Genomic DNA, 57,671 nt, shown 5'->3' on the forward strand with positions numbered 1-57,671 from the left:
TGTATTTACGGGCGTAGTCACATATTGTGCATGCAAACTCCCCCATAAGCCGACAAATAAAATAAAAGTGAGTAAATTTTTAACCATAAAAGAGTGTTTAATTTGATAAAAAACAATTCACTCCTTTATTCTGCTTTTTCGAAAAAGGTAACCCGTAAAATCTGTTGTTTAATTAATAAAATTAGTTATGCGCTGATTATGTGGAATATAGAATTATTATTTATAGGGGTTCTGCATAACAAAAGGGGAAATATTGCTAAGCTTGCAGATATTCAATTTTGATTGAATAGAAAATAAATATTTGGAAGTTAGGTTTTATGAATTAGACGGCTAATAAACGGCTAGACGGATAAATAAGTAGTTTGCATTGGCGAAAAGGCTTGTGTGCCCTTTAAACAATAGTTTTCAAGATAATCACATCCGACTTTAAGCTACTTATGAGACGTCTAGTAGATGGCTGGACGGATAAAAAAAGCCAATTAATATTTTAGTGATTCAGGTCTCAAATGCCCGAAGTCTAAAATATCAGTTCTACTTTGTCATTATGAAAAAGCCAACACAGAGAATCAAAACCGAATCATTGAGCAATCAGAAAGGTGTTTTAAACAGGTCTTAGCCCGGTTTCTTACCTAGATAACTCGATTATCCAGTTAGTAAAACAAATCAATATAGTGGAAACTCCCATTTTGCCAGTAAAATCAGACAACACAGAGAATAAAAATCGAATCAGCAAGCAATAATAAAGGTGTTTTAAGCAGGGCTTATACCTGTCTTAGCCCGGTTTCTTACCTAGATAAACTGATCACCCAGACAGAAAAACAAATCAATATAGTGGAAACTTCCATTTCACCAGTAAAATCAGCCAACACAGAGAATAAAAACCGAATCATTGAGCAATGGTAAAGGGGTTTTAAGTATGGTTTATACCTGTCTTAGCACGGTTTTTTATCTAGATAAATGATCATCCATATTCTCAAATTTAAGAAAAATCGTGTTTTCTTCTTACCCTCTTACCCAACTTCCACAACTCACTCATTTGCAAAGACTCTGGCAGGGTAAGATAAGCTTATTCTTCTTACCCAAAATCCATTTTTGAGAAAATTACAAGAATTCTCTTACCCAAGGGTAAGAGGAAAAACCACACCTTACCCGAAATAAAACCCTGATTATTTATCGTTTAAGCAGTCAGGGTAAGAGGGTAAGAAGAAAACGTGAAAAAACTAAATTTTTGAATCCAGATAATAACCATAAACTCCATTTAGTTTCTTCTTGGGGATATCAATTTGTTTTAAAGCTTTACCAATTTTCACAACATTCAAATAGTTAATATTCAACATCTGGCTAAGTTTCGTCTTGATATCGGTTGCTGTCCGAAACGAATCAGCTTCTTCTGATTCATTATGAGTGAAGTGTTTTTGAATTAACTGTCTTTCTTCGGATAGAATTTGAAATGCCTGATTCCTCCTTTCATTCTCGTTGATCTCATCTAATGACAAATTACAATCAAACTTGGTTTTCACAAGATGATAAGCCTGAGCGTAGACCAAATCAATATCAATCTTCTTTGAATACTCCCAATCAATTTTTTCAATCTCAAAACACAGCCAGCGAACAGATCCTGTTTCATCCATTAAAAACTCCATTTCATTGGTGGAACCAATAAAACTGCATCTTCTGGGAATAACGGAAGCCTTTCGTTCATAGGGTAACCTGTCGTTGATCTTCTCCTTTGAAAAAAGAGCCTTCAGACTATTGATATCTCTTCGTGAAAGTGTTGCCAATTCATCCAGATTGATTAAGATATTTGTCGCCAGAGCAATACGGCTGTCTTTATCAATCGATATATTCTCGGAGATATAACCACCCAAAGTTGGCGGACATAGAAACCTGCAGAAAGTTGATTTCCCGCTGTTCTGCTTATCATGAACAAATATTAAAGCTTGCTTGTTAAAAAAACGACTGTCAATTGCTGTTTTAATAACCCGAACCATCCATTTGCGAAAATGCAATTCAAAAGAATTTTGATCCTTGGTGTGAACATATGAAGCTAGATTTCCGATATGATCAATCCCATCCCACTCCGGAAGATTGGAAAAATAACTTTCGAATGGATTGTAATCGGGTACATAATCAGATTTTAACAGAGCCAAAAGGTTTGCAATACTGATATTGATACCTTCTTTCTGCAATTCTATATAAAGTGAATTTTCACATAGTATCCGCCATTTAGAAGCATCTTTCTTTCTAATCTCTATATCCAGACTTATAATGTTATTTCTAAGCAAATAACGTTCATTCAGATATTCCTCTGTTAAGCTGAACTTATTTGCAATTGTTTTCTTAGGAGCTATTTCACTCACTTTCTCAGTATTTTCAGTTGTCATATCCTGTTTTTTATCAGTACACCATGAGTTTTAGCGATCCAAAAAAGAGTTGCCAATGTAATTCCTCCACCCCTGCACTTTAAACAATTTGTATATTGTTTATCGCACCTTTCACGATTGTAACCAGGATTCAAACGGCTTATTCGGTGAAAGTAATTACGTCCTGTTTCACCCAAAGACTCTGAAAGACTAAAACCAATATTCCTCCAATTTTCATAACCTTGAGTAATATCTATACTGCATGATTCAATCCTTGAAACTAATTGTTCAACATTTGCTAACGAGTCACCAACAACCGTAGCTGTTGGTGGTTTGTATTTGACAGTTGGACGTTTGTTGTTCGCTTCTAACCAAGCGTGTGGATTAAATACCTTTTTCATGACTCAAATATTTAGGGTTTATATAGACTTGAGGATCATAAGGCAGAAAGCATGCACGTGCAATGTCCTTTCCTGAAGCATCAACTTCGAGTCGATACGTTTGTTTCAAGTAATTACTTACTGCCTTAAAATAGCTCTTGTGATCCATCAAACTGATATCGATAGGAATCACCCATTTTAACCCATCACCTGACGGAGAACGGAATAAAAGAACCGTTTCTAAGCTCTCATCTGCCAGCAAGCTATTTTTAATCTCCTCAACATTCGACAGGTGGTCAAAGTCCAATACCATCAAGCCTGAATGACTTTGAAAATGTTTCTCGCTTCTTTTCGTAAATATTCCTGAGAAACAGGCATAGTTGAATTGGCTTGCTTTAAAAGCTCTGGCTTCTTCTGCATCTTTGATTTGTCGTAAGGTTTGAGTTCGTTCAACATTCCAATGTCCTTTTATTAGTTTATAAGCATCTAGTACAGTTATTGTCCTGTATGGTTTGGTATTAGATATGGGTTTTTTGAAGAAACTAAACTCAAAAATTTTTATCTGGTTATCTGGATAACCGTTTATTTTATCACTTAAATTTGGCGTCATATTATTTCATTTTTTAGAAAAATTAGGGCATAGTTATCCTGTTTGCAAAGCATTACCACTTCACAGCATATTAACTCTATGCCATACAATTCGATTATTTTAAAGGAAAAGAAGATTCCTTTTAAGAAAGGTTTACTTAAAAGATTTCACGTAATGTTTCTTCAGATGAGCTTCTATATCTGAACTTTTATAGTAGATCTTAGAGCCAATTTGAGAAAAGGCTAAAGTACCGTTATCACGATAGGTCTGAAGTGTTCGTTTGCTGATAAGAAGTGTTTGGCAAACTTCCTGATTGTCGAGCCAACGTTCTTCCAGTGGATAAAAGTGTTTTCTACTTAATTTTTCTACAGCTTCTTCCATGCTTCTTAATTGCGAATTTATCTTTAGAAAAGCATCGCTGCTCATTGTTACTACTTCCATAATATTGAAATTTAGAGTTAATTAATAAAAATCAAATCTATCTGGCGCCAGTAGATCGTTTCGGAAGCAAACATAGGCAGTACAAAGCAAAAAAAAGGGTTGCAACTAACTTGTACAACCCTCGGTAAGCTCACTGATTATCTGCATGATAATTCAAATGTTTTTTCTAGTATTTATTCAACAATTGACGCAAACGAACCAATTTAGTCTCCCAAAATTCAATCGCTTCATTTTGCGGACTGTCAAAATTGTTCTTTACCGATTTATAACTAATATCATCTTTTTGCTTGGATGAAAAACTTGATGCTATTTGCTTGGATAGTTTTGTGATATTATTAGTCTCTAAGATATTTTCATCGCTAAGCAATCGGAAAAGCAAAGCCATTTGCGACACCGTTAAATTGGACTTAATCTTTCCAAAACCGCTCGAACTGCCCGTATTATCAAGTAAATCTCTATCATATTTTACCAATTTGTTATCAACAAAGGCAATCAACTTATCCAAAGTATTGTCTACCAAAGTCATGATATTGGATAAATGCAAATGGCGATACAAAGGACTGTCCTTCAAAGTGTAAAGTCGTTTTTTAAAAGCTATCAAAACCTCATATCGTTCCTTCTCATTCCTGCCGGATAAAGATTTGTTAAGATATTCAACACTATAAGCATAAGTCTTTACTGGTATAACACTAGTCTCAATTAGAAAATTTAAGACCTTTTCTTCTCTAGCAAAATCATCTGTAGTCTCTAACAAACCATCTAACACTTTACTTATTTTTTGAAAAAATAGGTCATTTCTATTAGAATTATACCTCTCAAGATACATTTCATCGCTGACAGCTTTTACAAAGTCTTGAAATGAAATAGAATCCTTTCCTATATCATCTTTTTCAATTTCTTGATCCTTTGGCTGACTTTGAATATCAGAAGGTGAATTGTAAGAAGCATAAGGATATTCGCCAGCTACAAATGTTACGCTATCAAAAAGCACGTAATCATTTCCAAGTGAAAAACTTTTAAAAAATTCTTTACGCCATATCTCCACTTTCGCCTCATCAATTTGCTTATATTTTAAGATTAAACTTTCATCATCTAAAACATTATCTAAAGACACAAACAACTTAACAGTAATAAACTCCAACAAGCCTGCGACTCCTTCGTAGGCAACAAGAAGATTGGTATAGTAGTCGTAATTAAAAGCATCATCACTTATTTGTTCAATTATTAAATCTTCGAGAACAGATTTTAGGTAAGACTCTATCTTTTCTTTAAAGTTCAACAGTCTCCTGGCCCTAAATTCAAACATAGACTGAATCGCTTCACGGGATTTACCTTGTCCTGCAATATCAAAATATATTCTTTTGATTGTATCAAACTCAAAATTCAGTTTTTCGCTAATATCCTTTTCAAACAGAACGATCTTTTCTTTAAAGGCTATCTCAGAGTTAATATCATTATAAGTATTAAAAAACAACTTCTCAAAATATTCAAATTCATCTCTCATGCCCAGTACTCTATTTTTTATTCTGGGTGCAAAAATAATAAAATGCGGTGCATTATGAACATTTTTTATATCTTTGAATCACTCGCAAACGAGGACATTTTGATAAAAAGCAAAGCAATCAAGTAGTTACATAATTCGGTGTAGTGAAAAATTGTTTACAAGGCTAAAGCATTGTATTACAGCATACGAGATAGGGATGGTTCATGATCCTCTCTCTCCGCAATTTAGGACACATCCTAAACAAAAAAGACTGTAAATCCATTGATTTACAGTCTTTTTTTTATCTACTCTATAAACGATTCAATTCCTGTCATTAAACCATCGAGCTCAGCCAAACCCTTTAGTCTGCCGATTAACGGATAACCCGGATTGTACTGATGTTCGTAATCTGACAGCATTTTAATTCCGTGATCGGGACGAACCGGCATACGTACATCTTCCCGTCCTTCGGATATCCTGCGCTTTTGTTCTTTTAATAAAGCACTGATTATTTTCACCATATTCTGGCTTCCCGAAATATGTCCTGACTCATAAAAGCTGCCATCTTCAAGCATTTGGGTATTGCGCAAATGCACAAAATGAATGCGTTCCGAAAACCGTTCAATAATATGTGGCAAATCGTTTTCCCTGCGTGCAGATAAAGAACCAGCACAAAAGGTAATGCCATTATTTACTGATTTATTTGCCTCAAAAAGCCACTCGTAATCATCTTCCTGCCCAATAATTCGAGGAAGACCCAAAACAGGAAATGGAGGATCATCAGGATGAATAGCAAATCGTACTTCTGATTCCTCAGCCACAGGAATAACGTCATCCAGAAACATCTTCAAATTATTCCGCATCGAATTTTTATCATGCCCTTTATACTTTTCGATAAACTGCAGAAAAAGTGCTTTTGGATCCGTAACTGAACCATCAACCAAACCATCAATAAATCCTTGAGTAACTACAATAATGTTGTAAGCGAGCTCTTCTGCCTCCTCTTCCGACATTGATTCATATGCCTTAGCTGCAGCATCCACAATGTCTTGCGGATAATCCTTATCTGCATCAGGTCTTTTTAGGATGTAGATATCGAAAGCCACAAAAGTTGGAAAATCAAAATACATGGATTCACCACCATTGGCCAGCTTATAATGAAGATTGGTGCGGGCCCAATCGAGCACCGGCATGAAATTATAACAGATTGTATCAATTCCACACTCGCCCAAATTCCGAACAGATTTCTTATAATTTTCAATTAAACGGGGATAATCCTCCGAATGCAGTTTTATTCCTTCGGAAACAGGTAAACTTTCTACCACACTCCACCGCATTCCTTTGGATTCTATCAATTCCTTTACTTTAAGAATCTCATATTTTTCCCAAATTTCTCCGTTGGGAATGTGGTGTAAAGCTGTAATTACACCTTCAACTCCCATCTGAACCAACATATCCAGCGTAATTGGATCTTTAACACCAAACCAACGCCAAGTTTTTTCCAATGCCATAATCTACGATTTATACACCACTGAATGAGCTAAAACCACCATCAACAGGCAATATCACACCTGTGATAAAGGATGCTGCATCTGAGCATAAAAATTGAACTGCTCCATTTAATTCTTTAATATCCCCAAATCGCCCCATTGGCGTGCGTGCCAATACTTTTTCACTTCTTTCGGTGTATGAACCATCCGGGTTAATTAATACATTACGGTTCTGATCCCCAATAAAGAAACCCGGAGCAATTGCATTTACACGGATTTTTTCGCTAAACTTCGTTGCCATTTCCATAGCCATCCATTGAGTGAAAATATTGATTCCTGTTTTAGCTACGGAATATCCCAAAACACGTGTAATCGCTGAATAAGTTGCCATTGATGAAATGGTTATTATACTGCCTTCCCCTTGTTCAGACATTGCTTCACCAAAAACAAGACTTGGATACACCGTTCCATTCATATTAAGGTTATTTACTTTTTCAAAGTCCTCAATTTTCATATCAAAAATGGTTTGTTGCTCAGTAAGTGTTGCTCCTGGTAAATTACCACCAGCTGCATTTACTAAAATATCAACCTTTCCCCATTTTTTGATGATTGTTTCACGAGCTTGTTTGAGCTCATCCATGCTTAAAACACTGGATACGAAACCAATGGCTTCGCCACCCAATTCTTCCAACTCCTTTACCCGATTGTTAACATTCTCTTCCCGGATATCAAGTATGGCAACTTTTACCCCTGCATTAATTAAACTACGGGCAATACTTCCTCCTAATACGCCCCCTCCACCGGTTACTACGGCAACTTTTCCTTTAATTTCAAACATCGTTTAATTGTTTTAAACGTATATTATACGTTATCTAATTTATATAAATTTTTTTAACTACTTTCTTTTAATCGATATAAAAAGGCAGGACGCTGTTTTCCGCCAATTGTTTTTTCATTCAGTTTTTCAACCAGTCCCTGAGCCATTACTTTTTTTCTAAAATTTCTATTGTCAATTGTCTGTTGCAGAAAAGTTTCATACAAGTTCTGCATTTGATTGAGTGGAAATTTTTCAGGTAATAAATTAACTAAAATTGGTTTTCTCCAAATTTCCTCCTTTAACCACTTTAAAGAATATGCAATCATAGCATTGTGGTCGAAAGGCAATTTTTTAATATTATTAGTTTTAGTCCACTTGATTCTTTTCGCATGCGCTCCAGCGATCAATTCAAACTGCTCTGGTTTTACCAAAGCGCAATACAATATTGAAACAACTCTGCGATCAGGATAACGATAGGTTTCACCAAACAAGCCTACTTGTGATAAAAACAAATTTGACATCCCCGTTAACTCGCTAAGCAACCTATGAGCCGCGTCATCAATATTTTCATCGATATAAATATTTCCACCTGGAAGTGACCATTCATTATATTCAGGCTCCTTATCTCTTTTTATTAATAAGACCTTCAACTCTCCATTCACGTAACCAAATATGGCACAGTCAATTGAAACATTTAATAATATATCCCGCATTGAACAATTAGTTTGCGTATAATATACGCATATTGTTTGAATAATTTATAGACTCCTTAAATAATATAAGCCATATCCTTAGTAATGTGATTGATGTAACTAGAATAACAACTACCTAATTTAGAAAATGGCTGTCCGCAGAACACGAACAACCATACATTTTTAAGATTGAAATATTTGACAGGATCAATACAATTAACAGACTTCTAACTATTTTTCATCATACTCAAACCAATCAAATTCAGCCGTATTTGTTGACTCATGACCATTACTGCTGGTATAAAATCCAAGCATAGGTCCTGTAAAATCGATACCACTCTGGCTGGCATTTACGGCAGCATCCTGAATATCGCCAATAGGTTGAAGCGAGGTTTTATCCTTGCCAAAATAAAACTGATATTTTAATTTATTTGCTTTTAAACCCAAAATTAAATCCCCAGACGTAACATTCTCTGTTGCAACCAACATTTCTTCGCCCTCTTTAACGCGATATAGTTTCACAACGCTTTTACCCTGTTCTGATGTTTTTACTAATCTGAAATTACGTGCATTATTATAGACAGCAACAAAACCAGCCTCTTCATTATCGCTGGCAGGATTAAAATTCACTTTTGTAAAAGATTCAAAGGAAAATTCGCTGATTCGCTGTGCCAACAATGAAGGTTGCTCCAATTTCGTCATCATTTGAGGACGAGTATTGAAAGTAATTTTACCTTTTGAAATATGGTACCATTTCTCATACGGTGTGCGCAGAAAAACCCACTTCACAGCCAAATTATTAGTATCAAATTCATCGCGAACAGGATACGGTTCAAAAGGTGTCCAAGGCAAATCCGGCCTTTTTTCTTCGAAACGCACTTTACCAACTCCACGATTAAACAATGGCCAACCATCTTCAAACTCCATTGGCACAAGATAAGTTTCGCGACCCAATAAATTTTTACCCTCACACAAACGAACAGCCAGCATTACAGCCCACCACTCATTATTTTGTGTTTGAACAATATCGCAGTGTCCAACGGCAGCAATAGGATAATCGCGCCCTAAATTACGATGAGTTAATACAGGATTGATATTTGAGGGTGCATACTTGCCATTCACTTTATCACTTTCAAAAACCGTAATGGCATGATTAAAACTTGTGCCACCTTCGGCAATCATCAACAGGTAACGACCATTTACTTTATAAAGATGCGGTCCTTCGCCCCAGACTGCATTTGTGGCATGACCAAAAGTGGCCTGAACCGGCTCACCTACAAGTTGTTTTGTCTCCAAATCGAGCTGCTGAATAAAAACTCCATTCTGGCCTTCCCATTCGCGTTTTCCTGAAATATTATGAGCACCTACATACCAACATGTACCATCATCATCCCAAAAAAGAGTAGGATCTATTCCTGGCGTATTTAACCAAACAGGATTACTCCAAGGTCCTGCCGGATCTTTTGCCGTAACGTAAAAATTACCTTTGCAACCTACACAAGTCGTTATCATGTAAAATAAACCATCGTGATAACGCAATGTCGGAGCAAAAATTCCTCTTGACGCACCTAAGCCTTCATTCAATTGCAATTGCTCCGGCCTGTCCAACACATAGCCAATTTGTTTCCAGTTTACCAAATCTTTACTATGAAAAACCGGTACTCCAGGAAACCACTCAAAGGAAGAATTGACCAAATAGTAATCATCACCAACTCTACAAATGGATGGATCCGGATAAAATCCTCTTAGAATTGGGTTCTCGTAAGTTTTATTCGTTTCGGTATTATTTTCTTGTGCTCTAAGTGCCGTAATTACGAGCAAAAATAATATCATCAGTGAAAATACATTCTTCTTCATCAGTTATGCTTTGGCGATTAAAATTCTCAACACGTATCAACTACCAATTATCAGTTCTAAAAGGAGAAGCAGGCAAGCCCTCCTGATTAAACAGATTTGCTTTATTCGGATTGTCGGCCCAGGCATATCTGATTGCCTTAGGATTTTTCACCTGATCACTCCACACAATAAGCTTGTTACCCTCTATTTTTGCTTTTGCCCAAACAAACTTTTTATCTTTTCCAGCAATAGCAAACTCCTTAAGCTCTCCTCCTCCTTTTACGATCAAACCGCTTCCAATTTGGTCAAAAGAAAGAATTACCTTATTTTTTTCAACCTTCATAGATCGATACACTGGACCTGAATAAACAACATGATCCTCGCCATAAGCAATCTTTTTTGCAACAAGAGCTAGTCGATCGCCAACATCTTTTTTATTCAAAGGATGAATATCGTTCCACTCTCCAATATCAATAGTTACAGCCAGCCCCGTATTTGGAACTGATAATGCTTTGAACTGAGCTTCTCTTAGCATTGCCCAATTACTTTCTGACGGCTGATCTTTAGGCAACATAAAATTAGGTAACTGAACACATAAAAAAGGAAAATTCCCTTGCCCCCATTGCTTCCTCCAATTTTTAATAAGAGATGATAACAGATGTTCATACTCATTGGGATGGCCGGTATTGGACTCTCCTTGATACCATACCGCACCTTTAATTTTGTAGTTCAATAATGGAGCAATCATTGCATTGTATAAGCCTCCTGATTTCCATCTGATAAAAGTTGGTCCTTGTAAAGGCTCCATTGCCACTCCCAGTTTGTACTTCCATTCTCCTTTAAGATCTATTTGAAAACCATCGAATACTATTTGATATGGCTTACCGGCTACAAAACCACCTCTTCCACCATTACTGATCACGCGAATAGAAATCGTATTTTTTCCTTCAACCAATACTCCTGCAGGAATAGTATATCGACGTGGTGGGTATTGGTAGCTGGTGGATCCAATAAATTTGCCATTTACAAAGACAGAATCTGCATCAACAATTCGCCCCATATTTAGTAAGCCCTCTTTGTTACAATATTCAGCAGGAATTTCAATTTCTTTTCGAAACCAAACTACACCATTCACATTCCCCAACTTCTCATCTGCCCAATAGCCGGGAATGGTCATATTGCTCCAATCTGATGTATTACTATCTTTAGCCCGCCAGTTTCCTTGCTGACCTTCGTCGTTTACTGTTGATTTTTGATACCAATTGTTACTTCTACTATTATCACTTTGCTCAATTGAATCAATTACAGCTTTATTTTTAAACTTCTGCAATTCGGCACTATACAACGGAAACTCTTTAAGTGCTTCTTCACTCAACCATGCTTGTGCAGGAGAACCTCCTAAACTACTGTTAATTATCCCAACAGGAACATTATATTCTGAATTTAATTTTTGAGCGAAAAAATAAGATACTGCAGAAATATTATCAATCGTGTTCTTATTAATATCTACCCAATTTCCATCTGGCAAATCATTTTTAACAGTATTGAAATTGTATTTCTTTGGCACTTCAAAATATCTGATGTTCCTATTATCGGCTTTTGCAATCTCTTCCTTGTAAAGAGGACTCACTCTTCGCATAGGCAATTCCATGTTCGACTGACCGGAACAAATCCAAACATCACCAACTAAAATATTTTTAAGATGAATCGTATCGCTTGCGCAGATATTCATTGCATAAGGGCCACCGGCTTTCTGTATCGGAAGCATAACAAACCATTCTCCTTTATCATTGGCAATGGTTTTATACAGAGAATCTCTGTAATTAACTGATACCTTCTCATTTTTCGCACTCCATCCCCAAATTTTGACTTCTACACCGCGTTGAAGCACCAAACCATTTGAGATCAGTTTAGGCAAACGCAACTGCGCTGATACCATAAAAGGCATCAAAAACAGACTACCCAAAAGAATAAAAGAAAGAGCTCTTCGATTAAAATACATGCTGTAAATTTTTTAAACTTTATTTAAAAATTCAATTCTGTAATCTTGCTACGATACAAATCATATGGTTATTCGGCCATGCCATCGATCGTTTTAATAGAACCATCTTCATTGTATTCCAACTCTGTAACTTTCATGCTTCGAAGCCATGTTTTTCCTCCCGATGGCTTAGAATCGTGATGAAACAGGTACCATTTCCCTTTAAATTCGCAAATAGAATGGTGTGTAGTCCAGCCTACAACAGGTGTAAGAATTACTCCCTTGTAAGTAAAAGGGCCATAAGGCGAATCCCCTACAGCATAACAAAGTAGGTGCGTATTTCCCGTTGAGTAGGAAAAATAATATTTGCCATTGTACTTATGCATCCACGATGCTTCGAAAAAACGGCGATCATGATCTCCGGCTTTTAAAGGCTCTCCGTTTTCATCTAAAATAACAAGGCTTTTCGACTCTTCAGCAAATTCCAACAGATCATCGGACATTCGTACAACGCGAGCAGTTAATGCAGGCTCCTCGTTGCCGGGTTCAACACCACACTCCTGCGCTTTATTGTTTCTATATCGCTGAAGCTGTCCTCCCCAAAGCCCCCCAAAATACATATAATGCTGACCGTCCTCATCTTCAAAAACAGCAGGATCGATACTGTAACTGCCCAAAATTGGATGTTTTTCAGGAACAAAAGGCCCTTCAGGTTTATCGCTTACAGCAACACCAATACGGAAAATATCGGTTTTATCCTTTACCGGGAAGTACAAATAATATTTCCCATTTTTATAAGCGACATCGGTATCCCACATCTGGCGACCAGCCCACGAAACATCTTCTACATCCAAAACAACTCCATGATCCGTTACTTCACCATCTATATCGTCTAATGAGAATACATGATAATCGCGCATATCAAAATGATCACCATTATCATTTTCAGGTATACCTGATTCAATATCGTGAGATGGATAAATATATAGCTTGCCGTTAAATACATGTGCTGATGGATCTGCGGTATATAAACCATCAACTAAATACCTTGGGTTCTTCATTATTTTATTTTTTTCAAGCTTTTTTATCAAGCTCTATTCATAATTAGTAAATCAATAGAATAAGTGTATTAAGTTCTTATTTAAATAACACTTTGGAATAAATTCTTTAACCAATAAACCTATTACAGGTCTTCGTTAATTATTTTTTCAACAATTGGCTTGGCTTTATACTCTCTGTCGAATAAAAGAGGATAATCTGTACGTCCTTTAACAGGCCAATAATTGCGCCATGACTGAGCATCACTAACTCCCCAAAGGGTAACACGGCTAATCTTATCACTCTGTTTAAAGAACAACCTGAAAAAATCCTGATAACGCTCTGTTATCTTTATACGCATAGAATCAGGCAGTCCATTTACATATGGGTCTAACTCCTTTTGAAATTCAAAATTCAAAGCCACATCGGCACCAGCATTCATATTTGGCATAGGAAGAACAGTCAAATCCAACTCCGTAACCATCACGTCAACACCCAATTCGGAAAAAGCGACTATACTTTTCTCAAAATCCTCAACTGTAGGATCATCCATTGAGATATGTCCCTGCATGCCAATACCATCAATTCTTACTCCTTGTTCCTGCAATGATTTTACCATAGCAATAACTCCGTCTCTTTTCCCCTCTTTCGCCATCGAGTAATCATTGTAGTAAAGCTCAGCTTCCGGATCGGCTTCATGTGCAAATTCAAATGCCAGCTTAACAAAGTCTGCACCAATTATTTCATAAAATTTGCTTTTACGCCAGGTTCCATCGTCCAAAATAGCTTCATTTACAACATCCCAGCCTTTTATAATTCCTTTATAACGACCTACCACTGTGTGTATATGACTTCTCATTCTTTCAATAAGAACATCTCTTGAAACATCATTTCCCTGCTTATCTACGAAAAGCCAATTGGGAGCCTGAGAATGCCAAATCAGAGTATGTCCCGTTATAAATAGCTTATTATCGAGTCCAAACCGGACAAATTTATCCGCCATATTAAAATCAAACTCACCTTCAACAGGTTGAACAACTTCACTTTTCATCACATTTTCAGCAACAACAGCATTAAAATGTTGTTTAATGATTTTTATGGCAGAGGTGTCAGCACCAACTATTTGGGCACTGTTCAATGCTGTACCTATATAAAACCTATCGCCAACAGCCATTTTCAATGATACCGGCTTTACTTCTGTTTTTGAACAACTGCATAATACACCAAGCAGTAAAACTGCCAGAAAGCCGGAACTGTATATTTTTTTAAATCGATTCATTAATTGTTAGTTTACTAATTTGTATTTTTTGCCAGATTAAGCAACAAACATTTTTCTCTCCTAAGATTATTAAGTTCGTTGCCTGATAAACGATTTACCAACAACTCACCATTGGAACGCTAAAAATCTGTCATTAACCCTCGTCGTTTGCTCAACTCATCTTCAATCTCTACTTCCTTCTTTTTATCAATCTTGTAGAAAAACAAGCATCCTATTGCAATAAAAAATGTGATGGTTGGAAATACACTTAAAGAAAGTTTTATACCATTAATTGTTTCCGGACTTTGAACTGCCAACTGATGGCTATACCCATAAGTTGCTAAAATTCCCGCCACTAAAGCTCCGCCTACACTCAATCCTGCCTTTAAACCAAATATCATTGCCGAAAAAATAATTGCTGTTGCCCTACGGTTATTTTTCCATTCGGAATAATCAGCAACATCGGCAATCATTGCCCACAACAGCGGTGTGGTAATGCCATAAAAGAAACCATGCAGTAACTGACTTATGAATACCAAAGCTATTGATTCCGGTGAATAAAAATAAAATAACAACAAACAAAGCGTAGCTATAAAAAGACTCACTCCAAATACATCCCTTTTTCCATATTTATCCGCCAAGGGTTTTGAAAACATAATCCCAATAATCATAAAAATGATTCCACCTGCATTAAAAAGGCTAAACCCAGATGTTGCTACATCTTCCGGCCACAAGAAACCCACAAAGCCCATATTTGACAGAAGATTATTTAAACCATTAATAAAAGCATTAAAGCCAATATCATTTAAAAAAACCGCTAAATGTTGTTCACTTAAATAATTTTCGAAATAAAATACATACATACCCCCCTTCAGCGACAGCGTAATAAATACGAATACAGTAACAACAAGCATTACAATCCACGGCCTGTTTTTCATCAAATCTTTAACATCTTGTTTTACCGATGTTGTTTCTGTTTGAGTTGAAACAACGCGTTCCTTTGTTGTTAAAAATGTGATGATAAAAAATACAATCCCAACGAGAGCAAAAACTCCCATTACATTTTCAAAACCTTTTGCTTTATCACCGTCACCAAATATCAATACCATAGGCAATAGTAAAGCTTGCACTATGAATTGAGCAATCATTACTGCCGTAAAACGATAGGATGAAATACTGTTGCGTTCTGCCATATTTCCTGTTAAAACACCACTCAGAGCCGAGTAAGGCAAATTATTGGCACTATAAAGAAATACTAATAAGATATAAGTAATAAATGCGTATGCAATTTTACCTCCAGGACCAAACTCTGGTGTACTAAAAGCCAACAAGGCCATAAGTCCAAAAGGAATTGATGTCCAGAGTATCCATGGGCGAAATTTTCCCCACCTTGTTTTGGTACGATCAGCAATAACCCCCATTATCGGGTTAAAGCATGCTCCAATCATACCTCCCGAAAAAATAATTACGGAGGCTGTTCCTGCCGGAATCTTATACACATCGGTATAAAAGAAGGCTAAAAACGTCATCAACGTTTGAAAAATGAGGTTAGCAGCAAGATCTCCTAAACTGTAGCCAATCTTTTCAACTACCGATACTTTATCTGATTTTATTGTCATTTTGTAATATTTAATACTGACTTTATTATTCGCTGTTATTTATTAAAAAGTGGTTCTTAATAAACTTTAATACAAGTGTAAACCACCCAAACTGTTAACCAAAAATACTTGTATTGAAATAAACTCACGTGATGCTGTGTTACACAAATTTGTTAGTTTGTTACATCTTTTTCATTCCCGTTACATTTAATTTCATTTTGGTTACATCTTTGTTTCAACCATATGTTTAAAAAAAAATTAAATCAATAGTAATAATTTCTCCCACCTCAAATACACCTTATTATAAAAGAACTTCCTGGAAGATTAGATCAGGAAATTCCTCCTCAAACCGGAATAAAATTTAAAGAGAGAGAGCTCAAAAATGATGATTGATTTAATTAAATCGAAAAAATTTCACACTAATTGTCACCAATAAAAAAGCACCTTACCATATTCGTGAACTATCTTCCCTAAAAGTAATTTTGGTGTATTGAGCAGTAAGAAAAATCCACATCTTATCTTAATACGCTGCACTGGATTCTTGTCTAAACAAACAGAAAACAGCAACGAACAGATATCTCCATCTTGATCTAAGAAACCTCCAATATTCAAACCTATCCCATCAAACATAGAAAATGGGACAATATAAATTCCCCCATTATTCTTTATTTTCCTCAAATCATTTTACTGATTTAGATATTCACCTGTTCTATTTTATATCGTTTTTTTCCACAATATCAGGATCTCGTTTTCACCTGCAAAATCTGTTCTACAAAACTTTATATCCGATACTATTCTGCAAAAGGATATGCACCAACAGATGGCAATTTAGAATTTACGGGACTTTGCAATAACTCATACACTTCTTCAGGTAATGATGTTGCTGCACCTTTCCCTTTAAAATCCGATAACAACTCATAATTACCTAACACAAGACTTTTAAATAATGGCCCGTTATAACGAGCTAAACCAATACTGTTTTTTGCATATTCAGGATGCTGCTTGTGAAAAGCTTCAGGATTACTATAATTTACCTGACATTGGGCATTTTTAGTATCGCTCAGCCAAATATCAAGCTTAGCATCTTTTTTACTCACATAAGCATTGTGATCTAAATATTTAAGGGCTGGTTCTTTTAGTTCTCCGCATAAAACATCGGGTTGCCAGATCAGCAAGAGTGGACCGTTGTATTTTTCATCTTTCACCATCAGATTATTCACAAACTCATGTCCGGTGCGTTCATCAACATCAGGTCCCGTGCTCGGATGCCAACCGAAATGATCTCCCTGAGCACTTCGCTCATCTCTTCCAAAACAAGCCAGACTATTAACAAATGTATTCTGATACACTTTTACATTATTGCTATTCAGAATCAGAATGCCATGATCGCAATTAGTAAATACATTACCTGCACAAACAGCGCCCTTGGATATTTCGAAAAAGAATGCATTGCGCGAAGGCCAAACACTATGTGGCTGAAAGTTATTGTTAGGAAATCCAACCCCCTCAACCCAATTATTGATGAATCTACCATCGACATTACCAACATCATACCACACACCATTTGAATTAGGCAGATCAATCACAAGGTTATCATTAAACACAACCCGATAACTTTGATTAAATATTTTTACCGCTGCAGGAAAATAACCAACCAGATTCTCAATATTATTACGTGTAAAAATATTTTTTTCGATTAAAGCATCATCGGAACTAACCAAATATAAACCTTCAGTACTTGTATCGCTTATTTTACAATGCTTAAAGTTTATTTTATCGCCTATCAGATTCACACCAATTCGACCACAATAGCTCATGGTGCAATTTTCTATAGTTGTACCAACAACATCATTACCATGTTCAGAATCAACCGACAAACCTTCCGGATAAAACCCCTCAACCTCAATAATCCGAAAAGGATATTGAGTAATTGTAATTCCTTTAATTACCGGTCCGATTCCATCGGATGCTTTACCATGAACATTCTTTGTTGTTCGAATCAATCCGGTTGCAAAAGCCGTAATTTCCACTTCTTTATTTGTAGGATCGGTACCAATATAAACTTGTTGGGTTTCGTAATTAATAAAATATGTGTCTTCATTAACTTCTCCTTCCCAACCTACTGACTGCAGAAAACTTCCATCAACAAAAACCAAATCATCATTGAACCGATGTAAGGGAGTTATTTTTCCGTACACATCCTTTAACCACCAATCCTGTGGTTTGGATGGAAATAAATGTGACCATGAAGTACGCCATAATCCATTTTTTAAGTTTTCCCATTCAGTTGCAACTAATGTCCCTTTTATTACAACTTGTTCATCTTTATATGGCTGCATTGTTATTCCCTGATTCAAGGTCAAATTGCCAGTGCGGTAAATTCCGCCTCGCAAAACAATGGCATCACCCGTTTTCACCCTTTCAACAGCCGATTCAATATTGGTTGGCTCCGATAGTTTAAGTCCTTTTGCATCCTTACTCCCATCCGGAGATACATAATAGATGGTACCATCAACATTTGGTAAATCATAGCTTTTATGTATTGGACCATACGATCCTCCCGAAGGCTGCGCCAATACTCTTTCTTGTTTTAAGAAAAAAAATAAAGATATAAATGATAAAAGAAGAATAAATTTATTTCCTGTAGTTTCCATAATCACTTTTATTTCTGAATTTTACTTGTACATTTTACACTCCGGAGGTCCCAAATAAGATGGTTTGAGTCCACCATTATCAATCATCAATTTTTGAAGCACAATTCCCGGATCAATCAACCAATATTTTACAGTATGGGTTTCTGTATTATTCAGTTTGTGCTTTGACTTTCTTACTAATTTATTATCGGATACCGCTGTACACCACCATTCTGCATAATTCCAATCCTTACCTATACAACCTTCATGCAGGTTAATAATTTGAGGTTCTTCATCATCTACAGATACCGCATATTTTAATCCGTCTTTATTTTTAAAATCCTGCGTTGGTGCCAAACACATAAAAAGAGTAATGGAATCGTTTTGAGCTTTGTTAAGCAATGTGAATGTATATTCCAAATGTGAATTGTCCTTACTGAACTCCTTATAACCTTTATTTACCGGCAATGATGTTACACTTCCTTTTGTGTTCCCCAAACCATTTATCACTTCCCAATCAAATCCTTGACTGGAACTGCTTGAATTAAAGTCTACAGCTTCAATGCTTACCACTCCATTGTTCTCAACAAATCCTTGTAACTTCTTTGTATTCAGATCAATCTTATCTGCAATAACGCCTAGTTCAATCACCTGACCATTACCTGATACAGAAATTGTTCCTGCTGAATTACCGACAGGAAGTTGATCCCAGTTAACAGAAACAAAATGTCGTTCTTCCTCTTTCAGATTTTTTTTGCCTGCGCTGATTTTCAACCATTCAGGAGCTACAATTTTATAATCTATTGCTCTTTTTCCGGTGTTGAAAAACTCTAAATAAGTTTCTTGCTGATTGATATTATCAAAATTTGAAAGATTAGCAGTAGAATCATGCTTTGTCCAAATTTTATCTTTCCCTTCAATCTTTATACAAAGCTGTCCTTCTTCCGGTACTTTCAAATAGGTTACCTGAGGCATCGTATTACTGTCCGGCTGATTCCAATATGTATAACCAATGTGCTGCTGTGCCATCATATGATTCCACTTACCATCAGTTAATTCAGTATGAAACTCAAGAGTAAGCAGTGAATCACGTTTAAAAAGTTCAACTACTTTATCAGCCATTAAGTTGGTTGCAGCTCTTTTTTCTTTGGCATATTGCTTATTTTTAGCCAGGTACCAATACATTTCATTCAGGTTGGCACAAATGCTTACTGGAAAATAAACCAATTGATAAAAGGCATCTTTTTGATCCTCATCTATGATATCATAAAGACTTTTTGCTCTTTGCGCTAAACGATTGTAATCCTCAACTACTTTTTCAAATTCCCGGTAATGAATCAGACTATAGGTATGATCGTCCAATAATTCAGGTGTGCGACGCCTGTTATATTTTGTATATAAATCCAGCAGTTCAGCGATTTCTTCTGCATATTTTTCAGAGAATTGTTCTGATGCCCAATTCGTTGTATATTCTGATAATTCATTTACAGTAACCGACTCAGGATTCCATGCATAGTCGAAGAAAAATGAAACAGGTAACTCCATTGGTTTCAAGTCACCAACATTCACAATCCAAATACGATCAACCCCGTGTTCATATGTTAATCTTAATTGCTCCCAAACCCGTGGTAAGGAATTCGTATTTAGCCACTTGTAATTACGAGGACCTCCCACATAATCAAAATGATAATACATACCGTAACCTCCCGAACGTTCAGCAGCTTCTGGTTCCGGCAATACCCTAACATTTCCCCAGTTGTCATCACAAAACAATAGTGTAACATCATCAGGTACTTTCATTCCCTTGTCATAATATTCCTGAACTTCTTTGTATAAAGCCCAAACCTGCGGTGTTTCATTAGCTGGCTTCTGAGTTACCTCCTCTATAATTTTTCGTTGATTAGCAACAATATCTTCCAGTAGTTCGATGTTGGTTCCTTCTTCCATGGCTTCATCACCATCTCCTCTCATAGCCAGAGTAACAACACTTTCCTTATTCCCCATTCGTTCAATTCCCTCTTTCCAGAAAGCATCCAACTGATTTTTATTTTTTTTATAATTCCATTCTTTTCCTCCGTATGGTTTCCATTCTGCATGTGCTCTCATCAATGGTTCATGATGCGATGTGCTCATTACAATTCCAAATTCATCTGCCAACTGAGCATTTAACGGATCGTCGCTATTAAAACTCGCCCACCACATAGCAGGCCACAAAAAGTTCCCCTTTAAACGTAAAATCAATTCAAACACATGCTCATACATTTGATGATTGAATCCGCCGTAATTCTCAACCGCCCATCGTCCTAAAGCTGGTTCCTCATCGTTTATAAAAATACCACGATATTTAACTTTCGGTTCACCTAAATTATATCTCCCAGACTTAATAAATACCTCTGCATGCTTTTTTACAGGTACATCAGCCCACCAATACCATGGGGACACACCCATTTTACGGCTAATATCGAACATGCCATAAATTGTGCCTCTTTTATCACTCCCGGCAATCACCAAGGCTCTATCCACATTTGGTAAAGGATTATCAAGTACTTCAATCAAACTATTATCCCACTTCCCCTTTACATCATTCACTTTCAACTTTCCTGATGCAATTAGATCCTCTATTATCTGACTTTTTCCAATTGTACCAATAATGATAATGGTACCTTGCGGCTTTTCGCCAATGTGTAAAGAATTGGTTACTCCTGTTACTTTTTCAATGTCTTTTTGAAATAGTTCTGCTACTTTAATTACACCTGAATAATCTTTGTCATCAATATATATGGGAGTGCCTTTTTGAGATTTTACTATGGGGAAATTGTTCTCATTTACTGAAAAAGACACAAGTTTGTTCTCACTTAATTCCTTACCCGTATCATTTTTACAAGAGATTATACCGAACAAGACGATCAATTCTAATACAAAAAATCTTATCATATTGGATTTTATTTATTTTACAAAAAAATGAGCACATAACCTTACTGTACAAAAGATTAACATCTCATCAACAAGCCTATAAAGCTTTCAATAACTGACCAAATTTTCATGAAAGAGCCAGCATCTGTAATTTCAAAATAATTCCACCTGTAAATCAGTCCTGTTGATTTGGAAAAGGTTGAATATCCAGAAATACGCAATCAATTGTTTTAATTGAAAATTATTGGGATTCTTCCGTGCAATCACATTGCAATTCCGCAAATCTCTTTTAATTTTAAAACTGTCCGCAAGTTGAACCCACGGACAGTTTATTCTTACTATTTCTTACTAAATAAACATATCAAACCTATTTTCTTTTCAAAAGGAATTGATGCTACCAACTCCAATTTACGAAAATGAAGTTTATCAATTATTAATATCCATTTTTACTCATAATATCCAGGATTCTGATAAGCTTCTTTTTCAGCCTCGCTCATTTCCATACCATCAAGCTGGCCCTGTGGAATAGGTCGAAGATAAAAATCAGGTGTTATATTCCGTGTTATGGTTTTAGGCGTGTGATCTGTAACTCCGGATCCGCAAATTTCATAACTACCAGCGATTTCCGCCCATTTCTGTGTACGTACTAAATCGAACCAGCGATATCCTTCACCAAAATATTCACGTGAGCGTTCAGACAAAATATAGTTAATATCTATAACTGTTGGAGTGGCTGCAATCATAGCAGCACTATTATCAACTTCTTTGACTACATTTCCGTTATTATCAAAACTCCACATTCCTGCTCGAGCACGGATAACATTAATCAATTCTCTGGCACTTTTACTTCCTGTTGCACCCTTTACAGCTGCTTCGGCTGCGATAAAATACAACTCCGAGAATTTATATATATTGAATGGACGAGTCGATGCAGCATTAGGTTGCCCTAAGGACGTCCCGCCGTCAGTACGATAAACACCCAGCTTCCAAAATCCCGGATACTTATATCTACTTATACCACTTGGATTCATAACAAAATCTGACCTTCCAGGTAATGTGCCGGCTCCAACATTACCACCTGTAGCTGCGTCAGTTCCCCAAACCAGAGCTGGATCGTCCTCATTCAATATTGTTAATACTGCATCACCAGGTACAATCGACATACCATTTGCATTAATTAAAGATGTTGCAGCGACTCCACCTTTTGGCCAGTTACCACGCCATACAGTAGTAAATGTTGCATCATAACGCGAATCATTCGTTTTGTCGGCAAAGGTATTTTTAACAGCACCGATAGTGGGAGCCATACGTGTCCATGGTCGACCCAAGTGTTGTTCTGCTTCTCGCTGAACAGAACTTACACCATCACTTCGAAGCACTGTATAATTCCAGGTCAACATCCAAACAGCAAAATTATCTGCATCACCGCCACCACCATACGTAAGACTGGATCCATTATAAAATTCGCTGTCCTCGGTATGATCAGCATATAACACACATTCTTTATTACGGTCATTTTTACCCACATTTAGATCATAAAATGTTGGCATTAAGCCAAAAGGTCCTGGATCAGCAATCCCGTCTGTTGCCACATTATAAGCTTGTTGAAAATACCATGCAGCATCATGCCCACTTGGGTCAATTCTGTCACTTGCAGGATAAGTCGGAATATTGTTTGGGTTTTGCAACCACCATCCATAAGTCAAATAGGCTTTAGACAAACATATGCGAGCAGCGGTTTTAGTCGCAGCTCCAGTTACTCGACCTGCTGCCGGCAAATCTTCTATGGCAGTTAACAAGTCAGGGAAAATAGCTTTGGTATAAACTTCAGGAACTGTGTTTCGCACAGAAATTCTTGAGGCACTAGTGTTAAACTTTAGCTCTCCAGCACCTAAATCCAAAGGAACTCCACCAAAAGTTTGTACCAGTAAAAAATAATCAAATGCACGGAAGAACCTAGCCTCAGCAATAATTTCATCTGAAATACCAATAATTTCAGCATTCTCTATAATACCACTTGCAGTGTTTATATTAGAAAACGCATTTCCCCATAAAACATTAGTATTGGCACCTGTTGCAGTAATCGACCCTACACCTGACATATCCATATCCTTAAAGTTTCCATCCGCACTTTGCGCATATGTAACTTCATCGGTTCCTGTCAGACAAGAATTAAAATAGTATGCATTACCATAAATGTACCGCAGGTGTGCATACTGAGAGGTTATTCCTCCCAAAACACCTTTCTCGGTTTTGAAGTATTCAGGCGTATACTTACTACGTGGCTGTTCCTCTAATACATCGGTACACGCTATAAAGAACATGGTCATCAACATTGTTCCTATAAGAGGTTTTATATAATTAAATTTCATAATTTATAAATTTTTAAAATGTTAATTCGATACCAATCACATATTTACGAACTGAAGGTGTATTATATCCCTGAGTAAGTATACGTTTCATATTATCAGAATAGGCAACTGCTGCATTTTCGTTTCCGTAAGAGTTAGTTTCCGGATCTAAACCGGTTTCTCTAGTATAAGGCGAGAACAACACAAATGGATTCTGTACAGTAGCATAAAGTCTTAATTTATCAAAACCAGCAGCCTCAATAATTTTTTGGCTGAAATTGTAACCAAGAGATAGAGAACGTATTTTTACATAAGATGCATCAAAATAACCTAATGTACTGCCGTATTTAGGATTATCACCTGACTGACTGCCTCCTGGAAGAGGATATTTAGCGCTAGTATTATCAGGCGTCCAATAATCAACATCTACATTACCCCTACGTCCGGTTAACATATTAAGATAACCTCCTGAAGAGTATAATGTACTGATGAGAGTCCCGCCATGTTGAAAAGCTCCAACCAAACTAAAATCAAACCCTTTATACGCAACGCGAGTATTAAAACCACCCTGAAAATCAGGTTCCAAATCCATTACCTGTAAATCTTCTGGTCCAATTTTTCTTGTAGGTATACCATCTTCATCGTAATCACCATAATACTGAACCTTTATCATACCTACATTTCCTCCAGGTTCATATGATTGAAGATTTGCATCACCTTCCTGCCAAATTCCTATTCTTTTATAATCATAAACAACATTTATTGGATGTCCAACAAACCACCAGTTTCCTTCATCTCTAGTCTGTCCCGAAGCAAGAGAGGTTAATTTATTCTTATTGGAATAAAAATTAACACCAACATCCCATGTCCAACCGTTTACATCATCCAGAATCACACCGTTAAGAGAAAGTTCCAATCCTTTATTTTCTGTTGTTCCAATATTTTGAGTTACACTTGAAACCCCTGATGTAGGAGGTAAGCCAACACCTAACAGAACATCTTCCGTTTTCGTAATATAGTACTCGATAGCACCACTCAATCGGTGATTCAAAAGCGAAAAATCCAAGCCATAATTCCAGGTTTTAGAAAATTCCCATCCTAAATCATTGTTAGGCAATTCTGTCACATAAGTTCCAGTAGAATAGGTAGTCCCATTATTATAGGGTCTTGTACTTAAAACACCTAATGTAGCATATGGTTTTACAGATTGATTTGAAGTTTGTCCAAAACCCACTCGAAGTTTTAATGTATTTACAGCGGTTATATCAGACATAAAGGATTCGTTTGCGATATTCCAACCTACTGACAAAGCAGGGTATGTATGCCACTTATGTCCTTCTGCCAACCTTGAAGAAGCATCGGAACGTATTGTAGCGCTAATCATATATCGATTATCATAGGAGTACATTGCACGTCCCATATAAGACATCAATCCACTTTTTTCATAATTCTGATACTCCGGATTAACAGTAATTTCTCCTGCCGCACGGCCCAGATTATAAAATTGAAAAGCATCTGCTGGAATATCCTTAGCAGAAACATTAGAGCTATTATACAACGTTTCCTCCACAGAATACAAACCTACAACATTAATGGAATGCTTACCGAACCTACGGTCGTAGGTTAAAAGATTTTGAATTACCCAATTAGTATTTCGCGAATTACTGATGCCGGCTGTAGAAACAGTAGTTGCATTAGAACTGCCTATACCCTCTCCGGTATAATTTCCATCGTTGGTCGTGCGTAAATTACCGGCAAGACTAATTCTATACTTTAAACCCTCTATACCAGGTATTTTTACTTCACCAAACAAGGTGTTATAAGAAGCAAATGCCTTCTTCTCATCAATGTATCTATCGCCTAAAGCATTGACAATATCTTTTGTCTGATTCCAGTTTTCATCTAATGGCATCTTTATGGTTCTTTTCCAATTACCATCAGCATCATAAGGATCCGCGATGGGAGACATACTTAAAACACCATACATACCCATTCCATTTTGACTATTGGTATAATTATTATTTGTGCTAAAACCTATACGAAAATAATTACCTATTTCCTGATCAATAGAGCCATGCAAAGTTAATCGGCTAAAATCCGTTCCTGGAGTTACAGCTTCTTCTTTGTAGAATCCAGTACTAAAGCTATAGCTTCCTTTTTCAGTACCACCTGTAACTGCAATATTATGATTGGTTACATTAGCGGTTCGATACCACAAATCCTGCCAATTTGTATTTACATCATCAGCTTCATCCACTCCATTTGTATACTTATTGGCTAATTTACGTAATTCAACAAATTTGGATCCCTCCATCATTGGGTAGTCAGAAAAAACAGTATTTATACCTTGATAACCATTATAGGTGACCTGAGCGCTTTTTCCTTTTTTCCCAGTTTTGGTGGTTACCATTATAACACCATTTGCACCTCGCGAACCATAAATAGCTGTTGCAGAAGCATCCTTAAGAATATCAATAGTCTTGATATCAGTAGGGTTGATATCGCTTATAGATCCCGAAAATGGCATTCCATCAAGTACCACCAAGGGGTCGTTATTGGCTGTTAGCGATCGTGACCCTCGAATACGAATTTGCATTAGTGCACCGGGTTTACTTGAGGTTTGTTGCATATTCACACCCGCTATACGTCCCTGTAAAGCTTGCGAAATATTTGCAGATGGCACCTCCCGCATCACTTCACCCTTAATATTAGCAACGGAACCCGTTACCGCTTCTTTACGTTGGGTACCATAACCAACAACTACTACTTCATTAAGGCCCACAACGTCCTCTTTTAAAGTAACATTAATTGTCGTTTGATTATTAATACTCACAATTTCAGCTAAAAACCCAATGAACTGAAATTTTAACTGCGAATCTCCAGGCGCTTCCAAAGAATATTTCCCATCTATATCTGTGATGGTTCCCTGAGTAGTTCCAACTATGGAAATACTAACTCCTGGTAAAGGGATTCCCTTTACATCTTTAACTGTTCCCTGAAGCGAAAAGCTTTGCGCTATTGCTCCAAAATGTGCTGTTAGAAAGAGAAACAGCATAATAGCAATCACTCTTCTCTGTTGATAACATTTTTTCATAAATTTAGAAATTGATTAATAAAACAATTTAGTAGTTAGTAATCATTAATTATGGTGAGTCTTTAAAAATTTAAGTTTCTTAAGATCTTCCAATTTATATTTAGGCTGATCCAGTTGAGAAGGAATTGGTCTGTGGGAAAAAGTTTGAAAATAAAGTAAACACGCATCCCTCCACCATATAGCTTCCTTTAATTGTATTGCTAATTTATTTTGCACATCATTAAATCTATTTTTATCTACTTTTGATTGAAGAGAATTCCAAGTGCATTGAAAATATTTTACCTGTTCAACTCCCATGCTGTATCTGTAACACAATTCTGTCCATAAATCCCTGCCATTAATCAATTCATAATTCCATGGCAAATGATGAAACCACAGCAAAAGTTCTTCCGGGCAAAGTGCAGGGTCGTTATAAACTGAAAGCAAAGGTTCTGCATACTGACTGACAGCATTACTTCCGCTTGATGATCGGTTAAATCCAATACCAATACTATCTGCCTTATGGTAATAAGTTGGTAACCAGTCTGGTCTTGCTCCGGAAATCTCACACCATGGTTCCGGACCATAATGATGGCTCCACCCCATTAAATGATGCAATCCCAGTGGTGTCATATAATTTACAACGGCTTCTCTGGATTCCATCATTACACCTGACATTTGATTCAGAAAATCCTGATCGTGTGAAAAGGTTTGCATTAACCACTCCCTTGCAATTTCGCGGGCAGATAATTGATGATTCCAGGCCAAACGACCAAATGCATACCAATTGGCCTGTGCAAAATGATGTCCACACCAGTTGCTGTCTAAACCTATATTAGCAACCCCGGCAATAGCTGTTATCGAGTCATTGTAAACAGATCCATCGGTAATCCTGGATACTGTAGAGTTTTTTCCATTTGTGTAGGTATCTGAGTTTAAAAACTCCTTAAACAGTGTTCCCAAATAAACCAAGTGGTCAGAAAAACCCAGATATTCTTGTGTTATCTGCAATTCAGGCATCAGAGTAGTGTGCTGCATTGCACCAAACAAAGGACTGAATGGTTCCCGGGGTTGAAAGTCAACAGGACCATTTTTTACTTGAAGTATTACATTTTTGCGAAATTTTCCATCGAGAGGTTTAAATTCATTGTAAGCCTGCTTAGCGCGATCGTTTCCGTTAGGATCGTAAACAAAAGCACGCCACATAATAATTCCACCGTAAGATTCTAAAACATCTGCGAGCATGTTCGCTCCATCAGCATGAGTACGGCCAAAATCCTGAGGCCCAGGCAATCCTTCCGAATTTGCCTTCACCACAAAACCTCCAAAATCAGGAATCAGAGAATAGATTTGTTTTGCTTTATCCTGCCACCAGATTCTTACATCCTCATTAAGAGGATCAGCTGTTTTAAGCTCCCCCAGTACAGAAGGAGAAGAAAAATTTATCGATAAATAAACCTTAATCCCATAAGGACGAAAAATATCAGCCAACGTCTTTACTTTTTTAAGATATTCAATGCTTAAAACAACCGGATTTGCATTCACATTATTCAAGACGGTTCCATTAATGCCAATGGAAGCATTTGCCCGTGCATATTCTATATATCTGGGGCTTATTTTTTGAGGTAAATCCTTCCATTTCCAAATTGAATGACCAGCGTATCCTCTTTCAACCGTGCCGTCTAAATTATCCCAATGATTCAGAATTCTTCGTTGGTATGATGGTATTTCTACAATGTCAAAACCAGTTTTATGTGTATTATTAGTTTGCAGGCACCTTAAATAATGATAAGTACCATATAATGCTCCTAAATCAGTATTTGCAATAATAATGGTCACATTATTGCCTACTGTTCTTATGATATAACCGTCATTTCCTAATAGACTCAGCTCTTCGTTCTTAAAGTAAGTCGATAAATCTTTTTGGCTGGATGTGCCAACACATAAACCATTTGAATCCAATTGGCTTTCATCCTTCACTTCCTGATTATACAATTTATTAAGACCACTTTTGAGTTCTTTGTGAATGATAGAAAAAGTTGGAGTTGATTGTGGCATATAAATAAAAGATGGACAAGCAAACTGCCCACTTTCAATCGTTTCCATATGTGTAAACCACAATCCTGAACCATCAAGTCTATCTTGACCTGAAGCCCATTGCATTAAAGTAATAAAATACAAAAATATGATCAAGAAATATTTAGTACGCATATTTATTGGTTTTTGATTTATAAAATATGTTTTTAGCAATTGCGAAAAACATATTAGGGTTAACAAATCAGATTCTTCATTTTTATCAAATTCACTTTTTTACCTCAACCATAGAATTTGGCATTCAGTATTCAAGTGTTAATTTTCTTAGACTAAAGATACGCATAGTCTCTTCTTGAACTAAAACACTCTTGTTACCAACTATTTTCTATTAGTTACTGCGAATTACATATTTGTTACATTATCTTTCCTATTGGTTACATTGTGCTGTTAACTTGAAATTAAGGCCTATAATTTTCACACTCTTTAGTATTTTTTAATATTTTTAGACACCGATAATGAAAACTGACAAAACTATGCGCCCGAAACAATATTTCACTATTCTTCTTCTCTTATTCTCAATATCCGCTTTTTCTCAAAAAAAAAAATTATTCGACTATAACGAAGGGTTATCCAATAGTCTTATTAATCAGGTTTACCAAGATCATTTAAATTTTTTATGGGTCGCTACCGAAGATGGATTAAATCGATTTGATGGAATCAAATTTAAGTCCTACGCAAATAATATAAATCTTAGCAATACATTAAAAAACAACTTTGTAACTGCATTAACTGAAGATAAAAAGGGAAATTTATGGGTTGCTCAAATAAATGGATTGCAAATATACAATCATGAAACAGAATCTTTCCATGAAATAGAATTAGCTCTGTCTCATCAAAAAGATCATCTGTTTATATCCTGTATGATAACATTATCAAATGGTGACATTTGGCTGGCAACAACAGGGCATGGATTGATTCGAATCGATAAAAACACCCTAAAACCAGATTATTGTGAAAAGCTAAATGAGCAATTTGGCAAACATAGTCTGATAGATATTTTTGAAGACAAAAAAGGAACATTATGGATCGCTTCCAATCAAAGTCTAAATTCTTTTGATCCGGACACGAAGGAAATTAAGAATTTCCCCTTATCCAAAAACAATCAAACCTCCTTCTCAAACAAAGAAATTTCATGTATCTGTGAAGGAGATCAGGACATTATATATATAGGTTTTTTAAACGGTGGATTAGCTCAATTAGATAAACAAACCGGAATTGTAAGACCAATCAACTGTACAAACCAAAATGAAGATAATCTGCCGGTAAAAGATATTCTTTTTGATTCAAAAAATCGGTTATGGGTAGGTACAGATGGTTTTGGATTAAAGCTCTTAAACAAAGAATCAAATCTATTGGAAAACTATACCACCGTGAATGCCTCTTTCGATTTTTTAAAGAGTAAAATTCATTCTATTATCGAAGATAAAACGGGTAATATTTGGTTGGGTATTTTTCAAAAAGGCATTTATTTACTGCCCGAATCGCAGGAAACATTTAAGACCTATGGATACAAAGCCTTTGATCAAAATAGTATCGGGTCAAGCTGTATAACGGCAATTGATGGAAATGACAAAGAACTTTGGATTGCGACAGATGGAGATGGCCTGTATTATTTGAACCGATCAACTAAAAAAGTTAAACACATCCCTTTAAAAAATGAAAGTGGAATTTTTGTTGGAGAGAATATTCTTACTCTGTATAATGATACAAACGACTATCTATGGTTAGGCAGATATATTAATGGTCTTATCAGATATAATAAGAAAAACGGAAGCTTTAAGACCTTTACCACTAAAAAGAACAACACCTCCGGCAAAACTTATAATAAAATTACGTCAATCACGAAAAACAATGACAACCAACTCATTATAGGAACCTTAGACGATGGCATCTGTAGGTTTGACACTCAAAAGGAATTGTACTACGACGGACTCGATATTCCCAATTCGTTGAATGAAAAAATTCCTAAATGGATTCTCTGCGTTTACATTGACAAAGCTCAAAATTTATGGATTGGTACCTACGTAGGACTCTTTCATGTTAACCTAAAAACGAAATCTTTAACTCAGTTTTCGAAAGAAAACGGGCTTTTAAAAAACAATACTGTTGACTGCATTCTTTCGGATAGTGAAAATAACATATGGGTTGGTACCTACGAAGGATTGGCGAAAATAAACGGCGATAGTTTAAAATCCAGCTTTTATGATATCAACGATGGCTTATGCAACAACGTGATCTGTTCAATAGTTGAAGATGAATACAACCAACTATGGATTGGAACACATAACGGATTGTCCAGGTTCAATCCGGAAGATGAATCTTTCACCAATTATTATTCTTATGATGGTCTTCAGGCAAATGAATTCTCAAGAAATGCAGCTTTTAAGTCGAATAAACAAGAACTTTTTTTTGGTGGTATTAATGGAATTACGCAAATCAGCAAAGATTATGCTACTATCGTCAGGGAAGTGAGAGATGTTATTCTTACTGAATTTTTAAGTTTCGATAAACCGGTAAACATTGGTGATAAATCCGGGAAACATGTAATATTAGATAAATCAATAGTGCTTGAAGATACGATTCGGCTTCGCGAACAGGATAATGTATTTTCAATTGGATTTACGTCAACCGATTTTGCAAATCAAACCGCTGTTTCTTACGAATATATAATGGAAGGCTTTGACTTAAGCTGGAACGTAACAAACTCGACCAATAAAAGGGCTACCTACACCAATTTAAATCATGGAACCTATACTTTTTCAGTGCGTGCCGTTGATAAAGAGAACCTCTCAACACCAAGAAAACTTACCATCATAATCTATCCACCCTGGTATAAAATGCTTTGGGCAAAAATTTTATGGATTCTATTAATCGGCACTTTTATTTATGGAATATTTCTGTTATACATGGAGAAGGTGAAACGCCTGCACGCCGAAAAAGTGAATGAAATGAAAATGCAGTTTTTCATCAATATATCACACGAAATTAAAACCCCTTTATCATTAATATTAGATCCTTTAGAAAAATTAATCAAACAAAATTCTGATGAGAAAAACTCAAGGCTGTTTTTTATTATGCAGCAAAATGCCAATAGAATATACCGTTTGGTTAGCCAAATGATGGATGTGAGACGAATTGACAAAGGGCAGATTCTTATAAAATTTCAACAAACAAACATCTACAGTTTTATTAAGGAAATAGCTCAATCCTACGAACTTTTGGCCAACGATAAAAATATATCCTTCAGTATAACTACCAGTGACCCGGATATTGAGGTATGGATAGATCCTCTAAATTTTGAAAAGGTTATTTTTAACCTATTATCAAACGCTTTTAAATTTACACTTTCAGGAGGTGAGATTGAATTAAGTATCGCTAAAGAAATCATTGAAAAAGGAAATCATCAGCATGAACAGGTAAAAATTACTGTAATCGATACAGGTGTTGGAATTAAGGAAAGTGAAATTGAGCGAATTTTTGATCGCTTTTACCAAGTCTATTCACCAGATACGAAACACTCAACAGGTACAGGCATTGGTCTTCATCTTTCCCGTTCTTTGGTCAGTTTACACAAAGGTAAACTTTTGGCAGAAAACCGTAATGATAGAACAGGAAGCCGATTCATTATTACCCTTCCTCTCGGAAATGAGCATCTCGCCCCAAAAGATCTTATAACAGAAAAAACAGCTCTTCCTGCAGCATCACATAAATATATTTCGCAGGTACCAAAAGATAACATCCAAACTCCTATTGAAAAAAGCGTAAAACGCAAAACCAATTATAAGGTAATGATTGTTGATGATGAAGTTGATATCAGAAACTATCTCTACAATGAATTATCTGCCTATTATAAAGTGGTGGCGTGTGAAAATGGAAAAAAAGCTCATGAAATTTTGTTGGACGAAAACCCAGATCTTATTATTAGTGATATTATGATGCCGGAAATGGATGGTATCACTTTGTGCAAAAAAATAAAAACAAATATTTTAACCAACCATATTCCTGTTATTTTACTTACCGCACTTTCTAAGGAAGAAAATGAAATAGAAGGCATTGAAACCGGTGCTGATATGTATTTAGTAAAACCTTTCAAAAGTGAATTTATCCTTAAAATGATTTCTAATATTTTAGAAAACAGGAAAAAGATATATAGCAAATTGCAGACTAAGAAAGAGCATGAAATAGAAAATATAGAAATAAAATCGCACGACGAAATATTGATGCAAAAAGTAATGTCCATTATTAAAGATAACATCTCTAATAGTGAACTAAATGTTGAAATGCTGGCCGATGGTGTTGGAATAAGCAGAGTACATATGCATCGAAAATTAAAAGAGCTAACCAATCAGTCGGCCCGTGATTTCATTAAAAACATTCGAATGAAACAGGCAGCTTATCTGCTTACAACAAGTAAAATTAACATCGGAGAAATTGGTTATGCTATTGGTTATTCCAATTTATCGCATTTTTCAAAATCTTTTAAAGCTTATTATGGTGTTTCACCAAAGGAATATACATCAAAGCAACACGAGAGTTGAAACATCTTAATTCATTTTAATAAAATAAAAAAGATGAACCGTTGAGTTCATCTTTTTACGTTATACTATGGACTCAAATTAGCTTAAAAATTTCTTTCTCAAATCTTCAACCTGATCATCGTTAATAGGAACCATTTTGCCAAGAGGTGCACCAATCACTAATGATTTAGCACTAAACTCAGCTACTTCCAATCGGTCGAATGCCTGCATCATAGAACCACCAGTTACCAAGAATGAGTTGTTTGCAACCAAAACAGCAGGAACTGTATCGCAAATCATTTCAGGAATTGTAGTATTTTCCTGAAATTGTGTTTCAATTGGTAAACAAGGTACATCTTGTAAGAAAATCCAGCTTTCTGGTATCGTTCTTACATCAAATTTAACACCTGTTGTTCCGTAAGCCATTAAATACGGCGATTGAGTAATGATGATTGTATTCACACCTGGGTTTTGCTCATAAATCATCTGGTGCAGTTTCGTTGAGCGACTTGGTGTTTTGCCTTCCTCTGGTTTTCCATCTTTAATCTGAACAAGATCTTCAGATTTCAGATCCCAACGAGCAATTCCTGTTGGAGTAATTATAAAATCGTTTCCTTCGGCACGCATCGAAATTGTTCCAAAAGAGCTGATCATTAAATTTTGACGACAAGCACGGTGAACAAATTCAACAATCTCCGATCGAAGCGCTTTTTCGATGGTGCTATTCACCACATTGGTATTGCAGTCTTTTACTTCCGGCATTTGGGCCTCATAAGCATTAATTTGATCATCGGTTAAATAAGTTGGATTACCAATTCCTTTGGCATTAATGATGGTTTGACAACAAAACTCCAAAGTTTCAAAACGAGTATAAGCGTCGAGCATATCGGTTCCACCCAAAACAGTCCCGTGATTTTCCATAATTACGGCCATGTAATCGCTGCCAATAAATTGTTTTGCAATTACGGCTCCCAAAGCTTCACTGCCAGGCAATTCATATTCGGCATAACCAATTTTTCCACATGCCTTTCTAGCCTGAGGAATAATATTGGTGTTTGGTATTTCTCTAACAATACTGAAAGAAACCAATGCCGGCGGATGTGCGTGAATAACAGCTTTTATTTCAGGACGAGCATCATATATAGCCTTGTGAAAAGGATATTCTGACGAAGGTTTGTGCTTTCCAACAATCGTTCCGTCTTTTTTCACACAAATAATATCATCTTCGGTCAATTTGCCTTTATCAATAGCCGATGGGGTTACCCACATGTCGCCATTTTCATCCATGATAGAGATATTCCCTCCTGATGTGGTGGTCATTCCATCTCTGTAAATCTTACCAATAACTTGTGTTAACTGAGTTTTTGGATGCAATAAATTTGGATTAAAATTTTTCATCATTCTATAAGTTAGTATCAAGACACAAGTATCGAGACACAAGATTTAAATAATTTTTATTAGTATGCTGCTTCGTAAATCTTAATGGTATCTTCCAAAGAAACTTCTCTTGGATTACCACCAGTACAAACATCAGCCATCGCATTTTTTGCCATCGCTTCAAAGTCCTTAGGATCAACATTCAATTCTTTTAATCCTGCAGGAATGCCAACATCCTTCGATAATTTTTTAATAGCAGCAATAGCCGCTTTTTTCTTTTCATCTACCGACATGCCTGTTGTATCTGCACCTAAAGCTTCTGCTACTTTACCCAATTTTTCGCCACACACTTCAGCATTAAATTCTTCTACATAAGGCAAAAGTATCGCGTTACAAACACCATGAGGCAAATCGTACATTCCACCCAACTGGTGAGCCATGGAGTGTACATATCCCAAACCGCAATTTGAGAATGCCTGTCCGGCAATGAACTGTCCCCAAGCCATTTTTGTTCTGGCTTCGATGTTCTGTCCATCTTTTACCGCATCTCTTAAACTACTGCCTATTAGCTCTATCGACTTTAATGCAAGCGTATCCGACCATTCAAAAGCACCAGCAGTTACGTAAGCTTCAATAGCGTGAGTTAAGGCATCCATTCCTGTAGCCGCAGTTAAAGAGGCAGGTTTATTCAACATCAACATGCTATCGTTAACTGCGATATCTACCAAACAGTTTTTATCAACCATCACCATTTTCACTTTACGCTTTTCGTCGGTGATCACATAATTGATCGTAATTTCACTTGCAGTACCAGCAGTTGTATTGATTGCGATGATTGGTAAAGATTTCTTTTTTGAAACGTGAATTCCTTCATAATCTTCAATAGAACCACCATTCGTTGCTAAAATACCAACAGCTTTACCACAATCTTGTGGAGAACCACCACCCAAGGTTATGATACAATCACATCCGTTCTCTTTTAAAAGAGCTAAACCTTCCTTTACATTTTCGGTATTCGGGTTTTGCTTTACACTGCTGTAAGTCACATAATCCAAGCCAGCTCCTTTTAGTACATCTTCCACTTTTTCGGCCACACCAATCTTCACCAAAACATCATCTGTTACAAATAAAGCTTTTGTAAAACCTCTGGCGGCCAGTTCATCTTTTAATTCCAGTAAAGCATTTGGGCCTACCAAACTTAAAGGTGGTAAGTAAATTCGTCTGCAAGTATTCATTTTTGTTTATTTTGAGATTGTTATGTTTTATTTTGACTCTAATTCAATTTTATTGGTCGTAAAACCCCCTATATTTCCAGCAATTACAAGGGCCGCTCCAAGCGCACTTGCATTATCAATTTCAGAAGTGCGAACTTTTTTATCCGTAAAGTAATTGGTAAGAAGACTTACAAAGATTTTATTTCGCGAAAAACCTCCTGATACGTAAATCGTTTTTGTTGTATCCCTTTTCGGAATAACAAGTTCTATAGAACGAACACACAACCGGGTTAATTCTATTACCAAACGTGTGTAAGCTTCCTCATAATTGGTAAAAACCGACAAATCCATTATTTCGAGTCCTTCACTGAATTTTTCAATTCCTTCCGGGAAAAACAATAAAGCTTTGCCGAATTTTAGATTGATGGAATTTACTGCATCTTCGCAATAATCGATATTTTGAAAATACTTATCACTTGCATTAAAATGATGATTTAGCCTGGCAATGTATGTTTCATGAAAATGTCCCATAAATAATCGGGATGATTTCACCTGTCGCTTTTCAGGAGTCATAAAACACAAACAATCATTCTTTAATTGTTCGCTTGTTAAGGGCTCATCGTTAAATGGATTCATGCTAATGCACCACGTTCCGGTAGAAACCAGAATAAAATCTTCTTTTGAGTTTTGAAGATAAGGAACCAATGATGCGGAGCTATCGTGAATACCAACTCCTGTTTTAATTTCTTTTCCTTTAATCAAAGCAGGATAAACCTGATCGTTATTAACAGGTTTTAGCAATTTAAAGCCTTCCTTTTTTAGCCATGGGTGATATTGCATTTTATCAAAATCCCATAGAAAGGTGTGACAGCCAATAGAGGTTGGTTCAGAAGTGATCTGTCCGGTTAAAACCAAAGAAAGATATTGTGGAAAATGAAGTATGTTCTCCACCTTTTCCCAAATATCTTGTTTCTCTTTTTTTAACCAAAGAGCTTGAATTCCGGAATTTAAAAGCAACCCCAAAGCCGGGCTGGCCGTTTGACGGCAAAACTCATCTACCCCACCATATTCTTGAAATAGTGATTCCTGAATTTCAGGATTTACTTGCTTTAGATAGTTGTAAATTGGCGTTAATAATTTTCCTTCTTTGTCTAAAAAGGCAAGAGATGCACCATAAGTTGAGAAATTAATGGCCTGAATATCAAACTTTCCTTCCTCTATAAGAGCACTCAAAGTATTCACCATCCAATTTTGAATCAACTGAATATCATCACATTCAAAGCCATCTTCGTCAACAGTAGTCAAAAAATTTTCTTCGCATTGATAAACCAAATTAAACACCTGATCGAATAGAAGTATTTTTTTATTGGTTTTACCAATATCAAAAACTGCAATTACTTTAGTTTCCATCCATTGTAATTTTGATTCAATAAAAAAGCGAACCGGATGATGAAACAAATGTGTTTCATCATCTAGCTCCTTCTACTTATCTTTTAGATAAAACTTCTTTTTCGTAAGCTTGTATTTCTGCAATATAATCCTCGCTAACAGGTACACCTTCTTGCAAACAGTAGTAATCCCAAACAGCACCAAATGGCTTTGTTTTCAACTCTTCAAGAAGTGCTAACCGTTCAAAATTCTGCCCGTTTTCTTCATATTTCACTAATGTAGAAGTAGGCTCTAACATAGCAATCATAAACGCTTTTTGTGCTGCACGTGTACCTACTACATAAGCACCAATACGGTTGATAGAAGCGTCAAAAAAGTCAAGACCTACATTTACACGACCGATAAAGTCGTTACGTACTATTTCAGAAGCGATCAACTGTACTTCTTCGTTAAGTGTTACTACATGGTCAGAATCCCAACGAACAGGACGTGTCACGTGAAGTAATACTTCGTCTACAAACTGAAGGCAAGAAGAAATCTTATCACCTACAACCTCTGTTGGATGGAAGTGACCATTATCCAAACAAATCATTTTGTTGTTCTTGATAGCATATCCCAGGTAATAATCGTGTGAACCTACAGTCATAGACTCAGCACCTATACCAAATACTTTACTCTCAACAGCATCCTTCATATATTCTTTTGGAAATTCTGCTGCGAAACCTTCATCAAGAGATTTAGTCAACTGTGAACGCATTCCATTACGATCGATTGGGGTATCTTTAGATCCATCAGGAATCCAGGTATTCAATACACAAGGGCTTTCCAGTTGTTTACCAACTTCAGCAGCAATTTCGCGTGTACGCTTAAGGTGTTCTACCCAAAATTTACGTATTTCTTCATCTTTAGAAGATAAAGTAAATCCGCTATCAGCTTTAGGATGAGAGAAGAATGAACCATTAAAGTCCATACCAACACCTTGCTTTTTACACCAATCTATCCATCCTTGGAAATGCTTTACTTCAATAGCATCACGATCAGTAGCTCCATCAGAGAAGTCACCGTATAAAGCATGTACGTTTACGCGTTGCTTACCTGGCAGCAATGACATTACCTTTTCCAGGTCAGCCATAATTTCAGTTATATTACGTGCTTTTCCAGGATAATTACCTGTAGCCTGAATACCACCGGAAAGTTGACCGTCAGGATTCTCAGTGCCTGATACATCATCAGTTTGCCAACAGTGAAGACTGATTTTAATTTCATTGATTTTATTCAATACGGCTTCAGTATCAACACCTAAAGCTGCATACTGCTCCTTGGCCAACTCATAGGCCTTTTTAATCATTTCTTTATTTGCCATAACACGTATATATTCTAAATAAAATACTTCTTCTAATTCAACAGAAACAGGTGAATTATCTGAATTAATATTCTCTAAAACTTAAAAAAAATGTCATTTACATTGCATTCCCTAAACCAACAATCACCACGGAAACAATAATAACGGCTATACCAATAGTTATCGTCCATTTGGTTTTAGGGGCTACTCCTTTCCATTCATTTCGGTAGATTCCCCACATATTAGCGGTTAGAATGATGGTGGACATATGAAGAATCCAGGAACTTGCACCATTTCCAAGTTTACTCTCGCCCATTCCGTAAAAGAAAAACTGAAGAAACCAGGTGGTTCCGGCCAATGCAGAAAACAAAATGTTATTCCGGATAGGTGTCGATTTATTTCCAAAATCTTTATAAGACTTATTTTTTAAGCTCAAAATGGTAGTCCATATTAAATTAGTTGTTAAACCACCCCAAAGAATTACCACAAATGTTACATTGTTTTGAAACAGGTGACTGGAACCTTCAAATAAATAATCGGGTAATACCGCTGCCGATTCGGCCATGGTTTTACCTGCTTCAATACCAAAATTAAAGAATGAACTTAGGATCCCCGATAAAATAGCGATCACTAAACCTTTCACCAAACTAAACTCTGCAACACTCTTTTTTTGATCCTCTTCGCTTAACTCACCTTCTTTCAACATTCCTGCATAACCACACAAGGCTATACCAACAAGACAAACGACTACTCCAACTAACACTAATTGTCCCCCTGAAGAAGCCAACATATCGGTAAAAGAAACCTTCCCCGCTGTTGGATTAATGTTGTAATATATAGAAGGAACGATTGCGCCGAAAGCTGAACAAAACCCAAGAACCACCGAATTCCCTAATGACATGCCTAAATAACGAACACCTAAACCATAAGTGAGGCCACCAATTCCCCAACAAAGGCCTAATGTAAATGTAAGAGCAAAAATCTGGGATGAACTGGCTAAAATAATATCAAAAAAACCTGGGATCGTTAAATATGCTGCTATTGGCGGTACAATTAACCATGAGAATAAACCGCCAACAATCCAAAAGCTCTCCCATGCCCAGCCCTTTACTTTGTTAAAAGGCATGTAAAAACTACCTGATGCGACTCCACCTAATGAATGATAAATAATTCCTAATAACGCGTGCATATTTTCGGATTTAGTTTGATTTAATTGGTATTTTTGTTTTTGTTATATTCTGATAATATGAAACACAAATGTATATTGACACTTACATAATTTCAATACACAAACTGGCGTTTCATTTGCACTTTTTGGACCAATAATGGAAGATTTTTTCAAATACATATCTGCAAGTGAAGAAGACAAAGATTGGGGGCTTTATTTAAATGTAGCCGGAAAATCAAAAGTACCCTCAGGAATCAGCTATCCCTCTGCAGAACATCCCAGTGGATATCACTTTTCATGGGTCAAAGGGCGCACTCTAAATGAATATCAGATTAACTACATTACAAAAGGAACAGGGACACTCGAAAACGCCCGGGGAAAATTTGCGGTTAAGCCTGGTTCATTGTTAATTATCCGAAAAGGGGAATGGCATCGCTACAGACCTACCAAAAGTGAAGGATGGATTGAACATTACATTGGTTTTGACGGCATGTTTGCCAACCACTTTTTACAGGAAAACCAAATTCTGCAAGGACAATCGGTTATCCATTGCGGTGTACGCGAAGATTTTATAGATACTTATTACAAAATTTTCGAACTGGTTCGAAACGAAGATCCCGGAAACCAGCACATTGCTGCCGGACTGGTGATCAAATTACTGGGATGTATAGTCGCTTGGGAAAAACAAAAAAACTTCTCTGGAAAACCTATTGAAAAGCTGATTCAGGAAGCTCGTTTTTACATGCGGGAACATATTGAACAAGAGGTCGATATTCAAAAACTTGCCGAAGATAATTGCATTGGCTACTCCTACTTCCGAAAGATGTTCAAAAAATACACTGGTATCTCTCCCCACCAATATCATTTGGATTTAAAAATAATGAGATCCAAAGAATTGATTCTAACAACTAATAAATCGATGAAAGAAATCAGTTACGAACTTGGTTTTCAGTCTATTCATTATTTTAGCCGGATATTTAAGAAAAAAGTAGGACAAAATCCGTCTGAATTGAGAGGAACCGTTACTAAATAGTTGAAAACAAAAAAGAGACGATCTATTTAAGACAGTCTCTTTTCCTTTACTTGTATATACTAGAAGCTAAATCCATTGAGTATAGCTGCTTAGTTTTTAATACTTACATCTTTATTATTGCTAAGTTTTAACTTATTTTCTTTTACTCCCCGCACTTTAAAATCAGTAAACTTCCAGTTTCTTGCAAAAGATATGTTCCCTGTATTATCTCCTTTAAAGCTTACATTTTTGAACTGGAAATTATCAATGGTACTTTCCTCTATTCCAGTTACCTTTATGCACGTTTGAGCATTGATGGCATGTACATTTTCAAAAAACATATTTTTGAATTTAGGCATGCCTTTTTCAGATGGTACTACCTCCAGTAATTTTTTCCAATGAATCGGCAACTCCTCGTATTGATAGCCCTCAGGCAATTTTGAGTTACTATAAGATGGATTCCAATTCAGATTCACAATAAAAGGATCTCTAACTCCATCCATTTGTATGTTGTACATGTAAATATTCTCAATGGTTCCCCCTCTTTGCGAAGTACTTTTAAAACGCAAACCGTACTTAGTACCTAAACCTTTCATGTTGTATATCAACACATTTTTAATACTCCCAGAGGTTTCACTGCCACAAGTAAACAAACCATCGCCACGGCCGGCAATACAATCACGAATTACAATATACTCACACGGACGATTTACTTTTAAACCATCGGCATCTCTACCAGCCTTTAAGCAAAAATTATCATCGTTGCAATTCACATAGCAATTCTGCACCAAAATTCTACTTGATGAGTCAATATCAACACCATCGGTACTCGGCCCCTTTCCTTCAATGTTATTATTGATGGTCATACCTTGAACGGTTACGTATTCCGAATACAAAATATGAACAGACCAAAAGCCAGCCTGATACAACACAAAATCTTTCAGCGTTACATCTTTTGAATTCTCAATAATGATCCCTCTTGGTCTTTTACAATCGTAATCAACAACCCAACGTAAACCTTTGGGATCGTATTCTTCACGCATGTTTCGGTATTTGTTCCAAAATACTTTCCCTTTACCGTGTACCACTCCTTCTCCAGTAATGGCCACATTGTGCTGATCAATAATATTGATTAATCCCGCAGGCCAATTCATTTCGATACCTGCTACTCTTGTTGGAATTTCTTTATAATCATTAATATCCTGACTTCCTTCTATTTGTACCCCTTTCGGGATGTCGAGAATTACGTTAGATTTTAAAAATATCGATCCTGTAAGGTAAATACCTGTTTGAAAGCGAACTACACCACCACCAAGTTCGGCACATTTATCTATAGATTCCTGTATCGATTTGGTACACAAGGTAACACCATCTCCAACAGCACCAAAATCGGAAGGATTGTAGATTACTCCTCTTGAAACAGGTTGCATTCTAGCTCCTACATCAGTAATCCAATTGCAGGAAGAAAGATCAGGCTCAAAATCCTGCCCAATACTTGAAATGGATATCATCAGGAATATTCCTATTAAACTAATTTGTTTCCAACTCATCTGTCTGTTTTTCTTATTAGTAATTGATTTTCTATTCTATTAGTTTCAGTTCTTCAATTCAATTTTATCTTCGGGAAAACTGCTTGTTTTATCCTTAATCTGACGAATGTCTGTGTTCCAAATTTCCAATCCTGTTTTCAAGTACTCAGGATATGAAACATTCTCAAACTCTATGTTTGAAACATTTTCGACGATTATAGCAGGTCCCGAAAGTGGTGAAATAGAAACATTTTTTAAGCTAATATTTTCTGATTCACAGAATTTACCACCCAATTGAGACGACATGCATGCATTTTTAATTTGAATACCGCTAATTTTCATTTCCGGCAAACCATTAAAAAACATAGCCCGTCGTGAATTTACAGATACAATATCCGTAAAAAAGAGGTTTCGAAAACAAGGTGTTTCTTCATTTTCAAGAGGAATATTCGCTGACTCCCCATTAGATTTTTTATCATCTATAAGTTCTGCAGATGGTGAATTTCCGCCATAATATAAGTTAAAAGAAAGCGCATCGGTAACAATATTCTGCATGCTAATGTTTGAAACATATATGTTCTCAACAACACCGCCTCTTCCCCTTCGGCTTTTAAAACGTAATCCTACATCCGTACCTAAAAACGAGCAATTACTTACTTTAATGTTTTTCACCCCACCCGACATTTCGCTACCTACAACAAAACCACCGTGTCCTTTATAAACAACACAATTATCTACAATCACATTTTTTGTTGGTACTCCCCGTCTGCGTCCATCTTCGTCTTTTCCCGATTTTATGCAAATCCCATCATCACCCACATCAAATTTACTGTTTACAATAATGGCATTTTCGCAGGACTCCAAATCAAGACCATCACCATTTTGAGCATAAGATGGGTTTCTAACAGTTACATTATCAACGATTATATTTCTGCATAGTAATGGATGAATATTCCAGCTGGGAGAGTTTGAAAAACAGACTCCCTGCAAAAGCACGTTTTCACATTCGATCAAACTAATCATAACCGGACGCAGAAAATCTTTAATGGATTGCCATTCTTTCTCTGTCTTTACGTTTCTTGGTACATTCATACTGCTAACAGCATCACCTTTAAGTGATTTTTCACTGGGAAACCAATAATCACTCCTTTTATAAGCGCCTCCTTTTGCTGTTATTTTTTTCCATTGACTTTCGGTTACTTTTTGTTTTTTTACCGGTCGCCATGCATCTCCGGATCCATCGATACATCCTTGTCCGGTTATCGCAATATTCTTAAGATTCTTACCTGATACAGGCGATTGACAACGACGTGTATCGAGTCCCTCAAAACTGGTTTCCACCAATGGATAATCGTCAAAGTCCCGGCTAAACTTAATCAATGCTCCTTTTTTAAGATGAAGATTAATATTGCTCTTCAGCTCAATTGGCCCTGTTAACCATATCCCTTGAGGAACAAGCAAAGTTCCACCACCTTTTTCAGCCAATTCATCAATGGCCTTTTTGAATGCCACTGTATTTTTGAATTGCCCGTTACCAATACCTCCAAAGGTGATAATGTTTATTTCCAGCTCAGGAAATTGCGGCGCATTTACAACAGGCATGGTAAAAGGTAAATCTTTATATAAATATGAATATTTATACGATTCGTTTTCTGGTTTTTGCGCACCCATGGAGCAACCTGCTAAAAGTATAAACCAGATATATCTCGTGAATAATTTCCTGAACAATTTCATGTTTAAATATTTTATTTGTTAATGATGATTCTTTATTTCCCCAACTCCAGGCATCCCATTATAAATGGTCCCGTAGCTTTACTATCGTTATCCCTGATTCTTTCATTGATGTAATAATTATAACTTCCATCGCGATATGGCCTGCCACCTAATCCGGCAACGGCACAACATTTGGTTAAGCCTAATGTACCGTCAGCATTCTTTACAATCAGATTCTTCATCAAGCCATTGTATGCCTTAAGTGCTGTTTTTCGGTATTTTTTATCGATGTATCCTTTATTTACAGCTTTTGCATAAGCATACATGTACATGGAAGAAGCTGATGCTTCCAGATAATTCCCTTCTCTTTGTCCCTGATCCAAAACCTGATACCACAATCCTGTTTCATCCTGATAATGTGACAGTGCTTCTGCCACACCATCAACAATATTCAGTAAGGTCTTTCTTTGCAGATGATTTTCAGGAACATAATCCAATACATCAACAAGTGCCATAAACCACCAACCCATACTTCTTCCCCAAAAATTTGGAGACTGACCGGTTATTTTATCAGCCCACTTCTGATTATGGCTCTCATCCCATGCATGGTAATACAAACCTGTTTTCGTATCGCGGGTGTGTTTGGCACATACTATAAACTGATTGATAGCATCATCTAACAAATCCGGTTGGTCAAAAGTAACAGCATATTGAGCTAAAAAAGGAGCCCCCATATATAAGCCATCCAACCAAACCTGATGCTGATAAATTAACTTGTGCCAAAAAGCTCCTTCGTGTGTTCGGGGATGCATCTTAAGTTGCTTAACCAAGCGATTCATGGCTAATTTATATTTCTCATTTCCAGTCTCTTTATATACATCAAAAAGAATTTTCCCGGAATTGATGTAGTCGATATTGTACGATTCTACTTTGTACAAGTGTATTTCCCCATTTTCGTTTATAAGCGAATCGGCCCATTTAATCACGTAATCAAGGTATTTTCTATCTCCGGTTTCCTTCCAAACCTTCAGCATAGCCAAACATCCCAAGCCTTGCGAATAACCAAAATAGAGTCTTTTGCCATGATCCAACTGCCAGGCTTCCGGAAATCGTTTCATCTCCGAATCGGCAAACTGAATGGCTGTTGTTTGTGCTTGTGTTAGCTGACTTATTAGGAGTAGTGAATAAAGAATTATTGTTCTCATACTGTAATAATTATCGTTTTATTTTATAGTGTCAGTTCTAAAAGGAGATGCAGGCAGTCCTTCTTTATTGTATAAGTTAGCCCTAAAAAAATTGTCCCATCCATACCTTACATTTTCAATTTTATTTACCTGTTCTGATGATACAATTATCTTTTCCCCATTTATTGTCGCCTTGGCAGGATAAAAAACACCATTGGAAGATGCTGCCGTGAAACCTTTTATGGAATCGTTGGAACACATTAGTCCTCCGTTGGTGAAATCAAAAGATAGTGTGGCTTCATTGTTATTTGTTTTTATGGATACAAACCTTGGTCCCGAATAGGGTATTTTCTTTTTGTATGTTTTTGCCAGAGCCCAGCTTGCCAAACGTTCTCCTGGAATTTGTTTGTTACGTGGGTGAATATCAATTGAATCTCCGGCATCGGTTATCACTACCATTCCTGTGTTGTTTACTGATTGCCATGTTTTTAACTGAGCTTCACGAATTTGTGGCGGTTGTTTGTAGTGGGGTGCAATTTGTACAAAGTAAAAAGGCATTTCCGGCTGATGCCATTCAGTGCGCCAACTTTCAATCATTTTGGTAAACACATGCTGATAATCATTGTATCTGATAGAATTGGATTCGCCCTGATACCAAACTACACCTTTTATGAAATAGTTAATAATAGGATGGATCATTCCGTTCCATAATGTTGAAAGAGCCTTGTTGTGATAAATACCTTTGGGCTTGGATGGTTTCTTTATTTTTTCATCGGTATTAGCAGAAGCTAATTTGGCGACTTCCAGCTCATAGTTTTTTAGGTTTGTTTCGTATTTCTTTAGGTCTTGCGGATAATGATCTCTGGAAGAATAAAACTCGTTAATTAATGCAGTATAAACAGAATCATGTTCCATCACTTCCATTTTTGTCCATGCTTCGGCAGGAGTTCCCCCCCATGTAGATTGAATTAAACCTATTGGAACGTTCAGGTTTTGGTAAAGTTTACGTCCGAAAAAGTAGCCAACAGCAGAAAACGTTTTTACAGATTCACTATTGCAAATTTCCCAATGTCCATTACAGCTATCCAATTCATGCTCGGGCGATAATTTTTGATCGATATGAAATAATCTGATTTCGGGATAATTGGCTTCTTGAATAACTTCCACATAGTTAATAACCCCTGTTTGCCATCTTAGTATTTTAGCTACCGGAAAATCCATGTTTGATTGTCCGGAGCATAACCATACTTCGCCAATTAATACATTTTTAATAACAATGGTATTTTCACCTTTTATGGTAATGGTTTGGTTTACTGATGCTTTTGGTGTTTTTATTATAAGACTCCATTTTTCATCTTTGCCACTTGTGGTAAAGTAGTTTTTTCCCCAACTGGTGTTTATATTTATTTTTTCTCCAAATGAGGCTTTGCCCCACAATTTAACTTCTGATTGTTGCTGCAATACCATATTATCTGAAATAATTGCCGGCAAAAACACTTTTGCTGAAGTACTAAAGAATACAAAAAGCAAAAGAAAAGTGCATAATAAACTGTATTTCATATGTCTCAATTTGTTTTTTATTGCCACATGGAACTCGCCAATTTAGTCATCCTCGTGTGTGAGAAAAGTCTTCTCATGGCTCGTTTCATCTGTTTATAATTTTAAGTTTTTGTCAGATGGTCCCGAAAGCTTTCGGGATTACCAAGCTGGAATAATCATTTCCCTGTGTGTAGAAAGCTTTATACATGGACATTTCATCTATTTAAATTTATTTTTCAATGATCAAATAATAGATCGTTGGATATTTGTCTCTGTGGTATTTATTTTAATAAAGTGATTCCCATTAATCCGATCACAACATCGTTTGCCAGGCTTTCCAAGCTTATGCTTTGCAATTCTTTGGATGAATTTAAAGGCAAATCAATGAAAATGCCCGCCCCTCCTTCTATTTCTCTTCCATCTACTTCGTCTTTGTTTATCCCTAATTCATCGCCCAAATTCCTGCTAACAATTCCCGTTTTAAAAGCTATTCGGTATGGAGCTGGTCGTTCCAAAGCAAAAGCGTGATCATCTACATACAAATCCTGCTCTATTGGCAACCAATTATCCGGATTGACTAAATTCAATTCTTCGTGAGTGCCATCAGTATAATAAACTTTTATGAGTCCATTTGGTATATAACATTGCATGTGGTTTGTGCTCCCAGCCATCATGAAATACGCATGTTGCACCTTTCCTGATAATGGAATCTCAACTTTCGTTGGATAATTATCCCACAAACTGGTAAAAACAATGTTTTTCGTTTCTAAATCACAAATCGTGCGAAACGGAACATGAAATGGTGTGTTGAATACATTATTTTTAGCAGAAGCTCTAAGCCCGCTGTCATCAATTTCTGCGGTATGAGTTGGATGGCACCATTCGCCAATTCCCTGTGTTGGAATTTGCAAAGTGGTATAAGGCGATCTTGGAGATAAATATTTTTGCTTAAATATATCAGTTACCGATGCATTAAAAAATTGATCCATATTCACCATTTTATAATTACCTGAATTTGCTTTCACATTCCAATTAGTGATTGTTTTTTCAAATAAACATTTGTCATCATTCCGAATTTGAAGACGATTACTGCCAAATACAGCACAACTATCTGGAATATTAACTAAAGCTGATGTTTGTCCCGCTTTTACTGATAACGGAATTGAAAACTGATTTACCATCACATTGCCCGAAAATAAGTTGTTGCTATTGTTGGTGATTGAAAAGGCCAGTTCTTCATCTTCGGCATTGTAAGAAATATCAAATGCATCTTTAATTTCAATATTTACCGGTTCCCACCATTTCATTTGACCTTGTTCCAATTGTACAAACAGGCTTCGGTTTCCAACTTCACCCACTAACTTTCCCGTAATGGATTGAGATTTCACAGATGCCTGATTCAATACCTTTTGGGGATCGTAAACAGCAGTAATTTTATTTGATGTGCTAAATTTCCATTGATCATCAACCACTCCAAATGCTTTATAATCTGAAATTTTAAGTGCTTTACCTTCCCAAATAATTTGAATCTGCGCACTATCTTTTAACTCAGCATTAATTTGAATCAAAGGACTTCCAATGTTTTCGACAAGCGACCATGACATTGATTCACCATTTACCAAAACCTCTGAAATCTGGTCGCTTACAGCCAACACTTTTAATTCCAGATTTATCTTTTCAGCCAGTTTATTTCTGATCAAGTAAGTATCCGTTTCTTCTTCCCTATCGAATTTCAAAGTAATATCAGCAGTAGCTATACTTGCATGCTCCCATCCGGAAGGAAATCCGGGACGAAGCTCCAGTCGGTCGTTTAATAAATCCGGATGAATTCCAAATAACCCTTCTACCAATACTCTGGAATACATTCCAACAGGATCACCAAAATCGCGGTAGCATTCTCCGCGGGCTTTATCGTAATAACTAATTTGTCCGATATTACCGGGACTGCTTCCCAAATACATTCCATCTAAAACAGAGCTTTTGAACAGTTTAAAACCTTCATCGTATCTGCCTGCCTGCCAATAAGAAAGTGCGGTATGAGCCACCTCGGCAAAAGCCACATTATTAATAGACCAAGAATATGGAAACCAATGAGTTGTAGAAATTGTTTCGTAATTGATCCCATCGTTCAATCCCTTAGCTTGAACGGGAATGTGAGGAATTTCAGTGTCGATATACCTTGTGGCCTGATAAGCCTGAAATATATCTGATACATCAGAATCCAAGGCATGATAAATTGTCCAAACGCCAGCATTAGGGTGAATATTTTTATTCCCCATAAAGTCAATGTATTCTGCCCACCATCCTTTTTTAGGTAACCAAAGTTTTGAATTTATGGCTTTTATAATTTTTTCAGACTCAGCTATGTATGGTTGTGGATCTTCACCTATTTTTGAGGCTATTAATGCGGCCATTTTATTGGATCTGTAATTGTATGCAGATGAATGTGTTACTGCACCGCTGTTGTAATATAGTGCATCGCTGGCCCATATACTGGCGTAAGCATCGTAAAGACCATCGTTATCAGGATCAAAATTTAATTTTTCCCATTTCAAATGTCGTTTAATTACCGGCCATATTTTAGTGGCATAATCCCAATCTCCTGTCCAGTTCAAATGCCAAAGCAACTCATCAATATAAGACAGGTTCATATCGTAATGATGCATTTTTGTTGTTTGGTTTGGATTTCGGCAAATGTAACCGTTGCTATACATAGGTGTACCCCATATTTTTGCAGCTCGTGCTAAATTTAGTGTAGTATCTTGTGCAGGATGAGGAATCAAGGGTTCTATATTTGTTACCTGCGAAGCAGCATAATTATCGAAATGCTGCCGGGCTTTTTGATGCCAGCCAACACAATCCCCAACATAAGCAGCCCGCCAGCCATTAAGCGGCATCCTCCAGCCAATGGCTCCATGCATCCAGCAATTGTCCCAAATGGCATCGGCAGCAGTACTCAATACACCTCCCAATGGATTAATAAACACATCGGGTGTTTCTATTTGAACTGCATTTGCAATTTCTTTTCTTCTTGCTTCTGCCTGATCGAACAATCTCGTTAAATCACTATAATTTAAAGCCTTATCACTCTTCAACTGAATACACACAAACTTTTTCACCGAATTTTCCAACGGTACTTTTGCCACCAAAACAGATTTATTATCAGACACTTTAGAGTTCCAAACCTGCATGGGAGAATCTAAAAAGAACGGAGATCCTGTTTTTAGCTTTGAATCTGCAGGAAAACAAGCTTCAATAGATCTGGGGTTTTTAGTGTTCTGTCCATAATCCAACGAAAAACAGTTCTTATAAATACGATAATCATTGCCTAAACAATCATCAGCATGCAAAGCAAAACAATCCGGTTTATCCACACCAAGATCCCCATTTCTCGAAAAGCGTTTATTGCTTGCCCCTCCATACATCAATAAAAGTTCGGTACCTTCAGGGATGTTCTCTGTTTCAATTTTCATGATCATTCCATCCGCATCAAATAAAGCCAAAACAGTAAGTTTAATGATGCCATTATTGATAAAAGGATCCTGTATTTCGTAGATTCGACATCCCGGATAATAAGTACTTTTAATTTGAGAAGCACTATTTAACCAGATGCTGTTTTGCTTATCAGCAATTCCCAATTGAAGGTTTCCACCCATGTTTGGCATAAAAAAACCAAATTCCGGTACATCACCGGTCTCTAGACGAAACGCACTGTGTCCTCCATACAATGCACGATTGAACTTCTTATCCCCGTTAAGGATAACAAAACCATCCTTATCCGGTTGGTATCGAAGTTCCCTTTCCAATTTATTATTTGCATCAGGTTTATACTGAGCTGTTGCACAGATAAATGAAAGGGATAATATTGCTGTTAAGAATAATCTCATTTAATTTTTTTTGTGTTTTCATTCCTGATTAAGGCATTACCGCCAAATCCTCCCATACCACATTCCAGGTTCCATCTTTAGGAAATCCGGGAGTGCCAATTGTATTGTTATCCCATCCGGCACACATCATGGCAACAGCAGTTAACAAGCCACCATTACCAGGCAGATAAACCCTTAAACGATCATCCTGATAATTATGACCATTGATTAAATAAGTGTTGGTTCGTTTGTCCATTAACAAAGCTTCCACTGCTTTTTCAGGTTCTCCCAATCTAGCCGCACACATTGCTACCATAGGATAATCCCATCCCCATGTTTCATCCCAATTCCATTTATCTAAAATCCAATTAAGGGTGTTTTTCATATCCTCCGGTCTTACCAATTTGCATTGAGGCAAAATTCCCAAAGCACCTAATACGGCAGGATGATCGGAAGTGAAACGGATATCTTCATATGTATCTGTTGCATCTTCTGCTGCCAGATACAAACCATCCTTTTCGGCTAATGACGATAATTTATCTATTATATCATCCCATTTTTCATTTCTTTTTTCGCCTAGTCTTTCACGCCACTTTTGGGCAACTGATAGGGCATAATGCCAATAAGACAACTCGAATGGCGGATTAATAGTTTCTGAAGCCCGTAATGATTCCTGTGCAGGAATAATTCCTTTCAGAACATACCTGTCTCTCTTCTCATCATAAGTGGCAAACGAAGCCATAAATTCAGCTGTTGCATTCACCAGCTCTTTATACTTGGTAAGCACTTCTTCCGAAGGATGACTGCGGTATACCAGCTCGCTCATGTAAATAAAATGAGGTTGTTGCCAAATTAAAAACGAACCTACCGAAGACGGTGCTTCAGTGGCGGAAGGATCGGTCATTTTCATCCAGCGAACACCATCAAAACCTTGTCGTTCGGCTATTTTTTTTGCTGCAGGATAAGCTTTCGAATACCAATCCAGACTTCTCTCCAATAAATCAGTTCGATTCCATAATGCAAATTGAACAGCATGCCACCAATGCATTTCCAAATGAAATTTACCGAACCAACTATTATAGGTTAAACCTGTTTCCTGTGGAGGAATACTTCCGGCACACTGTATGGCCATTAAATATTGAGATAAAATTACGCGTCGTTCTAATTCTGATGCTCGTTTATCGGTACATTTCGAAAAATCAACAGCACCACCGTTTTTCCAGAATGATTGCCAATATTCAGATGCTTTCGCCAGCACATTGTCTAAAGTATCTTCATTATCATTAGGTTTCTCTTTCGAATAGGTACATGTAAATGAAAATTGATCACTGTTTGGCGATAACACAAAATAATGAGGAGCTTTTTCATCCATCTGCGCCTTTCCTTCCCATTTAACTTTCACAAAATAACAGTCATTATCCAATGTTCGTTTCAACAGACAAAATCCATCACCTTGAGAAACAACTTCTGTTTTGTGTTTTTCGGGTACATCCCAATTGCTGGCATCATCTGAATGGTTTCCTGTTGGGTAAGGAAATTTAAAATTGATTTTTAATTGAGCCTTTCCAATAAGTGCTGATGATATTTGTGCCTCCACTTCATCTTTTGACGGATGACAGGCTGTCTTCACCAAAACGGAATCAGAATCCAGTTTGAATTGACTAAGCAGTAAACCATCCCACAATTTCAATTCCTGATGAATATCAGTTACATCTTCAGGACTAACTGCACTTCCATCTTGATGACTTAATTCCAATCCGATATAGCCTAAATGTAAACGATGCGGATTTTTCCTGAACCAGTTAGCTACATCATGAGCTCTTCCAGGAGTTTTACTTTGTACGGCATACAACTCATCTTTTCCTCTAAAATTGTAGGTTTTTAAGGATTCTTCCGACTTATAATTATTGGGATTAAGAAAACTATGCCATCCCCATTGCGATTGAGTTCCTAAAGGAACCCCGTTTTTATAGTTGTTTGGAAATGTCTGCAATCCTGTGGCATCTGCCGTAAAAGCAAAATTTCCATTCCCAACCGATAAAGAACTTAATTCGTCAATTTTGGTTACGACTGGATTATTTCGTGTTACCAGTTCGTACCGGTTTATTTTTTCAGACACTTTATTTTGGCAGGCAAGTAAGGCCAAACAGGCTATTCCGATTAATAAGAATTGTTTCATAATAGAGTAGATTCTATATAATTTATAGATTTAATTTTCATCATTTACTGAAAAAAATACGTTTTGATTTTGATATAGATATGGAAACTCAAATCTAAGACATGAAGATAATGCGTCGTATGAAGGATTGTACAAATCCCTGTAATTTTGTACTGGGTATATCGTATAGTCTAAATGAATTATCATGTTGCATTGAATAAATAATCAGACTTATACGGGAAAATGATTTTCATAGCAGAAGAAGAAATAACACTCTTATAATAATAGTATTTTAAGACAATTACCACTGCCAGACGCTGATTGCCCAGCAATGGTAATTTTGATATTTCCCTAAACTAATTCTAAATTAATAATCTCATTAACAATAAATTAAATATCACGCAATTTAAAAACGAGAACCAAGCATCATTAATAAAGAGGATGTTGTTGCCCCTCTAATCCAGAATTCACATCAATCATATTTTGATTTAATGGTAATAGTTCTACTTTATTTTTTTCTAATCCTCTAAATAGAGATTCAATCCATATTTCATCTGTATTTAAAGCTTTTGAATTAGATAAATCATCATTTCCAAACATGTCCAGTACGCTATATCCCTGAGTTTTCAAATCTGCTATTTCAGTATCAGTTAATTCATTTTTATAACTCAAATAATTTACGGCAACAAGGGGATCTTCAAATTCTGTTGCTTCAATAGAATTATATACCCTATATCTGTCAGCATCCTGATAATATCCGGTATGGTTAGCTAATTTTATTAAATTTTGTTTCGTTTCTGTTAACGTTTCAAAAAGAATTCCCCAGCGAATCAGATCCGTTCTTCTTAAACTTTCAAATCCTAATTCCAGTTTTCGCTCATTTATAATCGCTTTTTTAAATTCATTGTAAGTTGATGGAATTTCACCAATTTTAGACTCATCATTGTTAAATGCTCTCATACGTACAGCTTTTAAAGCTTTTTCGGCTTCAATACCAGGTGAACTATGCAACTCATTTTCTGCTTCAGCATACATTAGCAAAACATCAGCATAGCGCAACATAGGCCAATTAATATCACGCTTATTCACTGCAACACCAATCTCTGCTTTCCAATCCACCCTAAATTTGCCTATGGTACAACCCGTATATGTACTTAGTTTTCGTTCATTACTCGAATTGATATCATAATTGCAGATCGTCACATCTCTTCTGGTATCCCCATCATTAAAATCGAACCAATAGGTGGGAATAGCATGCATAGCGGGTTTTACTTTTGAATACATGGCGTTAGGATGTGAATAAATTCCATTCGTATAACCTATAGAATATCCATTCACGTTAGATCCATATTGGCCTATTTCAAGCAAAGATTCAGAGTTATACCGACCATTAACTAAATCCCGAAAAATATCTTCATAGCTATTCACCAATTTATTTTCTTCTTTTAGAATAACTTTAGCACACGACTCTGAAGCTATTTTATAAAGCTCATTAATTCTCACTTGATCAGCTCTTTGAGCCAGTACTACCGATCCTGAAGAATACGATTCCAGATCCCACCTTAATGAATATCCTGCCCCATATAAAGCGGCTCTGGCCAGTATACCATAAGCTGCATTTTTTGAAAATCGTTCAGGGGTTGGATATACACCTTCACTTTGCCATGGAAGTAGTTCTGTTGCTTTTTGAAGATCCGAAATAACTCCATCCATAATGGTATCGCGACTTACTCTTGATGATGTAAACGTATCCATATCTTCAACAGGTTTTGTTGAATATGGCACATCACCAAAAAATCTGACAATATTCATAAAATTCATACCTCGTATGGCATATACTTCGCCCAACAAGTGATCAATACTTTTTTGGTCGGAAACAGAGCTCCCCTTTCGCATCGCTGTAAGCTTTTTTATACAAACATTAGCATATTCTATGCCCGTATACATCGCATTATATGTTGATGTTGGAATGTTAGAAGCATTATAAACATAATTTCCTATTTGATTTTTTGAATTGGTATCACCTTCACTTGATATGCACTCGTCAGTCCCCATCCCTAATTGGTAATACAATTCCCGGTTAAAAGTATTAGGATAACAGGCTAAAACTGCCATTTCGGCTCTGCTAACAGATTCAAAAACTGAATTACTATCGAATTTCGATTCCGAAGGCATATCTAACCAGTCTTCGCAGGAACTAAGTGTAAAACTCAGCAATAAAAGAATCATTATATAACTTATATTTATTGTTTTCATCTGTTTATATTTTTCATACAGTTGTCAGATGGAACTTACCATATAATCATCTCCCTGTGTGTAGAAAGCTTTATACATGGACGTTTCATCTGTTTATAATTTGTTTTCAATTGCCATATGATCCTGAAATCTTTCGGGATTACCATGCTGGAATAATCATCTTCCTGTGTTAAAATCACTTTGACATGGACGTTTCATATGATTAAAAATTAGTATCAAAATTCAAGTCTAAAAACACAAAACGAATAAATGAACACAAAAGCTCTCAGCTTTTTATTCTTTATCTTATGGATCCAGCTTAATCATGATCGTATAATTTAGAGAAACCTGATAACTTGGTAAATCTTACTATTCAACTCCCTTATTTACCCTTTCAGTTTAATCAACTTTACTTAAAAAGTAAGATTTAAACCCAAAACACAACTTTTTGCTCTTGGGTAAGCTGAATTATCAATACCTCTTGTTAACAAACTCGAAGTAGCAGATACTTCAGGATCGTATCCTGAGTATTTCGTGAACGTATGAATATTGTTTAAAGTGCAATAAAACCTAAGACTATTCACTTTCATTCGTTTTAAAATCTTAGTGGGTAAGGTATATCCCAGTGTAATGTTGTTTATCCGCAAAAAGGATCCATCTTCAATATAATAATCCAATGCATCGGTGATGGCTATTTTATTACTTGAGTTTAAACTCCACATAGCATCGCTATTGTGTTGTTGCGGATTAAGTGCTGCCAATTGCTGCAAATTTGTTGTTTCTTTTCCTGTCGAAGGATCTACTAATACAAAGCGGTCTGCCATAACAGATAATGAATTCTGATTCGGTAAATACGGACCAATGAATCGTTGTGAATTCATATTAAACACATCATTTCCATAGGAGAAACTCATAAATGCAGAAAAATCAAATCCTTTGTATTTAAAGGTATTTACTATACCTCCTGTAAAAATAGGCTCAGCATTACCAATTACTTTTCGATCATCCGTAGACCAAACAGGGTTTCCATCATCATCAGTGTTGCCTTCTGAAGTTTTGTATTTTACATCTCCAGGTTTTATTGAACTTCTTATTTTTCCTTTCAAACTAGGTACACCGTCATTTAAAGAATAAGATCCATCTGAATTTTGAGAAAAGTCATCTGTAGTATATATACCATCATACTGATAACCATAAAACTGACCTAACGGTTTACCAACTTCAATAAGAAAATCAATACGGGATCCATAATTTTGCTTAAAATAATCATCCTTATCATCACCGTATATTGCCAATACTTTCGATTTATTAAATGAAATATTGAAATCGGTTGTCCATCTAAAATTATCATTCTTAATATTAGTCGTATTTAGCACAAACTCATATCCTCTGTTTCGAATTGATCCAATATTTTGATATTGATAACTATAACCCGTTGAAGATGGTATTTTATTTTTTATCAGGAGATCATTTGACTTGTTATTATAGAACTCAGCAGTTAAATTTACTCTGCTATTAAAAAATGAAACATCCAGACCAATATTTGTAGATTTTGTGGTTTCCCATTTTAAATTTGGATTCCCTACAGTATTTCCAGGCTTTAAGCTTACAACCTGCTTGTTGTCAACAGCATAAAAACCAGACTGATAATCGGTAGCATACATATTATTACTAATATTGCAATTACCTGTAGTTCCATAACCAATACGTAATTTCAAATTATTAAGAACATCCATATTACTCATAAAAGACTCCTCTGAAACACGCCATGCTGCTGATACAGACGGGAAATACCCCCATTGTTTACCTTTTGAAAATTTAGAAGAACCATCACCCCGAATTGTTGCGGTTACTAAATACCTTTCATCAAAATTGTAGTTTAACCGGCTAAAAGCTGACACAAGTCCATTTGAGCTTTTCCCGGATGAATATGAATATACCTGACCAGCCATGCTGACATCATTTAATCCAAAGTTATTTTCAGGAAATTCATAGTAAGTGTTTTTTAGATCCATCGACTCAGAATAGTATGTTTCCTGTCCCAGTAACACATTGAATTTGTGAGCTCCTGTTGTTCCTTGCCATGTTAGAGTGTTGGTAATTTGCCAACTATATTTTTCGCTGTTGTCCCTATTCCCATAAGGACCTTTATTATTTTGAGCTGTTTTTGTACGTCCGTCATCCCAAGATTCGGATCTTACCTGTTGCCACAAATAACTACCGGCTGTTCTGAATTTAACATTCTTATTAATATCAATATCCAATGCGGCATTGGTGGTATACAAGCGTGTATACTTTGTCTTGGTAACTGCATCATTTGTAATTAAAGGATTGTAAATGTCGTATTGAGAATCAATATCCTGCATTTCATCACTAATATCCGTATTAATTAATTGAT

At 36.3% G+C, this 57,671-nt stretch carries 33 protein-coding genes (1 of these 33 running past the window's edge); 2 read left to right on the top strand and 31 right to left on the bottom strand.

Annotated features, from left to right (window positions below; translation table 11 throughout):
- Positions 1 to 1,220: 1,220 nt before the first annotated feature.
- The 18 genes from QUH73_RS16480 to QUH73_RS16565 all read right to left on the bottom strand — a co-directional run bounded on the left by QUH73_RS16480 (position 1,221) and on the right by QUH73_RS16565 (position 29,147).
- Positions 1,221 to 2,384, bottom strand: a complete 1,164-nt coding sequence (locus tag QUH73_RS16480) for a VapE domain-containing protein (RefSeq protein WP_289531535.1) — start codon at positions 2,382 to 2,384, stop codon at positions 1,221 to 1,223.
- Positions 2,381 to 2,764, bottom strand: a complete 384-nt coding sequence (locus QUH73_RS16485; protein ID WP_289531536.1) for a PriCT-2 domain-containing protein — start codon at positions 2,762 to 2,764, stop codon at positions 2,381 to 2,383. Before QUH73_RS16485 ends, QUH73_RS16480 begins: the two co-directional genes overlap by 4 nt.
- Positions 2,748 to 3,353 carry a BT4734/BF3469 family protein gene (locus QUH73_RS16490; RefSeq protein WP_289531537.1) on the bottom strand — a complete coding sequence of 202 codons (606 nt, stop codon included), beginning with the start codon at positions 3,351 to 3,353 and terminating at the stop codon, positions 2,748 to 2,750. The genes QUH73_RS16485 and QUH73_RS16490 overlap by 17 nt, the downstream gene beginning before the upstream one ends.
- 132 nt (positions 3,354 to 3,485) lie before the next feature.
- Positions 3,486 to 3,773, bottom strand: a complete 288-nt coding sequence (locus QUH73_RS16495) for a helix-turn-helix domain-containing protein (RefSeq protein WP_152735991.1) — start codon at positions 3,771 to 3,773, stop codon at positions 3,486 to 3,488.
- A 166-nt stretch (positions 3,774 to 3,939) separates the two neighbouring features.
- On the bottom strand, positions 3,940 to 5,277 hold the full coding sequence (locus tag QUH73_RS16500; protein WP_289531538.1) for a hypothetical protein: 1,338 nt from the start codon (positions 5,275 to 5,277) through the stop codon (positions 3,940 to 3,942).
- Positions 5,278 to 5,561: 284 nt separating this feature from the next.
- The gene (gene uxuA, locus QUH73_RS16505; protein WP_289531539.1) at positions 5,562 to 6,767 is read right to left on the bottom strand and encodes a mannonate dehydratase; all 1,206 of its coding nucleotides are present in this window, start codon (positions 6,765 to 6,767) and stop codon (positions 5,562 to 5,564) included.
- A 10-nt stretch (positions 6,768 to 6,777) separates the two neighbouring features.
- Complete coding sequence (locus QUH73_RS16510; RefSeq protein ID WP_289531540.1) at positions 6,778 to 7,584, bottom strand: SDR family oxidoreductase; 807 nt, start codon at positions 7,582 to 7,584, stop codon at positions 6,778 to 6,780.
- A gap of 53 nt (positions 7,585 to 7,637) precedes the next feature.
- Complete coding sequence (locus QUH73_RS16515; RefSeq protein WP_289531541.1) at positions 7,638 to 8,276, bottom strand: NUDIX hydrolase; 639 nt, start codon at positions 8,274 to 8,276, stop codon at positions 7,638 to 7,640.
- A gap of 210 nt (positions 8,277 to 8,486) precedes the next feature.
- Entirely contained in the window at positions 8,487 to 10,112 is a 1,626-nt protein-coding gene (locus tag QUH73_RS16520) for a glycoside hydrolase family 43 protein (RefSeq protein ID WP_289531542.1), read from the bottom strand.
- A gap of 40 nt (positions 10,113 to 10,152) precedes the next feature.
- Complete coding sequence (locus tag QUH73_RS16525) at positions 10,153 to 12,093, bottom strand: sialate O-acetylesterase (protein ID WP_289531543.1); 1,941 nt, start codon at positions 12,091 to 12,093, stop codon at positions 10,153 to 10,155.
- A gap of 68 nt (positions 12,094 to 12,161) precedes the next feature.
- Positions 12,162 to 13,133 (bottom strand): glycoside hydrolase family 43 protein, encoded by a 972-nt coding sequence (locus QUH73_RS16530; protein ID WP_289531544.1) that lies wholly within the window; start codon positions 13,131 to 13,133, stop codon positions 12,162 to 12,164.
- Positions 13,134 to 13,255: 122 nt separating this feature from the next.
- Positions 13,256 to 14,389, bottom strand: a complete 1,134-nt coding sequence (locus QUH73_RS16535) for an endo-1,4-beta-xylanase (RefSeq protein ID WP_289531545.1) — start codon at positions 14,387 to 14,389, stop codon at positions 13,256 to 13,258.
- 119 nt (positions 14,390 to 14,508) lie between these two features.
- Positions 14,509 to 15,987, bottom strand: a complete 1,479-nt coding sequence (locus tag QUH73_RS16540; RefSeq protein ID WP_289531546.1) for an MFS transporter — start codon at positions 15,985 to 15,987, stop codon at positions 14,509 to 14,511.
- A 770-nt stretch (positions 15,988 to 16,757) separates the two neighbouring features.
- On the bottom strand, positions 16,758 to 18,620 hold the full coding sequence (locus tag QUH73_RS16545) for a right-handed parallel beta-helix repeat-containing protein (RefSeq protein WP_289531547.1): 1,863 nt from the start codon (positions 18,618 to 18,620) through the stop codon (positions 16,758 to 16,760).
- A gap of 21 nt (positions 18,621 to 18,641) precedes the next feature.
- Positions 18,642 to 21,533 carry a glycosyl hydrolase 115 family protein gene (locus QUH73_RS16550; RefSeq protein WP_289531548.1) on the bottom strand — a complete coding sequence of 964 codons (2,892 nt, stop codon included), beginning with the start codon at positions 21,531 to 21,533 and terminating at the stop codon, positions 18,642 to 18,644.
- Between the two features lie 425 nt (positions 21,534 to 21,958).
- A complete protein-coding gene (locus QUH73_RS16555; RefSeq protein WP_289531549.1) occupies positions 21,959 to 23,884 on the bottom strand; it encodes a RagB/SusD family nutrient uptake outer membrane protein in 1,926 nt (641 codons plus the stop codon).
- Positions 23,885 to 23,897: 13 nt separating this feature from the next.
- On the bottom strand, positions 23,898 to 26,957 hold the full coding sequence (locus QUH73_RS16560) for a SusC/RagA family TonB-linked outer membrane protein (protein WP_289531550.1): 3,060 nt from the start codon (positions 26,955 to 26,957) through the stop codon (positions 23,898 to 23,900).
- Between the two features lie 45 nt (positions 26,958 to 27,002).
- Positions 27,003 to 29,147: an alpha-glucuronidase family glycosyl hydrolase gene (locus QUH73_RS16565; protein ID WP_289531551.1), complete on the bottom strand. Its 2,145-nt coding sequence runs from the start codon at positions 29,145 to 29,147 to the stop codon at positions 27,003 to 27,005.
- Between the two features lie 338 nt (positions 29,148 to 29,485).
- On the opposite strand from QUH73_RS16565, the gene QUH73_RS16570 reads away from it, so the two are divergent.
- Entirely contained in the window at positions 29,486 to 33,568 is a 4,083-nt protein-coding gene (locus QUH73_RS16570; RefSeq protein WP_289531552.1) for a hybrid sensor histidine kinase/response regulator transcription factor, read from the top strand.
- Positions 33,569 to 33,646: 78 nt separating this feature from the next.
- On the opposite strand, the gene QUH73_RS16575 is transcribed toward QUH73_RS16570, so the two are convergent.
- The 5 genes from QUH73_RS16575 to rhaT all read right to left on the bottom strand — a co-directional run bounded on the left by QUH73_RS16575 (position 33,647) and on the right by rhaT (position 40,058).
- Positions 33,647 to 34,945 carry a class II aldolase/adducin family protein gene (locus tag QUH73_RS16575; RefSeq protein ID WP_289531553.1) on the bottom strand — a complete coding sequence of 433 codons (1,299 nt, stop codon included), beginning with the start codon at positions 34,943 to 34,945 and terminating at the stop codon, positions 33,647 to 33,649.
- A gap of 59 nt (positions 34,946 to 35,004) precedes the next feature.
- The gene (locus QUH73_RS16580; protein ID WP_289531554.1) at positions 35,005 to 36,159 is read right to left on the bottom strand and encodes an iron-containing alcohol dehydrogenase; all 1,155 of its coding nucleotides are present in this window, start codon (positions 36,157 to 36,159) and stop codon (positions 35,005 to 35,007) included.
- A 27-nt stretch (positions 36,160 to 36,186) separates the two neighbouring features.
- Positions 36,187 to 37,548 carry an FGGY-family carbohydrate kinase gene (locus tag QUH73_RS16585; protein ID WP_289531555.1) on the bottom strand — a complete coding sequence of 454 codons (1,362 nt, stop codon included), beginning with the start codon at positions 37,546 to 37,548 and terminating at the stop codon, positions 36,187 to 36,189.
- Positions 37,549 to 37,624: 76 nt separating this feature from the next.
- Positions 37,625 to 38,890, bottom strand: coding sequence for an L-rhamnose isomerase (locus QUH73_RS16590; RefSeq protein ID WP_289531556.1), 1,266 nt, complete (start codon positions 38,888 to 38,890; stop codon positions 37,625 to 37,627).
- Between the two features lie 97 nt (positions 38,891 to 38,987).
- On the bottom strand, positions 38,988 to 40,058 hold the full coding sequence (gene rhaT / locus QUH73_RS16595; RefSeq protein WP_289531557.1) for an L-rhamnose/proton symporter RhaT: 1,071 nt from the start codon (positions 40,056 to 40,058) through the stop codon (positions 38,988 to 38,990).
- Between the two features lie 136 nt (positions 40,059 to 40,194).
- On the opposite strand from rhaT, the gene QUH73_RS16600 reads away from it, so the two are divergent.
- On the top strand, positions 40,195 to 41,070 hold the full coding sequence (locus QUH73_RS16600) for an AraC family transcriptional regulator (protein ID WP_289531558.1): 876 nt from the start codon (positions 40,195 to 40,197) through the stop codon (positions 41,068 to 41,070).
- A gap of 89 nt (positions 41,071 to 41,159) precedes the next feature.
- Here the strand turns inward: QUH73_RS16600 and QUH73_RS16605 are convergent, their stop codons facing one another.
- The 8 genes from QUH73_RS16605 to QUH73_RS16640 all read right to left on the bottom strand — a co-directional run.
- Entirely contained in the window at positions 41,160 to 42,599 is a 1,440-nt protein-coding gene (locus tag QUH73_RS16605; RefSeq protein ID WP_289531559.1) for a glycoside hydrolase family 28 protein, read from the bottom strand.
- A gap of 45 nt (positions 42,600 to 42,644) precedes the next feature.
- The gene (locus QUH73_RS16610; protein ID WP_289531560.1) at positions 42,645 to 44,312 is read right to left on the bottom strand and encodes a glycoside hydrolase family 28 protein; all 1,668 of its coding nucleotides are present in this window, start codon (positions 44,310 to 44,312) and stop codon (positions 42,645 to 42,647) included.
- Positions 44,313 to 44,344: 32 nt separating this feature from the next.
- Positions 44,345 to 45,496: a glycoside hydrolase family 88/105 protein gene (locus tag QUH73_RS16615; RefSeq protein ID WP_289531561.1), complete on the bottom strand. Its 1,152-nt coding sequence runs from the start codon at positions 45,494 to 45,496 to the stop codon at positions 44,345 to 44,347.
- A gap of 18 nt (positions 45,497 to 45,514) precedes the next feature.
- Positions 45,515 to 47,035 (bottom strand): sialate O-acetylesterase, encoded by a 1,521-nt coding sequence (locus QUH73_RS16620; protein ID WP_289531562.1) that lies wholly within the window; start codon positions 47,033 to 47,035, stop codon positions 45,515 to 45,517.
- Positions 47,036 to 47,295: 260 nt separating this feature from the next.
- Positions 47,296 to 50,901 (bottom strand): DUF4450 domain-containing protein, encoded by a 3,606-nt coding sequence (locus QUH73_RS16625; RefSeq protein WP_289531563.1) that lies wholly within the window; start codon positions 50,899 to 50,901, stop codon positions 47,296 to 47,298.
- 28 nt (positions 50,902 to 50,929) lie between these two features.
- Complete coding sequence (locus QUH73_RS16630; protein ID WP_289531564.1) at positions 50,930 to 53,059, bottom strand: hypothetical protein; 2,130 nt, start codon at positions 53,057 to 53,059, stop codon at positions 50,930 to 50,932.
- A 408-nt stretch (positions 53,060 to 53,467) separates the two neighbouring features.
- Positions 53,468 to 55,294, bottom strand: a complete 1,827-nt coding sequence (locus QUH73_RS16635) for a RagB/SusD family nutrient uptake outer membrane protein (protein ID WP_289531565.1) — start codon at positions 55,292 to 55,294, stop codon at positions 53,468 to 53,470.
- A gap of 392 nt (positions 55,295 to 55,686) precedes the next feature.
- Positions 55,687 to 57,671: the 3' portion of a SusC/RagA family TonB-linked outer membrane protein gene (locus QUH73_RS16640; RefSeq protein WP_289531566.1), read on the bottom strand. Its footprint extends 1,255 nt past the window's final position; 1,985 of the gene's 3,240 nt are visible here — the last part of the coding sequence; its start codon lies off the right edge, out of view; its stop codon occupies positions 55,687 to 55,689.

Source organism: Labilibaculum sp. K2S (assembly GCF_030372765.1).
Taxonomy (GTDB): Bacteria; Bacteroidota; Bacteroidia; order Bacteroidales; family Marinifilaceae; genus Labilibaculum.

What these genes read in the sequence shown, in the direction of transcription:
- QUH73_RS16480 (WP_289531535.1), bottom strand. Translation starts at nt 2,384, where the DNA reads ATGACAACTGAAAATACTGAGAAAGTGAGTGAAATAGCTCCTAAGAAA.
- QUH73_RS16485 (WP_289531536.1), bottom strand. Translation starts at nt 2,764, where the DNA reads ATGAAAAAGGTATTTAATCCACACGCTTGGTTAGAAGCGAACAACAAA.
- QUH73_RS16490 (WP_289531537.1), bottom strand. Translation starts at nt 3,353, where the DNA reads ATGACGCCAAATTTAAGTGATAAAATAAACGGTTATCCAGATAACCAG.
- QUH73_RS16495 (WP_152735991.1), bottom strand. Translation starts at nt 3,773, where the DNA reads ATGGAAGTAGTAACAATGAGCAGCGATGCTTTTCTAAAGATAAATTCG.
- QUH73_RS16500 (WP_289531538.1), bottom strand. Translation starts at nt 5,277, where the DNA reads ATGAGAGATGAATTTGAATATTTTGAGAAGTTGTTTTTTAATACTTAT.
- uxuA (WP_289531539.1), bottom strand. Translation starts at nt 6,767, where the DNA reads ATGGCATTGGAAAAAACTTGGCGTTGGTTTGGTGTTAAAGATCCAATT.
- QUH73_RS16510 (WP_289531540.1), bottom strand. Translation starts at nt 7,584, where the DNA reads ATGTTTGAAATTAAAGGAAAAGTTGCCGTAGTAACCGGTGGAGGGGGC.
- QUH73_RS16515 (WP_289531541.1), bottom strand. Translation starts at nt 8,276, where the DNA reads ATGCGGGATATATTATTAAATGTTTCAATTGACTGTGCCATATTTGGT.
- QUH73_RS16520 (WP_289531542.1), bottom strand. Translation starts at nt 10,112, where the DNA reads ATGAAGAAGAATGTATTTTCACTGATGATATTATTTTTGCTCGTAATT.
- QUH73_RS16525 (WP_289531543.1), bottom strand. Translation starts at nt 12,093, where the DNA reads ATGTATTTTAATCGAAGAGCTCTTTCTTTTATTCTTTTGGGTAGTCTG.
- QUH73_RS16530 (WP_289531544.1), bottom strand. Translation starts at nt 13,133, where the DNA reads ATGAAGAACCCAAGGTATTTAGTTGATGGTTTATATACCGCAGATCCA.
- QUH73_RS16535 (WP_289531545.1), bottom strand. Translation starts at nt 14,389, where the DNA reads ATGAATCGATTTAAAAAAATATACAGTTCCGGCTTTCTGGCAGTTTTA.
- QUH73_RS16540 (WP_289531546.1), bottom strand. Translation starts at nt 15,987, where the DNA reads ATGACAATAAAATCAGATAAAGTATCGGTAGTTGAAAAGATTGGCTAC.
- QUH73_RS16545 (WP_289531547.1), bottom strand. Translation starts at nt 18,620, where the DNA reads ATGGAAACTACAGGAAATAAATTTATTCTTCTTTTATCATTTATATCT.
- QUH73_RS16550 (WP_289531548.1), bottom strand. Translation starts at nt 21,533, where the DNA reads ATGATAAGATTTTTTGTATTAGAATTGATCGTCTTGTTCGGTATAATC.
- QUH73_RS16555 (WP_289531549.1), bottom strand. Translation starts at nt 23,884, where the DNA reads ATGAAATTTAATTATATAAAACCTCTTATAGGAACAATGTTGATGACC.
- QUH73_RS16560 (WP_289531550.1), bottom strand. Translation starts at nt 26,957, where the DNA reads ATGAAAAAATGTTATCAACAGAGAAGAGTGATTGCTATTATGCTGTTT.
- QUH73_RS16565 (WP_289531551.1), bottom strand. Translation starts at nt 29,147, where the DNA reads ATGCGTACTAAATATTTCTTGATCATATTTTTGTATTTTATTACTTTA.
- QUH73_RS16570 (WP_289531552.1), top strand. Translation starts at nt 29,486, where the DNA reads ATGAAAACTGACAAAACTATGCGCCCGAAACAATATTTCACTATTCTT.
- QUH73_RS16575 (WP_289531553.1), bottom strand. Translation starts at nt 34,945, where the DNA reads ATGAAAAATTTTAATCCAAATTTATTGCATCCAAAAACTCAGTTAACA.
- QUH73_RS16580 (WP_289531554.1), bottom strand. Translation starts at nt 36,159, where the DNA reads ATGAATACTTGCAGACGAATTTACTTACCACCTTTAAGTTTGGTAGGC.
- QUH73_RS16585 (WP_289531555.1), bottom strand. Translation starts at nt 37,548, where the DNA reads ATGGAAACTAAAGTAATTGCAGTTTTTGATATTGGTAAAACCAATAAA.
- QUH73_RS16590 (WP_289531556.1), bottom strand. Translation starts at nt 38,890, where the DNA reads ATGGCAAATAAAGAAATGATTAAAAAGGCCTATGAGTTGGCCAAGGAG.
- rhaT (WP_289531557.1), bottom strand. Translation starts at nt 40,058, where the DNA reads ATGCACGCGTTATTAGGAATTATTTATCATTCATTAGGTGGAGTCGCA.
- QUH73_RS16600 (WP_289531558.1), top strand. Translation starts at nt 40,195, where the DNA reads ATGGAAGATTTTTTCAAATACATATCTGCAAGTGAAGAAGACAAAGAT.
- QUH73_RS16605 (WP_289531559.1), bottom strand. Translation starts at nt 42,599, where the DNA reads ATGAGTTGGAAACAAATTAGTTTAATAGGAATATTCCTGATGATATCC.
- QUH73_RS16610 (WP_289531560.1), bottom strand. Translation starts at nt 44,312, where the DNA reads ATGAAATTGTTCAGGAAATTATTCACGAGATATATCTGGTTTATACTT.
- QUH73_RS16615 (WP_289531561.1), bottom strand. Translation starts at nt 45,496, where the DNA reads ATGAGAACAATAATTCTTTATTCACTACTCCTAATAAGTCAGCTAACA.
- QUH73_RS16620 (WP_289531562.1), bottom strand. Translation starts at nt 47,035, where the DNA reads ATGAAATACAGTTTATTATGCACTTTTCTTTTGCTTTTTGTATTCTTT.
- QUH73_RS16625 (WP_289531563.1), bottom strand. Translation starts at nt 50,901, where the DNA reads ATGAGATTATTCTTAACAGCAATATTATCCCTTTCATTTATCTGTGCA.
- QUH73_RS16630 (WP_289531564.1), bottom strand. Translation starts at nt 53,059, where the DNA reads ATGAAACAATTCTTATTAATCGGAATAGCCTGTTTGGCCTTACTTGCC.
- QUH73_RS16635 (WP_289531565.1), bottom strand. Translation starts at nt 55,294, where the DNA reads ATGAAAACAATAAATATAAGTTATATAATGATTCTTTTATTGCTGAGT.